The organism is Gemmiger qucibialis (assembly GCF_027689445.1).
Taxonomy (GTDB): Bacteria; Bacillota; Clostridia; order Oscillospirales; family Ruminococcaceae; genus Gemmiger; species Gemmiger qucibialis.
In genome coordinates this window covers 57,672-105,344 of record NZ_JAQFEN010000008.1, presented here as the reverse complement: position 1 = coordinate 105,344, position 47,673 = coordinate 57,672, and the positions used below count along the sequence as shown (strand labels likewise).

General features: G+C 56.2%; 36 protein-coding genes (1 of these 36 cut by a window edge). 23 read left to right on the top strand and 13 right to left on the bottom strand.

Going from position 1 to position 47,673, the window contains the following annotated elements; translation table 11 throughout:
• Positions 1 to 610: 610 nt before the first annotated feature.
• Both PG062_RS11855 and PG062_RS11850 read right to left on the bottom strand, forming a co-directional pair.
• Complete coding sequence (locus PG062_RS11855; protein WP_270752443.1) at positions 611 to 2,596, bottom strand: PTS fructose transporter subunit IIABC; 1,986 nt, start codon at positions 2,594 to 2,596, stop codon at positions 611 to 613.
• 263 nt (positions 2,597 to 2,859) lie between these two features.
• A complete protein-coding gene (locus tag PG062_RS11850; protein WP_114000454.1) occupies positions 2,860 to 3,972 on the bottom strand; it encodes an ABC transporter ATP-binding protein in 1,113 nt (370 codons plus the stop codon).
• 130 nt (positions 3,973 to 4,102) lie between these two features.
• On the opposite strand from PG062_RS11850, the gene PG062_RS11845 reads away from it, so the two are divergent.
• From PG062_RS11845 to PG062_RS11835, 3 genes are all read left to right on the top strand, one after another.
• Positions 4,103 to 4,903, top strand: coding sequence for a helix-turn-helix domain-containing protein (locus tag PG062_RS11845; protein ID WP_270752442.1), 801 nt, complete (start codon positions 4,103 to 4,105; stop codon positions 4,901 to 4,903).
• Positions 4,904 to 5,441: 538 nt separating this feature from the next.
• Complete coding sequence (locus tag PG062_RS11840; RefSeq protein WP_270752441.1) at positions 5,442 to 7,226, top strand: ABC transporter ATP-binding protein; 1,785 nt, start codon at positions 5,442 to 5,444, stop codon at positions 7,224 to 7,226.
• Entirely contained in the window at positions 7,219 to 9,102 is a 1,884-nt protein-coding gene (locus PG062_RS11835) for an ABC transporter ATP-binding protein (RefSeq protein ID WP_270752440.1), read from the top strand. The genes PG062_RS11840 and PG062_RS11835 overlap by 8 nt, the downstream gene beginning before the upstream one ends.
• A 75-nt stretch (positions 9,103 to 9,177) precedes the next feature.
• Here the strand turns inward: PG062_RS11835 and PG062_RS11830 are convergent, their stop codons facing one another.
• Positions 9,178 to 9,897 carry a GntR family transcriptional regulator gene (locus PG062_RS11830; RefSeq protein ID WP_158538881.1) on the bottom strand — a complete coding sequence of 240 codons (720 nt, stop codon included), beginning with the start codon at positions 9,895 to 9,897 and terminating at the stop codon, positions 9,178 to 9,180.
• A gap of 334 nt (positions 9,898 to 10,231) precedes the next feature.
• Here PG062_RS11830 and garR point away from each other — a divergent pair, with 334 nt between their 5' ends.
• From garR to PG062_RS11800, 6 genes are all read left to right on the top strand, one after another.
• Entirely contained in the window at positions 10,232 to 11,119 is an 888-nt protein-coding gene (gene garR, locus PG062_RS11825) for a 2-hydroxy-3-oxopropionate reductase (protein WP_270752439.1), read from the top strand.
• Positions 11,120 to 11,277: 158 nt separating this feature from the next.
• The gene (locus PG062_RS11820; protein WP_270752438.1) at positions 11,278 to 12,513 is read left to right on the top strand and encodes a glycerate kinase type-2 family protein; all 1,236 of its coding nucleotides are present in this window, start codon (positions 11,278 to 11,280) and stop codon (positions 12,511 to 12,513) included.
• A 786-nt stretch (positions 12,514 to 13,299) separates the two neighbouring features.
• Positions 13,300 to 14,577: a nickel-dependent lactate racemase gene (larA, locus tag PG062_RS11815; protein WP_270752437.1), complete on the top strand. Its 1,278-nt coding sequence runs from the start codon at positions 13,300 to 13,302 to the stop codon at positions 14,575 to 14,577.
• Between the two features lie 49 nt (positions 14,578 to 14,626).
• The gene (locus PG062_RS11810) at positions 14,627 to 14,938 is read left to right on the top strand and encodes a UxaA family hydrolase (protein ID WP_114001172.1); all 312 of its coding nucleotides are present in this window, start codon (positions 14,627 to 14,629) and stop codon (positions 14,936 to 14,938) included.
• A gap of 15 nt (positions 14,939 to 14,953) precedes the next feature.
• Positions 14,954 to 16,117, top strand: a complete 1,164-nt coding sequence (locus tag PG062_RS11805) for a UxaA family hydrolase (protein ID WP_114001171.1) — start codon at positions 14,954 to 14,956, stop codon at positions 16,115 to 16,117.
• A 286-nt stretch (positions 16,118 to 16,403) separates the two neighbouring features.
• Positions 16,404 to 17,861 (top strand): GntP family permease, encoded by a 1,458-nt coding sequence (locus PG062_RS11800; protein WP_270752436.1) that lies wholly within the window; start codon positions 16,404 to 16,406, stop codon positions 17,859 to 17,861.
• Between the two features lie 568 nt (positions 17,862 to 18,429).
• On the opposite strand, the gene PG062_RS11795 is transcribed toward PG062_RS11800, so the two are convergent.
• Genes PG062_RS11795 through gmd form a run of 3 tightly spaced genes read right to left on the bottom strand, consistent with a single transcriptional unit; the run spans position 18,430 to position 21,826 of the window.
• A complete protein-coding gene (locus tag PG062_RS11795) occupies positions 18,430 to 19,758 on the bottom strand; it encodes a sugar phosphate nucleotidyltransferase (RefSeq protein ID WP_270752435.1) in 1,329 nt (442 codons plus the stop codon).
• A 16-nt stretch (positions 19,759 to 19,774) separates the two neighbouring features.
• Positions 19,775 to 20,719 (bottom strand): GDP-L-fucose synthase family protein, encoded by a 945-nt coding sequence (locus PG062_RS11790; protein WP_270752434.1) that lies wholly within the window; start codon positions 20,717 to 20,719, stop codon positions 19,775 to 19,777.
• An 18-nt stretch (positions 20,720 to 20,737) separates the two neighbouring features.
• Positions 20,738 to 21,826 (bottom strand): GDP-mannose 4,6-dehydratase, encoded by a 1,089-nt coding sequence (gene gmd / locus PG062_RS11785; protein ID WP_114001016.1) that lies wholly within the window; start codon positions 21,824 to 21,826, stop codon positions 20,738 to 20,740.
• 270 nt (positions 21,827 to 22,096) lie between these two features.
• On the opposite strand from gmd, the gene PG062_RS11780 reads away from it, so the two are divergent.
• The 4 genes from PG062_RS11780 to PG062_RS11765 all read left to right on the top strand — a co-directional run bounded on the left by PG062_RS11780 (position 22,097) and on the right by PG062_RS11765 (position 28,552).
• Complete coding sequence (locus PG062_RS11780; protein WP_270752433.1) at positions 22,097 to 23,848, top strand: ABC transporter ATP-binding protein; 1,752 nt, start codon at positions 22,097 to 22,099, stop codon at positions 23,846 to 23,848.
• Positions 23,826 to 25,688 (top strand): ABC transporter ATP-binding protein, encoded by a 1,863-nt coding sequence (locus PG062_RS11775; protein ID WP_270752432.1) that lies wholly within the window; start codon positions 23,826 to 23,828, stop codon positions 25,686 to 25,688. The genes PG062_RS11780 and PG062_RS11775 overlap by 23 nt, the downstream gene beginning before the upstream one ends.
• Before the next feature lie 263 nt (positions 25,689 to 25,951).
• The gene (locus tag PG062_RS11770; protein ID WP_114001259.1) at positions 25,952 to 26,515 is read left to right on the top strand and encodes a TetR/AcrR family transcriptional regulator; all 564 of its coding nucleotides are present in this window, start codon (positions 25,952 to 25,954) and stop codon (positions 26,513 to 26,515) included.
• Positions 26,516 to 26,776: 261 nt separating this feature from the next.
• A complete protein-coding gene (locus PG062_RS11765) occupies positions 26,777 to 28,552 on the top strand; it encodes an oleate hydratase (RefSeq protein WP_114001258.1) in 1,776 nt (591 codons plus the stop codon).
• Between the two features lie 399 nt (positions 28,553 to 28,951).
• On the opposite strand, the gene PG062_RS11760 is transcribed toward PG062_RS11765, so the two are convergent.
• On the bottom strand, positions 28,952 to 30,520 hold the full coding sequence (locus tag PG062_RS11760; RefSeq protein WP_270752431.1) for an alpha-amylase family glycosyl hydrolase: 1,569 nt from the start codon (positions 30,518 to 30,520) through the stop codon (positions 28,952 to 28,954).
• Positions 30,521 to 30,702: 182 nt separating this feature from the next.
• The gene (locus PG062_RS11755; protein ID WP_270752430.1) at positions 30,703 to 31,611 is read right to left on the bottom strand and encodes a LysR family transcriptional regulator; all 909 of its coding nucleotides are present in this window, start codon (positions 31,609 to 31,611) and stop codon (positions 30,703 to 30,705) included.
• A 345-nt stretch (positions 31,612 to 31,956) separates the two neighbouring features.
• On the opposite strand from PG062_RS11755, the gene PG062_RS11750 reads away from it, so the two are divergent.
• From PG062_RS11750 to trxA, 10 genes are all read left to right on the top strand, one after another.
• Positions 31,957 to 33,279 (top strand): aspartate aminotransferase type Ic, encoded by a 1,323-nt coding sequence (locus PG062_RS11750; RefSeq protein WP_270752429.1) that lies wholly within the window; start codon positions 31,957 to 31,959, stop codon positions 33,277 to 33,279.
• On the top strand, positions 33,257 to 33,640 hold the full coding sequence (locus PG062_RS11745) for a hypothetical protein (protein WP_270752428.1): 384 nt from the start codon (positions 33,257 to 33,259) through the stop codon (positions 33,638 to 33,640). The genes PG062_RS11750 and PG062_RS11745 overlap by 23 nt, the downstream gene beginning before the upstream one ends.
• 48 nt (positions 33,641 to 33,688) lie before the next feature.
• On the top strand, positions 33,689 to 34,375 hold the full coding sequence (locus PG062_RS11740) for a F0F1 ATP synthase subunit A (RefSeq protein WP_114000544.1): 687 nt from the start codon (positions 33,689 to 33,691) through the stop codon (positions 34,373 to 34,375).
• A gap of 51 nt (positions 34,376 to 34,426) precedes the next feature.
• The gene (gene atpE, locus PG062_RS11735; protein ID WP_114000545.1) at positions 34,427 to 34,651 is read left to right on the top strand and encodes an ATP synthase F0 subunit C; all 225 of its coding nucleotides are present in this window, start codon (positions 34,427 to 34,429) and stop codon (positions 34,649 to 34,651) included.
• Between the two features lie 17 nt (positions 34,652 to 34,668).
• Positions 34,669 to 35,160: a F0F1 ATP synthase subunit B gene (gene atpF, locus PG062_RS11730; protein WP_114000546.1), complete on the top strand. Its 492-nt coding sequence runs from the start codon at positions 34,669 to 34,671 to the stop codon at positions 35,158 to 35,160.
• A complete protein-coding gene (atpA, locus tag PG062_RS11725) occupies positions 35,150 to 36,904 on the top strand; it encodes a F0F1 ATP synthase subunit alpha (protein WP_114000547.1) in 1,755 nt (584 codons plus the stop codon). Before atpF ends, atpA begins: the two co-directional genes overlap by 11 nt.
• On the top strand, positions 36,891 to 37,778 hold the full coding sequence (atpG, locus tag PG062_RS11720) for an ATP synthase F1 subunit gamma (RefSeq protein ID WP_270752427.1): 888 nt from the start codon (positions 36,891 to 36,893) through the stop codon (positions 37,776 to 37,778). Before atpA ends, atpG begins: the two co-directional genes overlap by 14 nt.
• Positions 37,779 to 37,857: 79 nt before the next feature.
• Positions 37,858 to 39,258, top strand: a complete 1,401-nt coding sequence (gene atpD, locus PG062_RS11715; protein ID WP_114000549.1) for a F0F1 ATP synthase subunit beta — start codon at positions 37,858 to 37,860, stop codon at positions 39,256 to 39,258.
• Entirely contained in the window at positions 39,258 to 39,665 is a 408-nt protein-coding gene (atpC, locus tag PG062_RS11710; RefSeq protein WP_270752426.1) for an ATP synthase F1 subunit epsilon, read from the top strand. Before atpD ends, atpC begins: the two co-directional genes overlap by 1 nt.
• A 306-nt stretch (positions 39,666 to 39,971) precedes the next feature.
• Positions 39,972 to 40,283, top strand: coding sequence for a thioredoxin (trxA, locus tag PG062_RS11705; protein ID WP_270752425.1), 312 nt, complete (start codon positions 39,972 to 39,974; stop codon positions 40,281 to 40,283).
• Between the two features lie 653 nt (positions 40,284 to 40,936).
• Here trxA and PG062_RS11700 read toward each other — a convergent pair.
• From PG062_RS11700 to PG062_RS11680, 5 genes are all read right to left on the bottom strand, one after another.
• Entirely contained in the window at positions 40,937 to 43,000 is a 2,064-nt protein-coding gene (locus tag PG062_RS11700) for a beta-galactosidase (protein ID WP_270752424.1), read from the bottom strand.
• A 134-nt stretch (positions 43,001 to 43,134) separates the two neighbouring features.
• Entirely contained in the window at positions 43,135 to 44,034 is a 900-nt protein-coding gene (locus tag PG062_RS11695; protein ID WP_333559420.1) for a sugar ABC transporter permease, read from the bottom strand.
• Entirely contained in the window at positions 44,031 to 45,476 is a 1,446-nt protein-coding gene (locus tag PG062_RS11690) for a carbohydrate ABC transporter permease (protein ID WP_270752423.1), read from the bottom strand. Before PG062_RS11690 ends, PG062_RS11695 begins: the two co-directional genes overlap by 4 nt.
• 119 nt (positions 45,477 to 45,595) lie before the next feature.
• Entirely contained in the window at positions 45,596 to 46,912 is a 1,317-nt protein-coding gene (locus tag PG062_RS11685) for an extracellular solute-binding protein (RefSeq protein WP_270752422.1), read from the bottom strand.
• Positions 46,913 to 47,227: 315 nt separating this feature from the next.
• On the bottom strand, positions 47,228 to 47,673 hold the 3' end of the coding sequence (locus tag PG062_RS11680) for a LacI family DNA-binding transcriptional regulator (RefSeq protein ID WP_270752421.1). Its footprint extends 559 nt past the window's final position; 446 of the gene's 1,005 nt are visible here — the last part of the coding sequence; its start codon lies beyond the right edge, outside the window — the gene reads right to left on this strand; it ends in the stop codon at positions 47,228 to 47,230.

The following is a 47,673-nucleotide window of genomic DNA, read 5'->3' as shown; positions in this document are numbered from 1 at the left end:
TGATATGCCCCCTATATAGCGAACAGTGAAATAAAACACTGAAGGCTATATAGGGGGCATATCAGTCAGGCTTTTGTGCAAATTTTTATTTGCCTGTCGGCTGTCGTGTATTGCTTGAGCAGCGCCCAAAAGCCTTTTTCTAAGGCAATACCGCATAATTCCCGCCTTGCGGCTTAAGCACCGCTCCGGCAGCTGCGGCACGGCATCTGCGTTGCCAAAATACTCGATAATGTCGGGTTGCGGTACCCGCATCGTGCTTCGGGGGCAAAAGCCCCTCGCACTCTGCGACCGCTGCCCTTGCTTCGGTTCGCTGTTTCCGCCACTGGCGGCGCTCACCTTTGCAGCATCCAGTATTATCTGCGCTTTTGGCTTGGCATCTGCCGCACCTCGCTCGCCGTATCGGCACTTAGAATTGTGCGGTGTTGCCTTAAATCTTTTGAGGATATAATATAGTAGAATGATATGCCCCCTATATAGCGAACAGTGAAATAAAACACTGAAGGCTATATAGGGGGCATATCAGTCAGGCTTTTGTGCAAATTTTTATTTGCCTATCGGCTGTCGTGTATTGCTTGAGCAGCGCCCAAAAGCCTTTTTCTAAATCATCAGGTCAATTTGTTGGCTGTTCCTCATCCTTAGGCGGGTATTTTCTGCGTAAAACCGCAAGGGTCACCGCCGTCAACAGGCTGCCCATCAGTAAGGCAAGCAGATACCGGAACGGATGCGGGTTCAGCGGCAGCAAGAACATGCCGCCGTGCGGGGCCGGTACGGCACAACCGAACAGCATGGACAGCGCCGCCGCCAGGGATGCACCCGCCATGCAGGAGGGAATGACATGCAGCGGATCCCGCAGCACAAAGGGGACGACCCCCTCGGTGATAAAGCAGGCCCCCATCAGGTAATCCGTCATCGCGGTGTGGCGTTCTTTGGTGGTAAAACGCTCCGGGAACAGGGTTCCCGCCAGAGCAACGCCCAGCGGCGGCACCATGCCGCCCGCCATAACGGCAGCCATAAATTCTTCCTGGCCGCCGGCCAGGGCAACCGTGCCAAACAGATACGCCGCTTTATTGATCGGCCCGCCAAAGTCAACGGCCATCAAAGCCCCCAGCACCGCGGCCATCACCACGCGGCTGCCGCCCTGCATACTGGCCAACAGCTGGTATATCCAGGTATTAAACCGTCCAAGCGGCGCATTGACGAGGAATACCATCATAAAGCCGACCACGGCCAGGCTGGCCACCGGATATAGCAGTACTGTTTTGATATGCACCAATGCCGATGGCAGCCGCTTGAATGCCGTCCGCAGCAGTTTTACCACAAGGCCTGCCGCAAAGCCCGCAATCATAGCGCCCCAAAAGCCGGAGGACACCCATTCCGCCTGCGGTGCCAGCGAGGTTCCCTGGATGGCCAGCATACCGCCCGCCATACCGGCCACCAATGCGGGCAGATCCCCCACCGACATGGCAATGAACCCGGCCAGCACAACGTACATCAGATTAAATGAGGTATTACCAATCGTGCGCACCAGCATGGCAAGGGACGTTCCCCGCCCGAACATTTCTGCGCCCGCATTACCGCGGTCCAAAAAGTAGCTTAACGCAATCAATATACCGCCACCGGTGATAAAGGGAATCATGTGGGAAACGCCGTTCATCAGGTCGGTGTAAAGCTTGCGCCCAAATTCCTGCGGGGCGGCAGCACCATCTTTTGCGCTGCCTGCTTTACGGTTGCCCCCCATGCCCGGCACACTTTCATCCTCCGGTTCCAGTGGAGCTGTGCCGGACAGCGCGCGGTGCAGCAGCATTTCCGGGTCTTTCAAGGCCTGGGAAACGGGCACGCGAAGCACCGGTTTGCCCGCAAAGCGGGTGGTCTCCACGGCTTTATCCGCCGCCACAATGATGCACTCTGCGTTTTCAATTTCCTGTTCGGTCAGGTGGTTTTTCACCCCGTCTGCACCGTTGGTTTCCACCTTGATGGCAATATGCATTTCTGCCGCTTCGGCTTCCAGCGCTTCGGCCGCCATATAGGTGTGGGCAATGCCGGTGGGGCATGCCGTTACAGCCAGCACGCGGGGGGCAAGCCGCGGTTCGGTCAGCGCAGCTTCGGCCACTGCCTCAGCGCGGGCCTCGCGGGCGGTCTCGCCCTGTTCCCGCTTAGCGATCACCGCCAGAAATTCTTCCGGGGTTGCTGCTTGCTTCAATTCCTCACAGAACAGCGGTTCCATCAGCAGCTGAGCCAGCCGCGCCAACACCTGGATATGCAGGTCATTTGCACCATCCGGAGCTGCGATCAAAAACAGCAGCCGTACCGGGGCACCATCCAGTGCCTGGTAGTCGATCGCCTCCCGCAGCGTTACTGCCGCCAGCGCGGGCACCAGCACCGCGTTGCTTTTGCCGTGGGGAATGGCCACCCCGCCGCCAACGCCGGTCGTGCCCTGGGCTTCCCGTTCCAGCACATTTTTTTCGTATTCGACTGCATCCCGCAGGCATCCGGTGCGGTCCAGCATGCCCACCATTGCGTGGATGGCCATGGCCTTATCCGCCACCTGCATATTCAGTGCAACGCGTTCCGGCACCAGTAGATCTGTGATCTGCATTGGTCGGCTGTCCCCCTTTGCTTCAAACATCCTATTCTGGGGCGAGCCCGAAAAGCCGAAAATACAGCCTGTTTTTACAAACACAACCGCCATTCTCTTTGTTTTCAGGCACACCCCTCGGCAGGGCTTTCCCCTGCCCATTTGCTCTTACACCCGCTGCACTGCCTCTGTGCAGCGCTTGCGCAATTGTTTGCGCTTTTGCTTTAACAAAAGGCGGCTCCGCACAAGAGCGGAGCCGCCTAAAAAGTTCAAATTACTGTTGATTAGTTCAGCAGGGTCAGCTCGGTCTCAGGATCGAACAGGTGGATCTTATGCGTATCCATAGCCATGGTGACCTTGTCGCCGCGGCGGGACTTGGAGGTCGGGGCAACGCGAGCCATCAGGTTCTGGCCCTTGTAGGTCAGGTACAGATAGATCTCAGCGCCCATCAGCTCGGAAACTTCAACCTCAGTATCGATATGGCTGGAAGGATGCTTCTCCAGGAACTCTTCGTCATCCTTCATATCCTCAGGACGGATACCAACCTTCAGGCTCTTGCCAACGTAAGCGGCCAGTTTGCCATCGGCGGTCTTTTCCTGCGGCAGGGGGATCACGGTGCCGTCCAGATCGACGACATAGGTATCGCCATTCTTCTGCAGGGTGCCGTCCAGGAAGTTCATCTGGGGGCTGCCGATGAAGCCGGCAACGAAGATGTTGCAGGGGTAATCGTACAGGTTCTGCGGAGTATCGACCTGCTGGATGACGCCATCACGCATAACAACGATGCGGTCGCCCATGGTCATAGCTTCGGTCTGGTCATGGGTAACATAGATGAAGGTGGTAGCCAGCTTCTTGTGCAGCTTGATGATCTCGGTACGCATGCTGGTACGCAGCTTAGCATCCAAGTTGGACAGAGGCTCGTCAAGCAGGAAGACGGCCGGGTTACGAACCATTGCGCGGCCCAGAGCAACACGCTGGCGCTGACCACCGGACAGAGCCTTCGGCTTACGGTCAAGCAGGTGCTCGATTTCCAGGATCTTAGCAGCTTCACGAACGCGCTTGTCGATGTCGTCCTTGGGCATCTTGCGCAGTTCCAGGCCGAATGCCATGTTCTTGTACACGGTCATGTGCGGGTACAGAGCGTAGTTCTGGAACACCATGGCGATGTCGCGGTCTTTCGGGGGAACATCGTTGATCAGGCGGTCACCGATGTACATTTCGCCCTTGGAGATTTCTTCCAGACCTGCGATCATACGCAGGGTGGTGGACTTACCGCAGCCGGAAGGACCGACGAAAACGATAAATTCCTTATCAGCGATTTCCAGGTTGAAATCCTTAACGGCAGTAACATTGCCCGGATAGATTTTGTAAATATGACGGCAACTAATGCTGGCCATGGGTCATTACCTCCAAATTGGTTTTTATGATTTTATTGATACGCTCAGCACGTATTTTTCTTGACAAATCTATAATAGCAGGGTACGATTGAAAAAGATATAGCACTTTATTGATATTGGAGGTCAGAAATTGATATTTGATCCAACCACCTGCTGCGCCTGCGCCGCAGTGCAGGAACTGCAGGGCGAAGCGCCGCTTACCCTTTCCGGCGAGGGCCTTTGGGCAGGGGTACTTTCCAGCGGGCAGTGCGTGCTGGAATGCCCCGGCAGCCAGAGCGCGGCGGGCTCCTCCGGCGATTTTTTGCTGGGCTTTGGCACCTTCACGCTGCGGCCCGTTACCCCCTGCCATCTGCTGTGCGTGCGGCTGACCGGGCTGGCCGTGCAGCAGTTTTTGGCCGGGCTGCCGCAGCCGCGCTTTGCGGATGGGGCTTCCTGCCCCAGTGCAGCGGAGCTGCTGGCCCGCGTGTGCGGTGCCGGGAATGCCGACGATGCCGCCAGCGCCGCCGCCCCCTACACCCTGCTGTGCGCCCTTGTCCACGGGGACGAGGAATCCCGCCGTCTTTCGCCGTTGGTAGCCCGCGCGGTGGAAGCCATCCGCGATAACTACATGGCCCTGTACGGCGTGGAAGAGCTCAGCGCCCAGCTTGGGGTCAGCAAGTGCCACCTTGTGCGGGTCTTTTCTTCCGAGATGGGCATGCCGCCGGGCCGCTTTTTGACCAGCGTGCGCATTGAAGCTGCCAAACTGCTGCTGGCCGAGCGGGAGTACAGCCTGGAAATGATCGCCGGGCTGTGCGGTTTTTCCGGTGCCAACTACCTGTGCCGCGTGTTTAAGCGGGAAACGGGTTTAAGTCCCGCCGCCTGGCGTGAAACCGCCGCCCACAAAGCCGTGGTGCAAAAGCTGCCCGCCCGCAACAACGAAATCTATGTGTAAAAGCAGTTCATTTTGTATCCTTATGGCAATACCGCGCAATTCTAAGTGCCGATACGGCGAGCGAGGTGCGGCAGATGCCAAGCCAAAAGCGCAGATAATACTGGATGCTGCAAAGGTGAGCGCCGCCAGTGGCGGAAACAGCGAACCGAAGCAGGGGCAGCGGTCGCAGAGGGCGAGGGGCTTTTGCCCCCGAAGCACGATGCGGGTACCGCAACCCGACATTATCGAGCATTTTGGCAACGCAGATGCCGTGCCGCAGCTGCCGGAGCGGTGCTTAAGCCGCAAGGCGGGAATTGTGCGGTGTTGCCTTATATAAAGAAGAAACATTTGTGTATCCAGAAACAACCTATTTCCTATCGAGACCGTAGGGGCTATGCTTCATAATAAAAGACGCTTCCCCCCTGTTCGGCTGTATTCCCCACTTTTTCGCGTTTTGCGTTGACTCAACCGTTCCCGTCCTATATACTGAAAGATACGGCACTTTTGCCGCCGACCGGGCTGCCCGGCTGTATTCCTGCAAGGAAAAGGAGGAAATGCCGTGATTTTCGGCAAGTACATCAACCGTTATTACCTCAAAAATGCGCCCGTGCTGCTGCTTGGGCTGCTGGCCCTTTTAATGGTTGACTATATCCAGCTGTTGATCCCCCAGTTTTACCGTCTGGTCATCAACGGGGTCAACCTGGGGCAGGTGGTCGTAAACGGCCAGCCCCTGCCCTTTACCAAAGAGGTTTTGCTGCAGCACATCTGCCTGCCCATGATCTGGATCGTGGTGCTCATGGTCATTGGGCGCTTTTTGTGGCGTATCTGCTTTTTCGGCTCCGCTGTGCGGGTTGCTGCCAACCTGCGCGAGCGGATGTTTGACCACAGCCGCCAGCTTTCGCAGCAGTATTACCAGGTTAACAAGGTCGGCAACCTGATGAGCCTTTACACCAATGATATTGATACCATCCAGGAATGTTTTGGTGATGGTATCCTGATGTTCTTTGACGCTTTGGTTCTCGGCCTGATGGCCCTGTACAAAATGTGGCGCATGGATTATAAGCTCACCCTGCTGGCTTTGATCCCTGCCCTCATCATGTTCGGCATCGGCACCGTCATGGGCACCGCCATGACCAAGCGCTGGGAAGAACGCCAACAGGCATTCTCCGATCTTTCAGACTTTGCACAGGAGAATTTCTCCGGCATTGCCGTTATCAAGGCGTTTGTCAAAGAGCTGAAAGAGCTCATGGCGTTCCGCAAGCTGAACAAACAGAACGAGGAGATCAACGTCATCTACACCAAAATTGCCACCCTGCTGGAAGTGCTCGTGACCCTGTTTGTCGAATCCGTCATCTGTGTCATCCTGGGGTATGGCGGTTATCTGGTCTACCAGGGCCGGTTCAACGCGGGCCAGCTGGTAGAGTACATCGGCTATTTTGAGGCCATCGTCTGGCCCATCATGGCAATTTCCATGCTGATCGAAAAGACCTCCCGCGGCAAGGCTTCCCTGAACCGCATCACCGAGCTGCTGAACGCCCCCATTGATGTGGCCGACCGCCCCGGCGTGCAGGAGCTGCAGAACCCGCAGGGCAGTGTGGAATTCCGCCACCTGACCTTCCGCTACCCGGACGGCGAATACGATGTGCTGCAGGATATCTCCTTCACCATCTACCCCGGCGAAAGCGTGGGCATTGTGGGCAAGACCGGCGCGGGCAAAACGGCGCTGGTGGACCTGCTGCTGCGCACCTACAACGTGCCGGACGGCACCCTGTTCGTGGACGGCAAGGACGTGAACACCCTGTCCATCCATTCTGTGCGCGCTGCCTGCGCCTATGTTCCACAGGACAACTTCCTCTTCTCGGATACCATCGCCCACAACATCGGCTTTGGTGTGGACGATGCCTCCCCCGAAATGATCGACCACGCCGCCAGCCTGGCCGATGTGCGGGACAACATCGTGGACTTTAAGGATGGTTACGAAACCGTTCTGGGTGAGCGCGGCGTGACCGTTTCCGGCGGCCAGAAGCAGCGCATCTCCATTGCACGCGCCCTGCTGAAAGACGCCCCCATCCTGATTCTGGATGACTCTGTTTCCGCTGTGGACACCCGCACCGAAAAAATCATTCTGGACAACCTGAAATCCAGCCGCGCCAACAAGACCACCCTGCTGATTGCCCACCGCATTTCCACGGTGGAGCGGCTGGACAAGATCATCTTCCTGGATGATGGCAAGATTGAGGCCGTCGGCCCCCACAATGAGCTGTACACCAGCTGCCCCAAGTACCGCCGCATGGTGGACCTGCAGCGGCTGGAAGATGAAGCCGGAGGTGATGACAATGCTTAATATAAACCCGCTTTTGCTGGTTGGCGGCGTCATCGGTGCCGTTACGGCGCTGCTGATTTTTGCTTACGCTTCGGTCAAAGATAAAAAGACCGCCATGGGTTTTGAGCGCACCATGGCAGACGGCGAGATTCTGCGCCGCCTGTTCGCCTATGCCAAACCGTACTGGGCCAAGTTTCTTCTGGTTCTCTTCCTGATGCTCTTCTCCATCGCTTACGACATTATCTCTCCCCTAATCGTCGGTGCGATCGAAGAACTTGTCGCCGCCGATTTTGCCCTCAGCCGCCTGTTCGCTTCGGTCGCGGTCTATGCGGGGATTCTGGTGTTCTCGATGGCAAGCACCTATTTTCAGGCGGTCATTCTGCAGCGGGTCGGCCAGCGCATCATCTCCGATCTGCGCGAGGATCTGTTCACCCACATTGAGTCCCTCTCCCACGAGCAGCTCAACGAGATCCCGGTTGGCAAGCTTGTTACCCGCGTTACCAACGATACCAACGCCATTTCCATGATGTTCACCAACCTTTTGGTGAACCTGACTAAAAATGCGTTCGTCATTTTGGGCATTCTGGTGGCCATGCTCTGCCTGAACTATGCACTGACCCTGATGGTGCTCTGCTTTGTTCCCTTCATCGTCATCTTCACTGTCATCTTCCGCAAGTTTTCCCGCCGGGCCTACCGTAAGGTCAAGGATGCCACCACTGACATCAACACCTATCTTTCGGAGAACCTTTCCGGTATCAAGGTCACCCAGATTTTTGGCCGCGAGGACGAAAAGATGGCGGAGTTCTACCAAAAAAGCCAGACCCTTTCCAAGGTCACGCAGGAACAGATTTTTGTGTTCGGCGTATTCCGCCCGCTGGTCTACATGCTGTACATCAGCTCTATTTTGTGCCTGTTCTACCTGGGCGGCATGGGCCACCTGAACAATGTTTCTTTCCTGGGGCAGACCATCACCGGCGGCACCATCGTCACCTTCTACATGTACATTTCCAAGTTCTTTACCCCCATCCAGAACCTGGCCGAGCAGTTCAACTGGCTGCAATCCGCGCTGGCCTCGTCGGAAAAAGTCTTTTCTATTATGGACATTCAGCCCAAGCTGGTGGATGTCCCCGACGCCATTGAGCTGACCGATGTAAAAGGCGAAATTGAGTTCCGCGATGTCTGGTTCAGCTATATTCCCGGCGAATGGGTGCTGCAGGGCGTTTCGTTCCATGTTTCCCCGCGGGAAACCGTGGCTTTTGTCGGTTCCACCGGCTCCGGCAAAAGCACCATCCTGTCCCTCATCTGCCGCAATTACGAGTTCCAGAAGGGCGAAATTCTGATTGACGGCATCGACATCCGCAAAATCAAAATTTCTTCCCTCCGCCGCCATTTTGGACAAATGCTGCAGGATGTTTTCCTCTTTTCCGGCACCATCCGCAGCAACATTGTCCTGCGGGAGGATAACATCTCGGACGAAGAGATCATGCAGGTCTGCCGCTATGTCAACGCTGACCACTTCATCAACAAGCTGGACCACGGCCTGGATGAGGAAGTGCGCGAGCGCGGCAACAACTTCTCCGCCGGTCAGCGCCAGCTGCTCAGCTTTGCCCGCACGATCATCCACAAGCCCAGCGTGATGATTCTGGACGAAGCAACCGCCAACATTGATACCGAAACCGAGCTTTTGATTCAGGATTCTCTGGAAAAAATGCGCACCGTCGGCACCATGCTGATCGTTGCCCACCGCCTTTCCACCATCCAGCACGCGGACAACATCATCGTGCTGTCCCACGGCAAAATTCTGGAGCAGGGCAGCCACCAGGAGCTGCTGGCCCGTCATGGGCGGTACTATCAGCTGTACACCCTGCAATACCACAAAGAACAGCTCAGTTCCTGATTTTATCTTCCATAACAGCAGTGCCCCCTGCAGCAATGCAAAGCTGCCGGGGGCACATTTTATTTTGTTATTTTGTTATTTTGCTTTTTTGTCCGCTTCGGCGGTTGTTTTGGGCTGTGCATCCGCTGCCTGTTTCAGGGCTTCCTGCTCAGAAAAATGCTGGATAATTTTATCTTTCGCCAGCTGCAAATGGCGCTTGTTGATGGCCCTTGCCTCGTCCGCATTGTTGGTCAGCAGGCAGTGCACAATATCGCGGTGCTCTTCCATCGATTCATTAAAGCGCTGGGTACTTGTCAGCGAATAAATACGGAACTGCTGGTTCAGCGAATGGATCCTTGCATACATGGATTCCAAAAGGCTGTTGCCGCACAGTTCAATCAGCAGCCCGTGCAGCTTAGAATCCATATCCGTGTAGGCACGCAGGTTTTTTTGGGCGTGCAGCCGCTCCATCTCGTTCAGGCAGTCGATCAGCTGCTGCATATCCGCCGTGGTCAGGTGGTGCTGCAGCTTGCTGATGGCGTAATCTTCCAGCAGAACGCGCAGGTCAAAAATTTCCTCAATGTCCCGCGCGGTAAACTCTTTTACAAACACACCCTTGTTGGGGATCTCCACCACCAGCCCGTCCGAAGCCAGCTGGCGCAGTGCTTCCCGGATGGGGCTGCGGCTCACGCACAGGCGCTCTGCCAGCTCGTTTTCCTGCAGCCACTGGCCGGGAGCAAATCTTCCTTCGCAGATATCATCCTTCAGGATCTGATACACCTGATTGCGGATCGTTTTGATTGGGCGGCGTTCCATAGCTCTTTCCTTCACTTTCCCTTGTGCGGGTTGGCCCCCGCAGCGCATCCGTATTAACCGGAGATATTTCTATTATTCTATCACACGTTTTGCCCTTGTGCAACGCAGTCTCCCTTATTTTTCTGACTTTTTACCTATATTTTTATGTGTTTCACAAAAGTTCTTCTTGCAATTTGTATAATCTATTACTATAATAAAATTGTTTTTATCTTGCCCGCCGCTTTTGTCCCGGCAGGGTATCCCATGTTTTCCTGGGGTGTATCTGAAAAGTCGAAAATTTAGTCTATTTCTTTGTTTTCAGATACACCTTACAAAGAAAGGGTCGTGTGATCGTATGAAAATTGGTTTTATCGGTCTTGGCATCATGGGCCGCCCCATGGCCAAAAACCTGCTCAAAGCCGGCTATGACGTTACGGTGGACAGCCACTCCCCCGCCGCCGCAGCTGAGCTGGAAGCCTGCGGCGCCAAAGTAGCCGACCAGCCCACCATCGGCTCCACCTGTGATCTTGTGCTGACCATGCTGCCCAACGCCCCGCAGGTCAAACAGGTCATGCTGGGTGCAAACGGCGTTGCCGCCCACATGCAGCCCGGCTCCACCTTTATTGATATGACCTCCCTGAACCCCATCGCCAGCAAGGAGATCGCCGCCGAGCTTGCCGCCCGCGGCATCCAGATGCTGGACGCCCCCGTTTCCGGCGGCGAGCCCAAGGCGATTGACGGCACCCTTTCCTTCATGGTCGGCGGCGAAGAAGAGGTCTTCAACACCTTCAAGCCGGTCCTGCTGGCCATGGGTTCTTCCGCTGTGCGGTGCGGCGGCATCGGCGCAGGCAACACCACCAAGCTGGCCAACCAGATCATCGTGGCGGCCAACATCCAGGCTGTGGCCGAAGCCCTGACCCTGGCCCAGAAAGCCGGTGTGGATCCCGACCTGGTGTTCCAGGCCATCAAGGGCGGCCTGGCTGGTTCCACCGTCATGAACGCCAAAGCCCCCATGATGATTGAGGGCAATGATAAGCCCGGCTTCAAGGTTGACCTGCACATCAAGGACCTGAACAACGCCCTGGACTGCGCCCACACCGTGGGTGCCCCGGTGCCGATGACCGCCGAAGTGCAGGAAATTTTGCAGTGGCTGCACAGCAATGGCAAGGGCCAGGCAGACCACAGCGCCATTGCCCAGTATTACGAGCACCTGACTGGCATCAAGCTGGGCCGCGACCTGTAAAACCTCAAAATTCTGTTTTTTTGGCGGTGCGGGCATCCCCGTGCCGCCAAAATTTTGCCGCCAATTCTGTACGTTCTGCCGATTGCTGAATGATTGATTTACATGTTATAACAGAAATTAAAGAACCAACAAACAAAACAGAAAAGAGTGTGATCCCTATGTCTAAACTCCGCCAAGATGCTGATGCCATCATTCAGGCCGCCATCACCGCCGCCCAGCCGGACGAGGCCGTCCGCAAAGCGCTGGAAGGACGCGATTTTGGTTCCGGGCGCGTTGTGCTGGTTGCCGCCGGCAAGGGTGCCTGGCAGATGGCCAACGCCGCCAGCCGCATTCTGGGTTCCCGTATTGATACCGGCATTGTCATTACCAAGTACGACCACAGCAAAGGCCCCATTGCCAACTTTACCATCCGGGAAGCCGGGCACCCCATCCCGGACGAGAACAGCTTTACCGCCACCCAGCAGGCGCTGGACCTCGTCAGCGGGCTGACCGCACAGGACACCGTGCTGTTCCTGCTTTCCGGCGGCGGTTCCGCTTTGTTTGAAAAGCCGCTCATCCCCGCCGCGGATCTGGAAGAACTCACCCACAACCTGCTGGTCTGCGGAGCGGATATTGTAGAGATCAACACCCTCCGCAAGCGCTTTTCCGGCGTAAAAGGCGGCCGTTTTGCCCAGCTGTGTGCCCCGGCCCATGTGGTTTCCATCGTGCTTTCGGATATTCTTGGCGATCCGCTGGATATGATTGCCTCCGGCCCCGCTTACCCGGATAGTTCTACCTGTGCGCAGGCCAAGGAGATCGTGCAGAAATACCACCTGCCCATGACGGATCAGATGCTGACCCTGCTGGAGCAGGAAACGCCCAAAGCGCTGGACAACGTAGAAACCCAGATTACCGGCAGTGTGCGCCAGCTGTGTGCCGCCGCCGCTGCCACCGCCCGCACCCTTGGCTATGAGCCGCTGATTTTGACCGACTGCCTGAGCTGCGAAGCCCGGGAAGCCGGTGTGTTCCTGGCCAACATGGTGCGCTACCAGCGCACCGCGGGCCGCCGTATTGCCCTGATTGCAGGTGGCGAAACAGTGGTGCATCTGACCGGCCACGGTAAAGGCGGCCGCAATCAGGAGCTCGCCCTTGCCGCTGCTCCCGGTATCGCCGGGCTGGATGGCTGCGCGGTGTTCTCCGTTGGCTCTGATGGCACCGACGGCCCCACCGATGCCGCAGGCGGCTTTGTGGACAGCACCACCCAGGCCGCGCTGAAAGCCCAGGGCTGCGATATCTTTGCCACGCTGGCTGATAACGATGCCTACCATGCCCTGCAAAAATGCAATGGCCTGATCATCACCGGCCCCACCGGCACCAACGTCAACGATGTCTCGGTCGCTCTGGTCCGGGCGTGATGTTTCCATCGTACCGTGGAGAGACCTTGCCGATAGTGATAAACTCTGCAAATCATTTGTAGGGGACGATGCTCGCATCGTCCCGGACGGGCCTTGCCCTCTAATTCACCCCATCATCCTCCGCAAGGTAACGTGCGCACATTGTGCGCCCCTACGGGTGGGATGCATGTTTTATGTCCGTCACACATTATAAACCAACCTGTAGGGAATGGTCTCGACCATTCCGGGACTTTGTGCTAGATGACCTAAGGCAACACCGCACAATTCCCGCCTTGCGGCTTAAGCACCGCTCCGGCGCGGTCGGGTGACCGCGCCCTACCGATTGTTTCACCATCAACAGCATATAATAAATTATTCCACGTAACTTTCCTATCAGGCGCACCCCCGATGCCACATCCGGGTCTGCGCCTGATTTTTTGCCCATTTTGCTCCTTTCACCGCTATTTTTTAACACATTCTCCCTGAATTGTTAATTTTTTATTGACAGCCCCACTATTCCGTGTTATACTGCCCCCAGCGCAATAAACACACTTACCAAGTATGTTTATTGCATTTGCTTTTTCCTGCAATGTCACATATAGGAATTGTTTTATTGTGTTTTTGAACATTCTGTGAATCGTTTTCCTGTTGCATTGTACAAATTTGCATGTTTTTTTTTACTATTTTGGTTTAAACTATTGACTTTATCCAATCTCAAAGCTATTATCATAGTATTAAACGTATGATGTATACAATCAATATTTGTGATTCGAAACATAGAGCACCCACAACCAAGGAGGCATTTGTATGAAAACCATCTCGATTCCTTACTATACTTCCACCTTGGACCTGCATGTTGACGAAGCCAACCTGAAAGCTGTTGTCACCGCAAAAATGCACGAATACAAGGCCGGCAAAACGGAAGTAGAACTGGTTCATGAGGCATTGGAGCATCCCATTGCCTCCCCGCGCCTGCGTGACCTGGCCAAGGGTAAACAGAAAGTTGTGCTGGTCACCAGTGACCACACCCGCGCCGTCCCCAGCAAGATCACCCTGCCCATCCTGCTGGATGAGATCCGCCAGGGCAACCCGGACGCCGATATCACCATCCTGATTGCCACCGGCCTGCACCGCCCCACCACCGAGGAAGAGCAGCGCCGCATGTTTGGCGATGCCATTGTGGATCATGAGAAAATCGCCATCAACAACGCATTTGACCCGGATCAGTTCATCCACATGGGCGTGCTGCCCTCCGGTGCGGACTTCAACGTCAACAAGCTGGCCGCTGAATGTGACCTGCTGGTGACTGAGGGCTTTATTGAGCCACACTTCTTCGCCGGCTTCTCCGGCGGCCGCAAGAGCATCCTGCCTGGCATCTGCTCCCAGGAGACCGTCAACGAAAACCACAGCTACAAGGCCATTTCCAGCCCGTATGCCAACACCGGCGTGCTGGAGCACAACCCCATCCATGAGGATATGCTGGCTGCTGCCAAGATGGTCAATGTCCAGTTCATCTTCAATGTAGCGCTGGACGGCCAGAAAAAAATCATCGCCGCCTGGGCAGGCGACCTAGAAAAGGCCCACGCCGAAGGCGTTGCCTTTATCCGCAAATGGAGCCAGTGCCCCAGCATTACCGGCGATATCGTGGTCACCAGCAACGGCGGCTACCCGCTGGACCAGAACCTGTACCAGAGCCCCAAGGCCGTTGCCACGGCGGAAGCCTGTGCGGGTGAGGATGGTGTCATCATCATGTGCTGCAGCTGTGCCGACGGCATGGGCGGCACCCACTTTGAAAAGCTCATCACGATGGGCACCGTGGACGAGATCGACGGTTACCTTTCCAAGATCCCGCCCAAGGAGACCATTCCCGAACAGTGGTGCCCGCAGATTTATGCCCGCATCCTGAAAAAGCACCCCGTCATCCTCGTCACCACCTACCTCAAGCCGGAGGAAGTGCGCAAGGCCAACATGATCCCCGCTTCCACCCCGGATGAAGCCTTGGAGATTGCCTACCAGATGAAGGGCCGCGATGCAAGCGTTGTTGTCATCCCCGATGGCGTCAGCGTGCTTGCTGTTAAGGAATAACCGGCAAAACCGGAACCAATAGAAAAAACGCAAAAGGAGAGTGAGCGTAATGGAAATAAAGCTGGCACTGAAAGTCAACGATAAAGATAACGTCGCCACCATTTTTGCCAATGGCATTACCGATGGTACCGAAGTTGAGATCCGCGACAAAAAAGGCAACGCTGAAACCGTTACCGTGATTGGCGATGTTCCCTATGGCCACAAAATTGCTGTGCGGGACATCAAAAAGGGCGAATTGATCAACAAATACGGCGAAGAGATCGGCATTGCCACCAAGGACATCAAAAAAGGCGAGTACGTGCATGTCCACAACCTGGACAGCATGCGCGGCCGCGGTGACTGGGCCAAGGAAGGCAAGTAAGGAGGGTAAACTGCTATGGAATTTATGGGTTATGTGCGCCCGGACGGCAAAGTTGGCGCGCGCAACTATGTTGCCGTCATCCCCAGCGTTACCTGTGCCAACGATGTTGCCAACGCCATCTGCCACCAGGTACAGGGTACCATTACATATCTGCACCATCAGGGCTGCTGCCAGATGCCCCCTGATCTGGAGCGCGTGACCGATACGCTGATCAGCCTGGGCATGAGCCCCAATGTTGGCGCTATCCTGATCGTGAGCCTTGGCTGTGAAGGCACCGACCACGAGCGCATGTACAAAGAGCTGAGCGCTACCGGCAAGCATGTGGAGATCATCCACATTCAGGAGCTGGGCGGCGTCAGCAAGGCGATCCAGCTGGGCACCGATATTGCCCGCAAGCTTGTCATTGAAATTTCCGGCCTGCAGCGCCAGCCGGTGGATGTTTCCAAGATCGTTATGGCCATCAAGTGCGGTGCTTCCGATACCACCAGCGGCATGGCTTCCAACTGTGTTATCGGCTATGTAGCCGACAAGCTGGTCGATCTGGGCGCTACCGTTATCTTTGGCGAAACGACCGAGTTCCTGGGCGGTGAGCACCTGCTGGCCCGCCGTGCCGTAAACAAAGAAGTGGCCGATAAGATCTATGAGATCGTAACCAACATGGAAAACCGCGCCAAGAGCATTGGCTGCGATATGCGCAAGGGCCAGCCCACACCGGGCAACATCGCCGGTGGTCTTTCCAGCATTGAGGAAAAGAGCCTTGGCGCCATCGTCAAAAGCGGCACCCGCCCCATCCAGGGCGTGCTGGAATACCCGCAGCATGTTACCGACCAGAAAGGCCTGTGGATCAAGGATACGCCGGGCCGTGAGCCTGAGATTTTGACCGGCATGGCTGCCACGGGCGCCCAGTTCATGATGTTCTCTACCGGCCGCGGTGCCCCGCAGGGCTTCCCCAGCATGCCGGTCATCAAGATCTGCGGCAACCCCAATACCTACCAGCGCATGGAAAATGATATGGACCTGAACGCCGGTCTGATCATTACCGGCGATAAGACCATTGAACAGGTTGGCGAGGAAGCCTTTGCCAAGCTGCTGCGCGTACTGAGCGGCGAAATGACCAAGAACGAAGCCATCCAGTATTTCAGCGCCATTGATATCCATTGCCTCGGCCCTGTGATCTGATTCTTCTTTTGTAACTCTTCTACACATTCCGTTCCTTCCGGAGAGTCTGTTGAAGGTGCACCCGATGCACCCATGAAAAAAGTAAAGGCAAGACCGCATCATTCTAAGTGCCGATACGGCGAGCGAGGTGCGGCAGATGCCAAGCCAAAAGCGCAGATAATACTGGATGTATTATCGAGCATTTTGGCAACGCAGATGCCGTGCCGCAGCTGCCGGAGCGGTGCTTAAGCCGCAAGACGGGAATTGTGCGGTGTTGCCTAAACGTTAAAAGCAAGGAGATGTTTTTATGAATCCAGTCATAGCCATGTTGATCGGCGTTGTCGTCATGATGGTTCTGGTTATCTGCACTAGAATGCACGCGTTCCCATCCCTGATTATTTCTGCTATCCTGATCGCTGTTCTTTCCGGCAACTACCTGCTGGTTGGCACCGGCAATGAAGGCGGCAACCTGTTAAGCGTTGCCATCAGCACCGTGACCGGCGGCTTTGGCGGTACCATGACAAGCATTGGTATCGTCATCGGCTTCGGCTGCATCATGGGTATCTTTTTGGAAAAAAGCGGCGCTGCCAAGCGTATGGCTATCACCATTCTGAAGCTTGTCGGCGTTAAGCGCGCAGACGTTGTTCTGGGCCTGACCGGCTTTGTTGTTTCCATCCCGGTCTTCTGTGACTCTGGCTTCGTCATCCTGTCCTCCCTGGCAAAAGAGTTCTCCCGTCTGACCAAGAAATCCATGGTCGGTCTGGGTGGCATCCTGGGCATGGGCCTGTATATCACCCACTTCATGGTTCCCCCCACCCCCGGCCCTCTGGCTGTTGTCAGCACCTTCCAGAACGAAGGCATCAACATTGACCTTGGCATGTTCATCATCGCCGGTCTGCTGTTCTCCATCCCCCTGTTCATCTTCTCCGTGTTCCTGTTCCGCTGGTTCGGCAACAAGTACCCGCAGTTCATCGTTCCTTACGAGATCGACCGCAGCAAGTACACCGAAGCTCAGCTGAAGGTTCTGGATAAGATCGACGCCAAGATCAAGGCCGGCAAAGAGCTGGAAAACGAAGACTTCACCGAGCTGCTCAGCACCGAAAAGCTGCCCAGCGCCGGCCTGTCCTTCACCATCCTGCTGCTCCCCGTCTTCCTGATCCTTGCTAACACCCTCGTCAGCCAGACCGCTTTCAAGGCCACCCTCGTTGGCGAAATCATCACCTTCCTCGGCAACCCCGTTATCGCTCTGTTCATCTCCCTGTGCCTGGGCGCATTCCTGCTGGCCAAGGATCTGGATAACAAGACTGTTGTTGGCATGATGAACGACGCTCTGCGCGATGCAGGCCCCATCGTTATGATCACCGCCGGCGGCGGTGCCCTGGGCGCAGTCGTTAAGGCTACCGGCGCTGCCGGCATGATGGCCAACGGCATCGTGGCAATCGGCATCCCCGGCATCCTGGTTCCCCTGCTCATCGGCACCATCATGCGCTTCCCGCAGGGCTCCGGCACCACCGCTATGATCACCGGTTCTGCCATCATCGCCCCCATGCTGGCTACCCTGGGCATCAACCCCTACCTGGCTGGCCTGGCAGTCTGCCTGACCTCCATGTGCCCGTCCTTCCTGAACGATAGCTACTTCCACGTGGTTACCAGCTTCAGCGGCATGGATATCAAGACCAGCTTGAAGACCTGGACCATCGGTTCCATCCTGGTTCCCATTTTCGGTTCCGTCATCATCTGCATCCTGAGCCTCTTCATCCACTAATTCAGCTTTTTGCGGCATGTAGCGTTCCCTGGCTGCTCTGCCGCATGGAATGTGTAGTTACAAGCAAGCAAACAGGCCCGAACCCCGGCACCGCAATGGTGCAGGCAGGTTCGGGCCTGTTTGTTTTGATTTTAGGCAACACCGCACAATTCCCGCCTAGCGGCTTAAGCACCGCTCCGGCGGCTGCGGCACGGCATCTGCGTTGCCAAAATGCTCGATAATGTCGGGTTGCGGTACCCGCATCGTGCTTCGGGGGCAAAAGCCCCTCGCACTCTGCGATCGCTGCCCCTGCTTCGGTTCGCTGTTTCCGCCACTGGCGGCGCTCACCTTTGCAGCATCCAGTATTATCTGCGCTTTTGGCTTAGCATCTGCCGCACCTCGCTCGCCGTATCGGCACTTAGAATTATGCGGTATTGCCTTTACTCAGATTTTGCCGTATATGATATGAAATATCTCACAAACCGTCTCCGCCGGATATTTTGTCTCTTTGGCGGTACAGGAAGCATCACAAAAGCACCGTAAGCTGCCTTATCGGCATCAGCTCACGGTGCTCTGCTGTATCTTCGTGTTATCTTGTTGTTTCCTGTTCCAGCGGGAACTTCTGTTTGTCATGCACGCTGATTTCTTTGCCCAGCTGTACTTCAATCAGCTGCAGTTCGCTGTCTGCCAGAACGGTATGGCGGCAGCCAGCCTGCATCTGCACCACATCGCCCACATGCACGGGGCGCTCCACGCCGTCCACCACGGTGCGGCCTGTGCCGGAAATCACCACCCACACCTCATCACGGTTCATGTGGCTGTGGTAATTCATGCTGTGGCCGGGGTTCAGCGTCACCTTGATGGTCAGGCTTTCGTCCTCCACATCCAGTACGCGGAAGCTGCCCCAGGATTTTTCGGCAAACATGATCTGCTGGTCGATCTTATCCACATAGGGCTTGATGTAGCTGGACTGCTCTTTATCCGATACCAGAATTCCCTCCGGGCTGGCAGAGATCACCACATCATGCAAGCCCATGGCCAGCACCGGCACGTTCAGCTCGTTCACCACATGCACGTTGGTGCAGGTATCGTTCATCATGGCCTTGCCCACGCTGGGCTCGCCCATCGCTTCGGTCAGGGTGTTCCAGGTGCCAAGGTCCTTCCACTGGCCTGCAAACCGCATAACCTGGATCTTGGGTTCCTTTTCCACCACAGCATAGTCAAAGCTGATTTTGTTCAGCTCGGCATATTTATCAAACAGGTCCTTATAATCGGTAAAGTCGATCAGCTCATGGGCCTTATCCAGCACATAGCGCAGCTTGTAGGCAAACACGCCGCCGTTCCACAGCGCCCCCTGGGCGATGTAAGCCTTTGCCGTTTCGGCGTCCGGCTTTTCCTTAAAGGTTGCAACATCGCTCACGGCGCTGCTGTTTTTGGGGATAATATAGCCGTATTTTTCGCTGGGGTAGGTCGGCTCAATGCCCATCAGCACCAGGTTGGCTTCGCTTTTGGCAGCCTGCTCACTCAAGGCTTTCAGTGCCTCAAAGTAGTCATCCTCCACATAGGGGTCCACCGGGCAGACCACCACCGGCTCCTCCGGGTCCACGCCCTGCACATCGGCCAGATAAGCCGTTGCCAGCGCAATGGCGGGGAAGGTATCGCGGCGGCACGGTTCCACCGAAATGCCCACTTCCTCCCCCAGCTGGTTGTGGATGGCGGAAACCTGGGTCTTGCTGGTGGCAATGGTCACAGTCGCCCCTTTGTCTACCTGTTTGATCTGGCGGTACACCCGCTGCACCATGGATTCATAGCTTCCGTCCGGGCACTTGAAAATTTTAATGAACTGCTTGGAACGGATATCGTTGGATAGCGGCCACAGGCGCTTGCCGGACCCGCCGGAAAGCAGCACAATATTCATAATGGTTTCGCCTTTCTCAGCGCTCAGCACGCATGGGGTTATTCAAAAAGTCCTCATAGGCAAGGCGCAGGCCGTCCTCCAGCTCGGTCTTGTAGGTCCAGCCCAGGCCCGCTGCCTTGGAAACATCCAGCAGCTTGCGCGGTGTTCCGTTGGGTTTGGTGGGATCCCACTTAATCTCACCGGTATAGCCCACAACCTTGGCTACCAGCTCGGTCAGTTCCTTGATGGTCAGCTCCTTGCCGGTGCCTGCGTTCACCGTTTCGTTGCCGGAGTAGTTGTTCATCAAAAATACGCAGAGGTTTGCCAGATCGTCCACATACAAAAACTCGCGCAGCGGGCTGCCATCGCCCCAGCAGGTCACGCTGGTCACCCCGTTGACCTTTGCTTCATGGAAGCGGCGGATCAGCGCGGGCACCACATGGCTGTGGGTGGGATGGTAGTTATCGTTGGGGCCGTACAGGTTGGTGGGCATCACGCTGATGTAGTCGGTGCCATACTGGCGGTTCAGGAACTCGCAGTATTTCAGGCCGCTGATTTTAGCCAGAGCATAAGCTTCGTTGGTTTTTTCCAGCTCGCTGGTCAGCAGGCAGTTTTCCTTCATGGGCTGCGGTGCCATGCGCGGGTAAATGCAGGAGGAGCCCAAAAATTCCAGCTTTTTGCAGCCGTTTTTCCATGCGGAATGAATCACGTTCATTTCCAGCGTCATGTTGTCATACATAAAGTCCGCCAAAGCGTTCTGGTTGGCAACAATGCCGCCCACCTTGGCTGCGGCCAAAAAGACATATTCCGGCTTTTCGGCGGCAAAAAATTCTTCCACGGCATCTTGGCGGCACAGGTCCAGCTCTTTATGGGTCCGGGTAATGATATTGATATATCCCTGGCGTTCCAGTTCCCGCACAATGGCGGAACCTACCATACCGCGGTGGCCTGCCACATAGATCTTAGCGTTCTTTTCCATCATAACAAATGGCCTTCTTTCTTATTTTACAACGCCTTTTTCCAGGTATTCTTCCAGGTTGCAGCGGATGTTTTCCTCTGCGCGCTCTACAGCTACTTTTTCCATGTCATGCTCCACCATGATCTTGACCAGTTCCTCAAAGCTGGTCTTGGTGGGGTTCCAACCCAGTTCCTGGCGTGCCTTGGTGGGGTCACCCCACAGGTTGACCACATCGGTGGGGCGGTAGAAATCCGGGCTTACCTCAATCAGCACCTTGCCGGTCGCCTTATCAACGCCCTTTTCGTTCATGCCCTCGCCAACAAATTCCAGCTCAATACCGACATAGTGGAACGCCAGCTGGCAGAATTCCCGCACGGAATGCTGCACGCCGGTGGCGATGACAAAATCATCCGGCTTATCGTTCTGCAAAATCAGCCACATGCACTCCACATAGTCCTTGGCATAGCCCCAGTCGCGCAGGCTGGACAGGTTGCCCAGGTAGAGCTTGTCCTGCTTGCCCTGCTTGATGCGGGCGGCGGCCAGCGTGATCTTGCGGGTCACAAAAGTTTCGCCGCGGCGCTCGGATTCATGGTTGAACAGAATGCCGGAGCAGCAGAACATGTTATATGCTTCACGGTACTCCTTGGTGATCCAGAAACCGTACTGTTTGGCCACCGCATAGGGGCTGTACGGATGGAACGGCGTTTTTTCGTTCTGGGGCACTTCCTCCACCTTGCCGTACAGCTCCGAGGTCGAAGCCTGGTACACCCGGCAGGTATCCGCCAGCCCGCACAGGCGCACGGCTTCCAGCACGCGCAGCACGCCGGTAGCGTCCACATCGGCCGTGAACTCCGGAACATCAAAGCTGACCTGCACATGGCTCTGGGCCGCCAGGTTATAAATTTCGTCCGGGCGCACCGAGCCGATCACAGCAACCAGGCTCATCGAATCGCCCATATCGCCGTAATGCAGGTGGAAATGCGGGTTGCCCTCCAGATGGGCAATGCGTTCACGGTAGTCAACGGAAGAACGACGGATGATGCCATGTACATCATAGCCCTTCTCGATCAAAAACTCTGAAAGATAAGAGCCATCCTGGCCGGTAACACCGGTGATCAATGCCTTTTTCATAAAAAATGCAGCCTCAACTTTCCTTTTCTATCATCATGCGCCGCCGGTCTGCTGCAGCATGGGCGGGAATGTAAATTCAGCTTTCAGGGGGCTTTGCGCAGCCTTGCCCTGTATTATATTAGTATACCCTGTTTTGCGTTTCTGCGCAAGTATACGCTGTATCCAACCTGTCGCCTGCTCTTGATTGACCTGCCCCGCACCGCGAATTATAATTATAAGGGTAGTATTTCATCATCCGGGCCGCTGCCCGTTCAAGAAAGCTGGAATCACATGCAGGATCTCAAACACATTTTTTCTTACTTAAAGCCCTACCGGCGGGATTTATTCCTTGCCATCGGGCTGGTTTTTGTGGAATGTATTTTTGAAATGGTCATTCCGATGCTGATGTCTGACCTGGTGGACCAGGGCGTGCCCAGCCATGATATGCAGGTCATTATGCTGCAGGGCAGCAAGATGATCATCTGCGCTGTGCTGGCCCTGATCACCGGCCTGCTGTACGCCAGGTTCGCCGCCCGCGCCGCCAACGGCTTTGCCGCTGCTCTGCGCGAAGCTGAGTACCGCAAGCTGCAGCAGTTCGACTTTGCCAACCTGGACCATTTTTCCACCCCGTCCCTCGTTACCCGCATGACCACCGATGTCACGGTCATGCTCAACGCCGTGGCCACCGGCCTGCGGCCTTTGGTGCGCAGCCCGGTCATGCTGTTCATGGGGCTGGGCATGGCGTTCTTGCTCAATGCCAAGCTGACCATCGTTTTCCTTATTACAACACCCATCCTGGCCGCTATTCTGGCCTGGATCGTAACCAAGGTCGGCCCGCTGTATGACCGCCAGCAGACTGCTGTGGACCATCTGAACGGCCGCGTACAGGAAGCCTTAACCGCCATCCGCGCCATCAAAGCGTTTGTGCGCGGCGATTACGAGAATGAGCAGTTTGAAACCGTCAATGACGAGCTGGCCGCCGCCAGCACCAACACCTTCCGGTATGCCGTGCTCAACCTGCCCGCGTTCCAGGCCGTTATGTACACGGCCATTGTCTGCATCATGTGGTACGGCGGCAATTTTATTCTGACCGATCGGATGACGGTCGGCGAGCTGACCGCCTTTTTGAGCTATGTTCTGCAGGTGCTCAACTCGGTCATGATGTTCTCTGGCGTGTTTTTGCAGCTTACCCGCTCCCTGACCAGCGCCCGGCGCATCCGTGCCGTGCTGGAGGAGCAGCCCGCGCTGGCCACCCCGGCTGACCCCGTTGCCGCCGTTGCCGACGGCAGCATTGATTTTGCGGACGTCAGCTTCAAATACAGCGCCGCTGCGGCCAGGGATGCCCTTTCCCACGTTACGCTGCACATTCCCGCCGGGGCAACGGTGGGCATTATCGGCGGCACCGGCGCGGCAAAAACAACGCTGGTACAGCTGATTCCCCGCCTGTACGATGCCACCTCCGGCACCGTCAAGGTCGGCGGGCAGGATGTGCGCCGGTATTCCCTTGCTGCCCTGCGGGATGCCGTGGGCATTGTGCTGCAGAAGAACCTGCTGTTCTCCGGCACCATCCGTGACAACCTGCGCTGGGGTGATCCCAACGCCGATGACGAAACCCTGTGGGCCGCCTGCCGCGCCGCCTGCGCTGATGAATTTTTGGAGCGGATGCCGGACGGCCTGGATACCGACATGGGCCAGGGCGGCGTGAATGTTTCCGGCGGGCAGAAGCAGCGGCTCTGCATTGCCCGAACCCTGCTCAAGCACCCCAAAGTGCTGATTTTTGACGATTCCACCAGCGCCGTGGATACCGCCACCGAGGGCAAGATCCGCCATGCGCTGGCCGCCCTGACCGATGTAACCAAGCTTATCATTGCCCAGCGCATCACCTCGGTGATGGATGCCGACATGATCGTGATTCTGGATGATGGCAAAGTTCACGCCGTGGGCACCCACAAGGAGCTGCTGGCGAATAACACCATCTACCAGGAAATTTATGCATCCCAGATGAAAGGAGATGACGCGGATGGCAAAGGCATTCAGCGGTAAAAAGCCGCAGCATTTTGGCAACACCATCCGGGTATTTTTGAACTACCTGGGCCGCCACAAGTTCATGCTGGGGCTGGTTGGGGTGCTTACCGCTGTCAGCGCACTCGCCAACCTGCTGGGTACCTACATGATCAAGCCGGTGGTCAACGGTATTCTGGAAACCGGCAGCATTCCCGGCCTTGTCCGCGGTGTTGCCCTGACCGCCGCCATCTACGCGGTGGGCGCGCTTTCTACCCTGGGCTACACCCAGACCATGGTGCGCGCCGCGCAGAAGGTCTTGCATGATATCCGCCGGGACCTGTTTGCCCACCTGCAAACGCTGCCCCTCTCCTTTTTTGACTCCCGCCGCAACGGCGAACTGATGAGCCTGTTCACCAACGATGTGGACACCATCTCGGACGCGCTGAACAACAGCTTTGCTCTGCTGATCCAGAGCTTTATCCAGGTGGTGGGCACGCTGGTTCTGCTGTTTGTGCTCAACTGGCGGCTTTCGCTGCTGGTCGTGGTGGGGTACGCCGTCATGTTCTGGTACATCCGGTTCAGCACCAACCGCAGCCGTTTCTTCTACGCCCGCCAGCAGCAGGCTCTTGGCGATCTGGAAGGCTATGTGGAGGAGATGGCCGCCGGGCAAAAGGTGGTCAAGGTGTTCAACCATGAGCAGACCAACCTGGAAGGTTTTCAGGCATTGAACGCCCGCCTGCAAAGCGCCGGAACCAGCGCCCAGGGGTATTCCGCCACCATGATCCCCGCCGTTGTTTCCATCTCCTACATCAACTATGCGGTCATTGCCGTGCTGGGCGGGCTGATGGTTATGAACGGCCAGTCCAGCCTGGGCAGCCTGGCCAGCTATCTGGTGTTTGTGCGCCAGTCTGCTTTGCCCATCAACCAATTCACCCAGCAGGGCAACTTTCTGCTGGCCGCCCTTGCCGGTGCCGAGCGCATTTTCAATGTGCTTGACGAACAGCCGGAAACCGATGAGGGTACCGTCGAGATCGTTCGTGTGGAAAAGTCTGCGGACGGCACCCTTGTGCCCAGCGCCGGCGGCCGCCGCACCGGCCTGTGGGCCTGGCGCGACAGTGCCGACCCCGCCGCCCCTCTCGTTCCCCTGCGCGGGGATGTACGGTTCCGGGATGTCAGCTTTGGTTACATTCCGGGCCAGACCACCCTGCATGATGTTACGCTGTACGCCAAACCGGGGCAGAAGATCGCCTTTGTCGGTTCCACCGGCGCGGGCAAAACCACGATTACCAACCTCATCAATCGCTTTTATGATATCACCTCCGGCACCATCACCTATGACGGCATTGATGTGCGCAAGATCCGCAAAAGTGATCTGCGCCGCAGCCTTGGCGTGGTGCTGCAGGACACCCATCTGTTCACCGGCACAGTGGCGGATAACATCCGCTTTGGCAAACTGGATGCAACCGACGAAGAGATCATCGCCGCCGCAAAAATTGCCAACGCGCACTCCTTTATCGAGCGTCTGCCCCAGGGGTACAACACCAAGGTATCGGGCGATGGTGCCAACCTGAGCCAGGGCCAGCGCCAGCTGCTGGCCATTGCCCGCGCTGCTGTGGCCGACCCGCCGGTGCTGATTTTGGACGAAGCGACCTCCAGCATCGATACCCGCACCGAAGCTCTGATTGAAAAAGGTATGGACCGCCTGATGGAGGGCCGTACCGTCTTTGTTATCGCCCACCGGCTTTCCACCGTACGCAATTCCAACGCCATTATTGTGCTGGAACACGGCGGCATTGTGGAGCGCGGCAGCCATGATGAACTGCTGGCCCAAAAGGGCGAATACTACCAGCTGTACAACGGCATGTTTGAACTTGCATAAAGGCAACACCGCACAATTCCCGCCTTGCGGCTTAAGCACCGCTCCGGCAGCTGCGGCACGGCATCTGCGTTGCCAAAATGCTCGATAAGACATCCAGTATTATCTGCGCTTTTGGCTTGGCATCTGCCGCACCTCGCTCGCCGTATCGGCACTTAGAATTATGCGGTATTGCCTAAAATTCCTGCCAAGAAAAGTTCACATCCTTGTGGTAGAATAAATATTATGATGTTCAAGCAATATCGCCCATGGAAAGGGGACTACCCATGTCGCAGATGACAAAGCGCGCACTGGAAGCTTCGCTCAAGGAACTGCTGCGCCACAAACCGCTGGACAAAATCACGGTCAGCGACTTGACCGACCATTGCGGTGTCAACCGCATGACCTTTTATTACCACTTTAAGGATATTTACGACCTTGTGGAATGGTGCTGCGAGGAGGACGCTGCCCGCGCGCTGGCCGGGCAGAAAACCTATGATACCTGGCAGCAGGGCTTTTTGCAGATTCTGGAAGCCCTGCGGAAGGACAAAGCGTTTTTTACCAGCGTCTACCGTTCCATCAGCCGCGAACAGCTGGAAAATTATCTCTACCGCCTGACCTATGACCTGATGATGGGCGTTGTGGAGGAGCGCGCCGCCGGTATGACGGTTCGCCCGGAGGATAAAGAGTTTATCGCCAACTTTTATAAGTTCGCCTTTGTGGGGCTGACACTGGACTGGATCAAAAACGATATGCGTCAGGACCCCGCCCAGCTGGTGGAACAGCTTTCCACCCTGATTCACGGTGATGTAACCAAGGCGTTGGAAAAATGCCGCATTGATAAAAGCTGATGTACATCTTGCGTTAAGGGCCGAACCATGAAATACACGATCTGCGAAAAACTAATGTAGGCCGCCATGGCCCCCACCATCTTCCGCTGTTTTCCCGCCCCTGTAACAAAAACTTCAAATTTTATACAAAACAGCCGCCGTGATAAAAATTTAATCACGGCGGCTGTTTTGCTGATTGTGAACCCCGCCTCCGCTGGTTATACTATAGATATTCCAAAAGGAACACCACAGATAAACAAACCAACGCAAGGAGGCTTTTTTATGTATTATTCCAGCGGTAACTATGAAGCTTTTGCCCGTCCCGAAAAACCGGAGGGCGTTGACCACAAGAGTGCCTACCTTATCGGCAGCGGCCTGGCCGCGCTGTCCGCCGCATGCTTTATGGTGCGTGACGGCCAGATGAAGGGCGAGCACATCCATGTGCTGGAAAAGGACCCCATCCCCGGTGGTGCCTGCGATGGCTACAAGTACCAGGACATCGGTTACGTTATGCGCGGCGGCCGTGAGATGGACAACCACTTCGAGTGCATGTGGGATTTGTTCCGCTCCATCCCCTCCATTGAGGATGAGAACGTCACCGTGCTGGACGAGTATTACTGGCTGAACAAGCACGATCCCAACTACAGCCTGTGCCGCGCCACCGTCAACTGCGGCGAGGATGCCCACACCGATGGCAAGTTCGGCCTGTCTGACAAGGGTGCCATGGAGATTTTGAAGCTGTTCATGACCCCGGACGAGCAGTTGTACGATAAAAAGATCACCGACTTCTTTGATGACGAAGTCCTGAACACCAACTTCTGGCTGTACTGGCGCACCATGTTCGCCTTTGAGAACTGGCACAGCGCCCTGGAGATGAAGCGCTACCTTCAGCGCTACATCCACCACATCGGCGGCCTGCCCGACTTTACGGCGCTGCGCTTCACCCGCTACAACCAGTATGAGTCGATGATTCTGCCCATGGTCAAGTACCTGGAAAGCTATGGCGTGCAGTTCCATTACGGCGTCAAGGTGACCAACGTTGCCTTTGACTGCGCCAACGGCAAAAAGCAGGCCACCCGCATTGATACTCTGCGCGACGGCCACGAAGAGTGCATTGACCTGACCGAGAACGACCTCGTGTTCATCACCAACGGCGGCTGTGTCGAAAACTCCACCATTGGCAGCCAGACCACCGTTGCCCCCCTCAAGTTTGATCTGAAGGAAGGCGGCGGCTGGGATCTGTGGCGCAAGATCGCCGCCCAGGACCCCAGCTTCGGCCACCCGGACAAGTTCTGCTATGACCCGGAGCTGAGCAACTGGATGAGCGCCACCATCACCACGCTGGACCAGCGCATTGTGCCCTATATCAAAAAGATCTGCAAGCGCGATCCCTTCACCGGCAAGGTCGTCACCGGCGGCATTGTCTCCGTCAAGGATTCCAGCTGGCTGCTCAGCTGGACCCTGAACCGCCAGCAGCAGTTCCGCGACCAGCCCAAGGACCAGCTCTGCGTTTGGGTGTACAGTCTGTTCAGTGATAAGCCCGGCGATTACGTCAAGAAGCCCATGCGCGAATGCACCGGCGAGGAGATCTGCCAGGAATGGCTGTACCACATTGGTGTACCAGTTGACCAGATCGAGGATCTGGCTGCCAACAGTGCCAACACCGTGCCCTGCATGATGCCGTATATCGACGCTTTCTTTATGCCGCGCGCTGCTGGCGACCGCCCGGATGTTGTGCCCGAAGGCGCTGTGAATTTCGCTTTCATCGGCCAGTTTGCCGAGACCAAGCGCGATACCATCTTTACCACCGAGTATTCCATCCGCACCGGCATGGAAGCGGTTTACACCCTGCTGAACGTTGACCGCGGCGTACCGGAGGTCTGGGGCAGCGTATATGATATCCGCGACCTGCTGGATGCCACCGTAAAACTGCGCGACGGCAAAAAGGTCACCGATATGGAGATGAACGTTGTGCAGAAACTGGCCCTGAAAGAAGCTTTGAAGAAGCTGGAGGGCACCGAAATTGAAAAACTGCTGAAAGAATACAATGTGATCTGAAGCGTATCATCATTCTTCCATAAAAAACACTGCCCCGGCGGGATATCTTGTCCCGCCGGGGCAGTGCTTTATATGATTCTATTTAAGGCAACACCGCACAATTTCCGCCTTACGGCTTAAGCACCGCTCCGACGGCTGCGGCACGGCATCTGCGTTGCCAAAATGCTCGATAATGTCGGGTTGCGGTACCCGCATCGTGCTTCGGGGGCAAAAGCCCCTCGCACTCTGCGACCGCTGCCCCTGCTTCGGTTCGCTGTTTCCGCCACTGGCGGCGCTCACCTTTGCAGCATCCAGTATTATCTGCGCTTTTGGCCTAGCAGCTGCCGCACCTCGCTCGCCGTATCGGCACTTAGAATTATGCGGTGTTGCCTTAACATTTGCGTTTGCAATCTATTCTGCTTACCCCAAAATTGCAAAGCTCTGTGCACCCAGCACCAGCTCATCGCCCTTCACTTCGGCTTTGCCGATCACATGCAGCACGCGGGTACCGTCTTCCAGCTTCAGGGGCAGTTCTGCTTCCTCGCGGGCGGGGTTCACCGCGCAGATCAGCTTGCCGCGCTCCCAGGCAAACGGGCGGTAGCTGCCCTTTGCCTTGGGGGCAAACCGCACATGGAACGGCGCATCGGAATCCAGATCCCGGTGGCTGTGGCGGAAGTTCAGCACCCCCTGCACGGTATGCCACAGGCTGTCAGGGTCTGCCTGCTGGGCAGCCACGGTGGGGGCGTCCGCAGTATCGTCCACCGGCAGGTACAGCTTGTCGGCTGCGGCGGTAGAAAATCCCTTGTTGGCGCTGTTATCCCACTGCATGGGGGTGCGGGAACCGGTGCGGAAATAGCCGCCCTCCTTGGTGGGCAGCGGCAGATAGCGCATGCCGATCTCATCGCCATAATACACAAACGGTGCACCGGGCAGGGTAAACAGCATGGCGTAAGCAATTTTCAGCTCATCCGGGGTCAAACCGGCGGAGGGGCGGATGGTATCATGGTTGCAGGTAATCAAGCAGTACAGGCCGTCCTTGCGGGTCGCCTTGTAGCTGGGCAGCCAGTCATCCAGGAACTTGTCAATACCCGTGCCGGAATCCGCACAGAAATACGCCTTGCCGATGTTATGCGGGTCAGAATCTATTGCGCCATCATAATTGCGCATCAGCCAGCTGTAGCCATTGCCCTGCCATTCCAGCATAAAGTCCATATCAAAGCCGTTTTTCAGGGACTGACGCGGCTGGTTCCATTCGCTCAACAAAGCGGCTTCGGGGTATTCCTTGTCCAGCATAGCGGCAATATCGCGCCAGATGGCACAGGTATACTTTTTGTGGTGGGTATCATTCTTGACCAGGCTGGATGCCATATCCACACGGAAACCATCGCAGCCCATATCCAGCCAAAAGCGCATCACATCCTTCACGGCTTCCACCGTTGCGCGCGGGCCGGGGGCGTCGGTGGGCATTTGCCACTTTTCGCGGCACTTGCCGTAACCATAGTTCAAAGCAGGCTGGCACTTGAAGAAGTTCAAAATATAAGTACCGTTGCGGTCGGTCTCGCCGCCAATGAACGGCATACCGTCACCGGCGCTAAAGCAGGAGTCTGTCCAGATATAGCGGTCGGAATACTCATTCTTTTCCGGCTTGCTGCTCTCCTTAAACCATGCGTGTTCCTCGCTGGTATGGCCGGGCACCAGGTCCAGCAGCACATGGATGCCCTTGGCATGAGCTGCTTCAAACAACGCTTTGGCATCCGCGTTGGTGCCATAGCGGGGGGCAATCAGCTTATAATCGCGCACATCATACCCGGCGTCCTTGAACGGGGAATCAAAGCAGGGGTTGATCCAAAGGGCGTTGCACCCCAGCTCTTTGATGTAATCCAGCTTTTCGATAATCCCCTTCAGATCGCCGATGCCATCCCCGTTGGTATCATAAAAGCTTTGGGGGTAAATTTCGTAAAAAACTGCGTCTTTCAGCCATTGTTTCAAAACAATCCCTCCTATTATTTTCTGTCCCTCTGCGCGGAATCCGGCGCACCGTATGGTTCCCGCTGCACCGGGCAAAGTTCCACTTTTATCATACGGTTCCGCACGGCAGTTGTCAATCACCTTTCACAAAAACAGACGCAGATATTTTTAATTTTCTGGTGTCGGTGCACAATTTTGTCTGCTTATGGTGCATTCTGCTGCGTAACGCTGCTGTTCAGCATCCGGGCAAATTCGCGCGCAGCTGCGTTGGGAACACGGCCGCCATCCTGCACCAGCACAACATGACGGGTGGGGATTTCCTCTTTCAACTGGATGGCAAACACATCCCCCGCGGCCAGGGCGTCCTTGGCAAAATTCTGCGGCACATACCCCAGCCCCAGCCCGCTTTTGACCAGCGGCACCACCTGGTCGGTGGTAGCGGCCTCAGTATCCGGCTGCAAAACAAGATTGTTGCTTAAGTAAAACTGGTTATAGAACGCATAGGTCATCGTCTCGCTGCCCAGGCAGATCAGAGGGTATTGCTGCAGTTCTTTCAGCGCCCAGCGGCGGCCCTGCAAAAATTCAAAGTCCCTGCCGGCAATCAGAATTTCCTGGAACGGCATCAGCAGGGTACGGCGCATCGTGGATTCCAACCGGGCCGGGGTGGTGATCACACAAAGATCCACCAGCCCGCGCCCCAGCGCACGGATGGCCTGCGGGGTGGAATGGTTGGCAATGCGCAGCCGCACGCCGGGGTAACGCCGGTGGAATTCCCGCAGCTTATCCAGCAAAAACACATTCAAAGCGGTCTCGCTGGCGCTAATGGTCAGCGCACCGCTTTCCAGCGCGGTAATGCCCGCCAGCTCGCTTTCCCCCGCCTGCAGCTGCTCCTGGGCGATTTCCACGTGGGCAAACAGCACCTCGCCCTCCGGCGTCATCGTCACGCCGCGGGTGCTGCGCACCAGCAGCTTGCAGCCCAGCTGTTCCTCCAGCCGGTTCAGGGCGCGGGTCACATTGGGCTGGCTCATGCGCAGCACATTGGCCGCGCGGGTTATACTGTGATATTTGCAGACATAGTAAAATAAGCGGTAATATTCATAGTTTACATTCACAGTTTTTCCTCTTTTCCTGCGTTTTGCCATATCAAATACAAATATTTTGCATGCGAAACATATATTTTACAAATGTGTTTTCCGACAGTATAATACAAACCGTTCCAGAAAACAAGGCATACCGGCAGGGTTCGTGCATACTCCCCCCAGGGTGTACCTGAAACGTCGAAAATTTAGAAACGCAGCCGGATTCCGCGTTAAAAATCCTTGGAATCCACAAAGGATTCCTGCGGCTTTTTGCCTCGAATCCATCGCACATTTGCGAAATCTTCGTCATTTTCTTCGTTTTCAGCTACACCAGGTAAGCAAGCGGCCCTGCCGGTATTGCCCAGGAAGGATGACACCATGCAGTATCAGGATATGACAAAAAAAGAAATGCAGCGGGAATACCACCGTCTGTGCCAGCGCTACCAAGAGTACGAACAGCAGGGCCTGCAGCTGGATCTTTCCCGCGGAAAGCCTGCGCCGGAGCAGCTGGCACTTTCGCAGCGCATGCTGGGTGAACTGAACTCCCGCAGCGTGCTGGACAGTGAGGATGGCACCGACTGCCGCAATTACGGCGGGCTGGACGGCATTCCCGAAGCAAAAGCCCTGCTGGCCGGTATGATCGGCGCGCGGCCGGAGCAGGTCATGGTGGGCGGCAACAGCAGCCTGACCATGATGTTCGATATCCTCAGCCACGCCATGCTGGACGGCCTTCTGGGCGCAGAGCCGTGGGTGCAGGTCAAGGACCGCAAGTTCCTTTGCCCCGTGCCGGGTTATGACCGCCATTTTGCCATGACGGAGCATTTCGGCTTCCAGCTAATCCCCATCCCCATGCACAATGATGGCCCCGATATGGACATGATCGAAGACCTGGTCCAGCGGGATGCTTCCATCAAAGGCATCTGGTGCGTACCCAAGTACCAGAACCCCACCGGCATTGTGTTCAGCCCCATGGTGGTGGAGCGCTTTGCCCACCTGCAACCCGCAGCGCCGGATTTCCGCATTTTCTGGGATAACGCCTACTGCGTGCATGACCTTTACCCCAACGCCCCGGCCGTCCTGCCAGACATCCTGTCCGCCTGCGCCAATGCCGGGCACCCGGATATGGTGTATGAGTTCTGCTCCACCAGCAAGGTTTCCTTCCCCGGTGCAGGCATCAGCGGCGTGGCGGCAAGTTCCGCCAACCTGATCGATCTGCGCAAAGTGTGGAAGTTTGCCACCATCGGCCCCGATAAGCTCAACCAGCTGCGCCAGGCACGTTTTTTCCGCAATGAAAGCGGCATTGAAGCCCATATGGCACGCCATGCCCGCCTGCTGCGCCCCAAGTTCGAGCAGGTCATCTCCATTTTCCGCGAGGAACTGGACGGCAGCGGCATTGCCAGCTGGACGGAACCCCGCGGCGGCTACTTCCTTTCCTTCGATACCATGCCGGGCTGCGCGGCCCGCACGGTGGAGCTTTGCCGCCGGGCCGGTGTCAAATTCACCCCCGCCGGTTCCACCTGGCCCTATGGCCGCGACCCGCAGGACAGCAACATCCGTATTGCCCCCAGCTTTGCCAGCGCCGAGGAGATCGAACCTGCGGCCCGGCTGTTTACCATCTGCGTGCGGCTTGCCACACTGGAAAAGCTGGCGGCTACCCGCTTTGCATCCGAAACCGCCCTTGGCGCGGAGCGCATCGCCTGAATTTCCGCTCCTTGGCAGTTTTGCACAAACACCGTTCCTTTCCCTCACCATCAAAACCGCACAGAACCGCAAGATTTGTTTGAAATCAAGAACTTTTCCGCATTTTTGGTCATTAAATTCGGCAATTAGCTCAATTTTCAGTGTGCTTTATTGTGCATCATACACAGTATTTTTAATCTGTCAGAATCACGGAATATCCAAAAGGCAGAATGTGCGGCAAGGGACTTACAAATGGCGGGGAATGGTGGTATTATGGCGGCATAAAGAACGCAGCAAGGAGGGTGCGGAAGCGGAACATCGCCGTTTCCCCCTTCTGTTTTTCTCCTTGGTGCGCTTTTTATCAGATAAATTCAAAACATAAAGCCAGCCCGGCGCACAAGCTGCCCCGCTGGCCAGAGGAGGCGGAATAATGAACGAACTGACCGCCGCCTTAAAAGAGGAGCTTAACGTTGATACGGCGTTTACCCTTCCCATTTTTGGCGGCATCGACATCCCGGAATCCATCGCGGTAAGCTGGGGCATCATGGCGTTTTTGGTGATCGTTTCGATTTTGCTCACACGCAATCTCAAGGTCAATCATATCAGCAAGCGCCAGGCCATCCTGGAAACCGCTGTGGTAACCATGGATAACTTCTTCAAAGATCTGCTGGGCGAAGCCGGCAAACAGTATGTGCCGTACCTGATCACGGTTGCACTGTACATTGCCTGCTCCAACCTGATCGGCATCATTGGTCTCAAGCCCCCCACAAAGGACCTGAATGTTACCGCAGCGCTGGCTATTATGAGCATTGTGCTGATCGAATATTCCGGCATCCATGCAAAGGGCGGCAAGCGATTTGTACACAGCCTGGCGGAACCCATTGCCCTGATGACCCCCATGAACATTCTGGAAATCGCCATCCGGCCCACCAGCCTGTGCATGCGTTTGTTCGGCAACGTTCTGGGCGCATTTGTCATCATGGAACTTATCAAACTGGTGGTTCCGGTTTTTGTCCCCGCAATTTTCAGCCTGTATTTTGATTTGTTTGACGGTCTGATCCAAACCTATGTGTTTGTCTTCCTGACCTCCCTGTTCATGAAAGAAACGATGGAATGACCTGCGTTTTCTTTCCCACTTTTACATTATTATAAAAAGGAGTAATTTATTATGGCAAGTTTGGTAGCTTTGGGCGCTGGCATCGCAGCACTGACCGGCATTGGCGCCGGCATCGGCATTGGCATTGCAACCGGTAAGGCAGCGGAGGCCATCAGCCGCCAGCCGGAAGCTGAAAGCAAGATCAGCAAGAACCTGCTGCTGGGCGCCGCCCTGGCAGAAGGCACCGCCATTTTCGGCTTCGTTGTTGCCCTGCTCATCATCCTGTTCCTGGGCTGATAACGGAGGCATAAACGATGCTGACACTGAATTTGAATATTCTGTGGACGGTCGTCAACATTCTGGTTCTGTTTGTTCTGCTGCGCAAGTTTTTGTATCGTCCCGTTATGAACGTGATTGAGCAGCGCCAGAAGCAGATCGATGATGCGATCGCCGATGCAGAAGGCAAAAAGAACGACGCACAGGCTGTTTTGGCACAGGCGCAGGATAAACTGCAGAATGTGGATACCGAAGCTGCCCAGCGCCGCGAAGCCTACGAAAAGCAGGCTGAAAAAGAGAAAGAGCAGCTTTTGCAGGACGCCCAGCGCCAGGCAGATGCGATTGTGGCCGAAGGCAAAGCCGCTGCCGAAGCAGAGCATGCCCGCCGCCTGCGCGATGCCAATGCTGAAACTTCCGCCCTGGCCCGCGATATGTGTGAAAAGCTGCTGGCGCGCAACCTGACGCAGCAGGACGATGCACGCCTGCTGGATGACCTGCTGCAGAAAGCGGGGGACAGCAATGGCAAGTGAATTCAGCCGCGAGTTTTTCTCCGCCAACCGCATTGTAAAGGCCGACCTGCACTGCGCCCGCCAGCCGCGGGAACAGGACCTTGATAAGATCAAGGCCGAGCTGAAATCCCTGTACGATGCAACCGAAGTCCTGCTGGATGTCAGCGTGGATGAAAGCCTGCTTTCCGGCTATGTATTGCAGGTGGGCGACCGTGTGTTTGATAACTCCGGCCGCCATGCCCTGGACCAGATGACCGGCGACAAGCCCGACCTGGCCACCCTGAAGACCCGCGTGGAGGATTACAAGCCCGCCGCCAACACCGCCGAGGGAGGCACGGTTGTGTCCGCTGCCGACGGCATTGTTACCGTTGAAGGCATGGACCGCGCCGTGTACGGCGAGATTGTCACCTTTGAAAACGGTGCCAAGGGCATGGTGGAAAGTGTTGAGCCTTCCCACCTGGGCATTATGCTGTTTGATGGTGCCGAATCCGTCGGCGTGGGCACCCTGGTGACCCGTACCGGCAAGCGCGCCGGTATCCCCGTCGGCGAAGCTTTCCTGGGCCGCGTCATCAACCCGCTGGGCGAGCCCATCGACGGCAAGGGTGCCATCGAAGCCGTTGGTTACAACCCCATCGAGAAGCAGGCCCCCGGCATTCTGGAGCGCCAGAGCGTGGACACCCCGCTGCACACCGGCATTCTGTCCATCGACTCAATGTTCCCCATCGGCCGTGGCCAGCGTGAGTTGATCATCGGCGACCGCCAGACCGGCAAGACCTCCATCGCCACCGATACCATCCTGAACCAGAAAGATACCGGTGTGCTCTGCATCTACGTTGCCATCGGGCAGAAGGCTTCCTCCATTGCCCGCGTGGCCGAGGACCTGAAAAAGCATGGCGCTATGGGCTACACCACCATTGTGGCCGCCACCGCCAGCGACAGCGCCCCCCTGCAGTACATTGCCCCGTATGCCGGCACCGCACTGGCCGAATATTTTATGGCCCAGGGCAAGAGCGTGCTGATCGTCTATGACGACCTTTCCAAGCACGCCGTGGCATACCGTGCCATTTCCCTGCTGCTGCGCCGCTCCCCCGGCCGTGAGGCTTACCCCGGCGACGTTTTCTACCTGCATTCCCGTCTGCTGGAACGTTCCTGCCGTATGCGGGACGACCTGGGCGGCGGTTCCATCACCGCACTGCCCATTGTTGAAACCCAGGCAGGCGATGTTTCCGCCTACATTCCCACCAACGTTATTTCCATCACCGATGGCCAGATCTTCCTGGAGACCGCACTGTTCAACGCAGGCAACCGCCCGGCTGTCAACGTTGGCTTGTCGGTTTCCCGTGTCGGCGGCGCTGCCCAGACCAAGGCCATGAAAAAGGCCAACGCCAACCTGCGTATCGAGCTGGCCCAGTACAAGGATATGGAATCCTTCTCGCAGTTCAGCTCTGACCTGGACGCTGAGACCCGCCGCCAGCTGGAACACGGCAAGGCTTTGATGGAACTGCTGAAACAGCCGCTGTACCAGCCCAAATCCGACGCCGAGCAGGTCGTTTTGCTGACCCTCGCCGCCCACGGCGTGCTCGACGAGATCAAAACCGGCGAGCTGCGCCAGAAAACCTCCGCATTTGTGCGTCAGTTCCGTACGGACCCGTCCGGCGTGATGGACGAGATCCAGGCTTCCGGTAAGCTCAGCCCCGAACAGGTGCAGACCATCCTGAACGCCTGGAACGCATTTGCGGGAGGCGATGCCCATGCCATCCACTAAGCTGCTCAAGGAGCGTATTGAGAGCATTCAGGACACCATGAAGATCACCAATGCCATGTACCTGATCTCCTCCTCCAAGCTGCGCAAGGCACGCAAAAATTACCAGGCGGTTTCGCCTTACTTTGAGCGCATGCAGATGACGATGACCCGCGTGCTGCCCCACCTGCCGGAAGAACCGGTCCACCCGTTCTTCCACACCCGCAACCCGGAATCTCCGCGCCGCGCCTATCTGGTGCTGACGGCGGACAAAGGCATGGCCGGTGCGTACAACCAGAACCTGCTCAAGTTTCTGAAATCGCACTGCGGCGATGACCCCAAGGCCCGCTTTTATGTGGTGGGCCAGACCGGCTACCGCGCCCTGCTGCACAAGGACCCCCGCCTGGTGGAAGATTTTCTGTACAGCGGCCAGGCCCCCACATTGCAGCGCGCGCGTGACATCACGGCGGACATGATCGATACGTTCAAGGCGGATGAGGTGGATGAGGTTTACCTCATCTACACCAAGATCCAGAACGCCCTGACCGCTGAACCGGTCATGCTGCAGCTGCTGCCGCTGGAACGCTCCCACTTTGCGCCGCTGCCGCCCGCACTGGGCGATCCCCATGGCGAGGTTGAGCTGTTCCCCGATGCGTGGTCGGTGTTCAAGCAGATGGCCCCCATCTACATGCACGGCATGATCTTCGGTGCCATGACCGAGAGCTATTGCGCCGAGCAGAGCGCCCGCATGACCGCCATGGATTCCGCCACCAAGAGCGCCACCGATATGATTCACGCGCTCCAGCTGGAGTATAACCGCACCCGCCAGGGTGCAATCACCCAGGAGATCACCGAGATCATCGGCGGTGCTTCTGCTGTGCAAACCAGCGACTATTAAACTTTTTGCACTGTATCCCCTATCGGGATACAATATTCAAACATTTATCTACTTCTGAAATTAAGGAAGAGGCTATCGTATGACACAGGGAACAATTATTCGTGTAGCAGGCCCCGTGGTGGACGTTCAGTTCACCGAGGGCAAGCTGCCTGCCCTGCAGGAAGCGCTGACAGTGACCGCTGAGGGCACCGAGCGCACGATGGAAGTAACGCAGCATGTGAACGAAACCACCGTTCGCTGCATTATGCTTTCTGCCAGCGAGGGTCTTGGCAAGGGGATGACCGTGAACGCACTGGGCCACGGCCTGACTGCCCCGGTGGGCGAAGCCACCCTGGGCCGCATGTTTGACCCCCTGGGCCGCCCCATTGACGGCAAAGGCCCCATGGCCGCAGACGTCCCTACCTGGCCCATCCATCGCAAGGCCCCCGGCTTTGAGGACCAGAAACCTGCAACCGAAATTCTGGAAACCGGCATCAAGGTCATTGACCTGCTGGCACCGTATGCCAAGGGCGGCAAGATCGGCCTGTTTGGCGGCGCCGGTGTTGGCAAAACCGTGCTGATCCAGGAGCTGATCCACAACGTAGCCACCGAGCACGGCGGCTACTCCATCTTTACCGGCGTTGGCGAGCGCAGCCGTGAGGGCTGTGACCTTTGGGGCGAAATGAACGCTTCCGGCGTTCTGAACAAGACCGCCCTGATCTTCGGCCAGATGAACGAACCGCCGGGAGCCCGTATGCGCGTTGCCGAAACCGGCCTGACCATGGCAGAATACTTCCGCGAGGAAAGCCACAAGGACGTGCTGCTGTTTATTGACAACATCTTCCGTTTTGTGCAGGCCGGCTCCGAAGTTTCCGCCCTGATGGGCCGTATGCCCTCCGCCGTTGGTTACCAGCCCACGCTGGCCAACGAGCTGGGTGCCCTGCAGGAGCGTATCACTTCCACCCGTGATGGGTCCATCACCTCGGTTCAGGCCGTTTATGTGCCTGCCGACGACCTGACCGACCCCGCCCCGGCCACCACCTTTGCCCACCTGGATGCCACTACCGTTCTGTCCCGTAAGATCGTGGAACAGGGTATCTACCCCGCCGTGGATCCGCTGGATTCCACCAGCCGCATCCTGGAAGCGGACATTGTGGGCGAGGAACATTATCGCGTGGCCCGCAAGGTACAGGCTACCTTGCAGCGCTACCAGGAACTGCAGGACATTATCGCCATCCTTGGCATGGACGAACTGGACGACAACGATAAGCTGACCGTTGCCCGCGCCCGCAAAATCCAGAAATTCCTGTCCCAGCCGTTCTTCGTTGCCGAGAACTTTACCGGCCTGCCGGGCAAATATGTGCCCCTGGCCGAAACTGTCAAGGGCTTTGCCGCCATCGTGGACGGTCAGGTCGATGATCTGCCCGAATGGGCGTTCTTCAACGTGGGCACGCTGGACGATGCTCGCAAGAAGGCTGCCGAAAAGGGCGGTGTAGCCTGATGGAAAAGTTCGTTCTGAACATCACGGCCAGCAGCGGCGAGTTTTTCCAGGGCGAGTGCGAAAGCCTGACCCTGCCCACCGCTGACGGCCAGTACGGCGTACAGGCCGGACACAGCCCGGTGCTGGTTGCCCTGGAAATGGGCATCATGCAGTTCACCGTGAACGGCGAAACCCGCAACGTACTGGTGGGCGATGGCATTGCCGAAGTGACCCCCGCTTACGTTGTGCTGCTGGTCGACAGCGCCGAGCGCCCAGAGGATATCGATAAGAACCGTGCCGAGGCCGCCCGCATCCGCGCCGAGGAACGCTTGCAGCACAAGCAGAGCATGCACGAGTATTACCAGAGCAAGATTGCCCTGAACCGTGCCATGCAGCGCCTGCAGGCTACTGCAAAATACAACCGCTGATTACCTTCCAACAAAGTTGCCACCCGTTCTGTGCAGGGGATCCCTGCGCAGAGCGGGTGGCTTTGTTTTATCCTGTATCTGCTTTTCGTCTTAATTTGCCTTACTTGTTATAGTAATTTTATGTCAAAATTAAGATTCAGTCTTTTTCTTGTTGACAAAGCAGCCCAAACTGTGTACAATCAGCAGTAAGGGAATGTCTTTCCCCCTCCCGGCCCATACTATGGTGTAGATACGCCATAACCATGTCCGGCAAACAGCAGCGGAACACGCTGCTTTACAGTCATAATTAAAGGAGGGAACCTTTTTATGGTTACCAAAATCAGCAATAATGATCTTTCCCAGGCCAAAGCACAGGGCGTGGCCGTTCTGGATTTTTCTGCAACCTGGTGCGGTCCCTGCCAGATGCTTGCCCCGGTCCTGCATGAGCTTGCCGATGAAGTTGGCAGCAAAGCCGCATTTTACAGCATTGATGTGGACGAAAACCGCCAGCTTGCCACCGAATACGGCATTTCCAGCATCCCCTGCCTGGTCGTACTGAAAAACGGCCAGGAATCCGCCCGCAGCGTCGGTTTCCTGCCCAAGCAGGCTTTGCAGGATATGTTGGATAAGTATATTTGAGAGATACGCACGGCCTAAAAAGGAGCAGTTCCCCTTCAGCGCAGCGGGCGCACATTGTGCGCCCCTACGGGTGGGGGTGCACCATAAATATTGCCGCACATTATAAAATGCACTGTAGGGAACGGTCTTGACCGTTCCGAAAGCATGAGGAGAATACCATTCTTACTTTTGCTGCTACCTACAACACGATTTGGCTTCCCTTGAGGGAAGCTGTCCGCGCTGCGGACTGAAGGGTGGTTCCTTAAGCAGGGCCTAAATATTTACATTGTCCGCCACCCCGGCGGCCAGAGGGCTCTGTGTCCGCAGATGCATTTCGGAGGCCTCGCCCTACCATGTAATTACCAACAAATGCTCAGTAAATTTTACGCCCGTCCGGGGCGTCGGAGACGCCGCCCCCTACAAGCGTTTATTGCTTCGTTGCAAATTTCCAATGCTCAACGTTGCAATGTTCCCGGCGGGGTCGGGTGACCCCGCCCTACCGGTTATTTTATGTCCGCAATGCATAATAAATTGCGCTGTAGGGAACGGTCTTGACCGTTCTGGCACCACAAAACATCTGCTCAAACCAACCTCGCCGCTCCCTTTCCCCACCTCCAATTCCTAACTCCTAACTAAAAAACGCCATGCTTTCTTCGGAAAGCATGGCGTTTTTCTTATTTCACTTTTTCCTCAATTGCGCAGGCATCATAGGGTTTCAGCTCCATGCTGCCCAAAACGTTTTTGCCGCTCAACAGGTCTGCACCGGATTCCACCTGCACCTTAACTGCGCTCTGGGTGGTGTTGATGTAGAAATGGTAGCGCGCGTTCTCGCTTTCGCGGCAGTGGTATTCCACACCCTGCGGCAGGTCACGCAGGTGCACCTTGGCATCGGCCAAAGCTGCACGCAGCACAGCGGCGTTGCCGGCATCATCCAGGCGCGCACCGATGTAATAAGCGTGCCCCTTGCCGAACACATGGTGGGTCACAGCCGCATGGCCGGAATAGAAATCCTGTCCATACACAGCCACCACCTCGGTACCCTCGGCAGGCTGCAACAGTTCGCAGTAATCCTTGATGCTGCTCTGCTGGCTGCTCTTGACCCAGATGGCACGGTTGCCCTCGCCGGGGTACAGGGTGTCCAGTTCGCTTGCGGTCACGCCAAACACTTCGCGCAGGCCGTCACCGGGGAACCCGCCCAGCCAACACAGGGTGCTTTCATCCACATAGCTCAGCAGATAGGTGGCCACAACGGTGCCGCCGTTTTCCACATATTCGCGGATCTTTTGTGCAAAACCAGGCTTGGTCATAAACAGCATGGGCAGCACCACCAGCTTATAGCGGTTCAGGTCTGCATCCACGCCCACAACGTCGGTTTCCACACCGCAGTGGTTCAGCTGGGCGTACAGCTGGCAGCAGGTTTCGCGCAGATTCTTCTGCTTGATCTGCATGCCCCAGGCGTCATCCAGCGCCCAGCGGTTGTCCCAGTCAAAGATCATGGCCGCGTCCGCTTTGGGCAGGCTGCCGCACACCGGGGTCAGGGCGGCCAGGGCTTCGTTGGTGGCGGTCACTTCGTTGAACACGCGGGTATCATCGCGGCCATCGTGGTCCACAACCGCGCCGTGGAACTGCTCAGAGCCGCCGCGGCCCTTGCGCCACTGGAAGTACTGCACGCCGTCCGCACCACAGGCCACTGTCTGGATAGCGCTCATCCGGTTCACGCCGGGGCGCTTGAGCTTATTATACTCGTGCCAGTTCACCAGGCTGGGGGTGCTTTCCATCAGCAGGAACGGCTTGTCCGGCTTGCAGCCGCGGATCAGCGCATGATCAAACGCCGTCATGCCCGCCGTCACGGTGGTGCTGCGGTCGGGGCGCCCCCAATGGGGGTAACTGTCCCAGCAGACAAAATCCAGCTCTCTTTGCAGCTTGTGGTAGTCCAATCCGGGGAAGTACTCCATCAGGTTCGTGGTAATGGGCACATTGGGGGTTCGCTTGCGCAGGATCGCCGTTTCGCTGTGTACATAGTCCATCATGTTCCAGGTGGTAAAGCGCCGCCAGTCCAGCTTCAGGCCGTTCAGGCTCTGCTCCCCGTTATCAAACGGCGGCTCCACCTCGTCAAAGCTGTCGTAGTGGTGGCTCCAGAAGCTAGTCCACCAGGCATGGTTCAGGGCATCAATGGTATGATACTTTTCTTTCAGCCAGCCGCGGAAGCGCTCTTGGCACAGCGGGCAGTAGCATTCGCCGCCCAGCTCATTGGAAATGTGCCACAAGATCAGGCCGGGGTGGTCGCCCACAGCGTCGATCAGGTGGTTCAGCAGCTCCTCTACCTTCTGGCGGTAGATGGGGCTGGTCAGGCAGTGGTTGTGGCGCATGCCCTGGTGGTCCCGCACACCGTTGGACTGCACGCGCAGCACTTCGGGGTATTTGCGTGCCAGCCAGTTGGGCTTTGCACCAGTGGGCGTTGCCAGCTCGGTATAAATGCCCTGGTCATACAGTCGATCCATGATTTCGCGCAGCCAAGTAAAGTTATATTCCCCCTCGCGCGGCTCATATGCTGCCCAGGCAAACACACCCAGCGTAACGCTGTTCATTCCGGCCTTTTTCATCATGCGGATGTCCGCTTCAAGAATATCCGGGCGGTCCAGCCATTGATCCGGGTTATAATCGCCGCCGCACAGCATCACAGGGGCTTTGGTGATAAAGTTCATCGTGGATTCCCTTTCCTCTACACTGTAAAACATAAAACAAAAATTAGGAATCGGAAACCCGAAAGACGGAACTGGCGGTCTGCACCGAAATTCCTCATTCCTGATTTCCAATTCCTAATTATAGTAGATTCTGCAACTATTGTGCCATGTGCAGTTGATGCAAAGGTTTAGCCCTTTGCTGCACCGGAGGTAATGCCCTCAACATAGAACTTCTGCATGATGACAAACAGGATGGAGATGGGGATAGCCACCAAAACACCGCCTGCGCAGAAACGGGAGAAGTAGCTGTTGACCAAAGCCTTTTGCAGCATGTTGTACAGGCCGATTGCCACCGTCCAGTCCGTCGAAACGCCGGAGTTCAGGATCATCTTTGCCACAACAAAGTCGGTCCACGGCGTCAGGAAGGAGTTGATAATGGTGTACACCAGGATCGGGCGGGACATCGGGATGACGATCTGGAAGAAGATGCGCGCTTCCGAAGCGCCGTCCAGCTTGGCGGCCTCACGCAGTGCCACAGGCACCGTATCAAAAAAGCCCTTACAGATCAGGTAGCCCAGGCCGGAAGAGCCCGCGTATACCATGATCAGACCGGCGTAAGAGTTGGTCAGGTTCATGTACTTCAAAACAAAGTACACAGCGATCATGGCCAGAACGCCGGGGAACAGGTTGACGGTAACGGACAAGTTCTGCAGCAGCTTGCGGCCCTTGAAGCGGCAGCAGCTTATGGCGTAAGCCACCATCAACACAAAGCAGGTGGAGATCACACAGTTAAAGCATGCCACAACCAGGGTGTTCATGAACCAGCGCGGGAACTGTGCAACAGAGTCCGGCTGTGTCATAATGCTGACGTAGTTCCACATGGTAAAGTTTTCCGGCACAAAGCGGGTAAAGTTGATGCCCTTATCGGTGGAGAACGAGGTCAGCAGCAGCCAGGCGATGGGTACCAGCCAGATAAAAGCCAGCAGCGCCAGCACCAGATGGCGGATGACGGAGAAGATGCCTTTTTTCACTTTGCCCTGCTTGAGCTGCTTTTGCACAGCGGCAGAGGGTACAGCAGTGGTACTCAAGAGAACATCGCCTCCTTCTTATTGATAAAGTGGAAGCATACAACCGTAAACACGGCGCACACAATGAACACCATAATGCCCAGCACGGCAGCCATCTTGTAGTTGTAGTAATCCTGCGTCAAGCGGAACAGCCAGGTAACCAGCAGGTCAACTTCCTTTGCGTTGGACTGTGCAAGGGCCTGGTTCTGGGTTACAAACACGTCCTGCGTGAGCAGGTAAATGACGTTGAAGTTGTTGACGTTCTTGACGAAATCCGTTACCAGAGAGGGACCCTGCACGCTGAGCAGGTAGGGCAGCTTGATGCGGAAGAACATCTGCACCGGGTTGGCGCCGTCAATGCGGGCGGCCTCGATCATGTCAGCGGGAATGTTCATCAGCACGCCGGTAGCGATCAGCATCTGGTACGGCACGCCGATCCAGATATTGATCATGATGATGGTAAACATGGCCCAGCCCGGCTGGGTCAGGAACGGAATGTAAGAAAGGCCCTTGTCTACCAGACCAATGTTCTGCAAAAAGCCCGTCACACCGGCATTGCGCATCATGGTGTTGAAAATGCCGTTGTTGGAGAAGAAGTTACGCACCAGAAGCAGCGTAACGAACTGCGGCACCGCAATGGTCACCATGAACAGGGTACGCCAGAACTTGGGGAACTTGGTCTTTTTGTCGTTGATGAACATTGCCATCAAAATGCCGCCAAAGAAGTTGGTAAAGGTGGCAAAGAATGCCCAAACCAACGTCCAGGTTAAAACCTTGGCAAAGGAATAACCAAACGTGGAGGTCATTCCGCCGCCGCCAAACAGGGTAAAGAAGTTGTTCAGCCCAACCCAGGTAAACAGTTCATTGGGCGGCATGTGCTGCTGGTCATAGTTGGTGAACGCAACGGCGATCAGGATGAACAGCGGCACAATGGTGAACACCACAACGCCCAGAACCGGCAGGGTGAGCAGGGTCACATAGAACTTTTCGTTCAGGTAAACGTTGATGTCCTGCACAAAGTTGTTGGTCTTTTTGCCAGCTTCACGGATCTTCTGCAGCTGATAGTTGGAAGATACCACCATCATGGCCGCCGCGATCAGTGCCGCGATCACGATAAAGGAGATCATGCTCATCAGCAGGATCTCAAACGAATTATCGTAATCGTTTACAACGTTTTTCATCGTGGCAACATCGAACACCATCTCCATTTTTACGGTGCCAAGGGTGCCGAACTTTGCCAGGTTGGGTACGCCAAAGAATGCCAGGAAATACAGCGCAAAACCCTGTACAAATGTGACCAGAAGCGCCTTCATCAGCTGGCCGTGGCCAATGTAGCCCAGACCCCATACAAAGAAGGATAGTTTGGTAAAGATATCGCCGTGCACAAAGTCATGACCAAATTTCTGCAAAAAATTGGGTTCCTTTGGTTCCGTGTGCAGGGCCGCAGCAGCGGATTTTGCCACAGGAATCTCTCCTTTCCAACGCGGTTACGCCAAGCGGCCCACACGTGCCCGGCAACCGTTCCGGACCGTTTGTGGGCCGTTGTTTTAGTGTATCAATGCAGCTTTTTTCGTCTTAACAATTACTGGGTAACCGGTGCGGTGATGCCAGCAACAGCATCTTCAATCAGGGTCTGGGTATCCTTGCCATCGGGGTTGCCGTTGACACAGATCTGGCCGAGGGTTTCAGCAGAAGCCCAGTAGTTGCCGCCGACGCGCTGCAGGTTAGCGTACTCAGACTGAGCAACAACAGCGGTCAGAGCCGGAGAAGAAGCGGCTGCCAGAGCATTGGTGTTGGAGGGGCCCTGTGCACGCTGCTGGAAGCGGAGGGTCTCGTTCTCTTCGTTGGTAACGTAATCAGCCAGCAGCATGGCAGCACCAACGTTAGAGCTGTGGGGGTTGACACCGATCAGTTTGAAGCCGGAGAAGGAAGCCATCTGGACCTGCTCACCGTTCAGGGTGTAGGTGGGCAGCTTGCAGGCGGCGTAGTTGTCGCCCCAAACTTCAGCAGCGTCGTTTGCACGCCAGGTACCGTTAACGCCGGCAACCAGGGTGCCGTCCTTCAGCTTGCCGGTGAACTCTTCGTCCTTCAGGGCAATGAAGCCGGGGTTCTTGCAGATATCAATGACAGCCTGGGTAACATCAGCACCCGGTGCTTCGTTCCAGTTGCAGACAGTGTTCACGCCGTCATCAGCCAGGCTCAGGTTCAGGCCAGCGCCAGCATAGAAGCTGTACAGGTACCAGCCGTTAGCAACGTCCATCGAGACTTTCTTGCCTGCGTCGGCTGCCTTCTCCAGCATCGTGTCAAGGCTCTTGACGTCATCCTCGGTGAAGAAGGACTTATCATAGAACATGAAGTATCCGTTATCAGCGGTCAGGGGGTAAGCATACAGCTTGCCGTTCAGGGTTGCAGCGTCAACAGAAGCTGCAGTGTTGCGGCTCTTGATGTCGTCAGCGTTCAGCTGAACTTCCTGCAGGGCACCTGCCTGAACCAGCTCGTTCAGCTGGTCATCAGCAAATGCGTAAACGTCAGCAGCGGCGGTGGGGTCGGTCAGGACGGTATCCTTAGCCTCCTTTTCGGACTGAGCGCCCAGGTTGATGGTGATCTTGCCGCCGTAATTGCCGTATTCTTTGATAAAGTTATCAGCGATGGTGCGCAGCAGTTCCTGGTCTTCCTCGGCGCCCCACATGGTCAGGGTAACGTCGTTGGCGAAAGCAGCGGCTGCAGCCTGCTGCAGAACGTCACCATCGTCAGCTGCGGTGCTGTCGGTGGAGGCGGCTTCGCTGGAAGCTGCAGTGCTGGTAGACTCTGCAGCGGAAGAGGCAGTTGCGGTGTTGCCGCATGCTGCCAGGGACAGTGCCATCAAGGCAGCTGTTGCAAGTGCGAGTTGCTTTTTCATAATCATTCTCCTTCATCTGCTATATCACAAGCTTCTCAAGGTTGCGCATTATCGTTGCGCAACTTTGTTTCACGACTTAAGAATACACGATTCTATTTTCAGTGTCAATGTTCATAACCAACATGTTTTACCATATTTTCTTGTGCATTTTTCACAGTCTGTTACACTTTTGTAACAATGTCGAATTTTGTATACGCAACGCTGCGCAACTTTAGTACAGGCTTTTTAACAACAATCAGCCTTTCCCGGTGCACATGCTGTGCGCGCAGGAAAGGCTGTATCAATCATCATATTTTACAATATTGGTAATATTGTCTATTTTGTGGACTCGCGCAAAATCACCTGATATCCCTGCATCTGGCGCAATGCGATTTGCTTGCCCGCCAAAATATCCAGCAGCATCCGGCATGCCGTGGCGCCCAGGCGCTCGCCGTCAAACTGAGCGGCCGAGATCTGCGGGGTTGAGCTGGTCAACAGCTCACTATCATAAAAGCTGGCCAGTTTCACCTGTTCCGGTACCTTGATGTGCCGGGCGCGCAGCTCCTGCAGCACCGCGACCGCCATGCTGTCGTCCGCGCAGAGCAGGCATTCGGGCTTTTGCTCCAGCGCACCTTCCAATGCATCGATCCGCTGTTCGCTGGTTTCAATGCCCGTCCAAATCAATTTCTGGTCCACCTGCACCCCACAGTCGGAAAATCCGCGCAGGTAGCCGCGCAGCCGGTCCGCGTTGACGGTATAGTCGGTGCAGCCGCCCATATAGG

Excerpts from the sequence above, each read along its gene's own strand:
- PG062_RS11855 (WP_270752443.1), bottom strand. The coding sequence starts at position 2,596 with ATGCAGATCACAGATCTACTGGTGCCGGAACGCGTTGCACTGAATATG.
- PG062_RS11850 (WP_114000454.1), bottom strand. The coding sequence starts at position 3,972 with ATGGCCAGCATTAGTTGCCGTCATATTTACAAAATCTATCCGGGCAAT.
- PG062_RS11835 (WP_270752440.1), top strand. The coding sequence starts at position 7,219 with ATGCTTAATATAAACCCGCTTTTGCTGGTTGGCGGCGTCATCGGTGCC.
- PG062_RS11830 (WP_158538881.1), bottom strand. The coding sequence starts at position 9,897 with ATGGAACGCCGCCCAATCAAAACGATCCGCAATCAGGTGTATCAGATC.
- garR (WP_270752439.1), top strand. The coding sequence starts at position 10,232 with ATGAAAATTGGTTTTATCGGTCTTGGCATCATGGGCCGCCCCATGGCC.
- PG062_RS11820 (WP_270752438.1), top strand. The coding sequence starts at position 11,278 with ATGTCTAAACTCCGCCAAGATGCTGATGCCATCATTCAGGCCGCCATC.
- larA (WP_270752437.1), top strand. The coding sequence starts at position 13,300 with ATGAAAACCATCTCGATTCCTTACTATACTTCCACCTTGGACCTGCAT.
- PG062_RS11810 (WP_114001172.1), top strand. The coding sequence starts at position 14,627 with ATGGAAATAAAGCTGGCACTGAAAGTCAACGATAAAGATAACGTCGCC.
- PG062_RS11805 (WP_114001171.1), top strand. The coding sequence starts at position 14,954 with ATGGAATTTATGGGTTATGTGCGCCCGGACGGCAAAGTTGGCGCGCGC.
- PG062_RS11800 (WP_270752436.1), top strand. The coding sequence starts at position 16,404 with ATGAATCCAGTCATAGCCATGTTGATCGGCGTTGTCGTCATGATGGTT.
- PG062_RS11795 (WP_270752435.1), bottom strand. The coding sequence starts at position 19,758 with ATGAATATTGTGCTGCTTTCCGGCGGGTCCGGCAAGCGCCTGTGGCCG.
- PG062_RS11790 (WP_270752434.1), bottom strand. The coding sequence starts at position 20,719 with ATGATGGAAAAGAACGCTAAGATCTATGTGGCAGGCCACCGCGGTATG.
- gmd (WP_114001016.1), bottom strand. The coding sequence starts at position 21,826 with ATGAAAAAGGCATTGATCACCGGTGTTACCGGCCAGGATGGCTCTTAT.
- PG062_RS11780 (WP_270752433.1), top strand. The coding sequence starts at position 22,097 with ATGCAGGATCTCAAACACATTTTTTCTTACTTAAAGCCCTACCGGCGG.
- PG062_RS11775 (WP_270752432.1), top strand. The coding sequence starts at position 23,826 with ATGGCAAAGGCATTCAGCGGTAAAAAGCCGCAGCATTTTGGCAACACC.
- PG062_RS11770 (WP_114001259.1), top strand. The coding sequence starts at position 25,952 with ATGTCGCAGATGACAAAGCGCGCACTGGAAGCTTCGCTCAAGGAACTG.
- PG062_RS11765 (WP_114001258.1), top strand. The coding sequence starts at position 26,777 with ATGTATTATTCCAGCGGTAACTATGAAGCTTTTGCCCGTCCCGAAAAA.
- PG062_RS11750 (WP_270752429.1), top strand. The coding sequence starts at position 31,957 with ATGCAGTATCAGGATATGACAAAAAAAGAAATGCAGCGGGAATACCAC.
- PG062_RS11740 (WP_114000544.1), top strand. The coding sequence starts at position 33,689 with ATGAACGAACTGACCGCCGCCTTAAAAGAGGAGCTTAACGTTGATACG.
- atpE (WP_114000545.1), top strand. The coding sequence starts at position 34,427 with ATGGCAAGTTTGGTAGCTTTGGGCGCTGGCATCGCAGCACTGACCGGC.
- atpF (WP_114000546.1), top strand. The coding sequence starts at position 34,669 with ATGCTGACACTGAATTTGAATATTCTGTGGACGGTCGTCAACATTCTG.
- atpA (WP_114000547.1), top strand. The coding sequence starts at position 35,150 with ATGGCAAGTGAATTCAGCCGCGAGTTTTTCTCCGCCAACCGCATTGTA.
- atpG (WP_270752427.1), top strand. The coding sequence starts at position 36,891 with ATGCCATCCACTAAGCTGCTCAAGGAGCGTATTGAGAGCATTCAGGAC.
- atpD (WP_114000549.1), top strand. The coding sequence starts at position 37,858 with ATGACACAGGGAACAATTATTCGTGTAGCAGGCCCCGTGGTGGACGTT.
- atpC (WP_270752426.1), top strand. The coding sequence starts at position 39,258 with ATGGAAAAGTTCGTTCTGAACATCACGGCCAGCAGCGGCGAGTTTTTC.
- trxA (WP_270752425.1), top strand. The coding sequence starts at position 39,972 with ATGGTTACCAAAATCAGCAATAATGATCTTTCCCAGGCCAAAGCACAG.
- PG062_RS11700 (WP_270752424.1), bottom strand. The coding sequence starts at position 43,000 with ATGTTTTACAGTGTAGAGGAAAGGGAATCCACGATGAACTTTATCACC.
- PG062_RS11685 (WP_270752422.1), bottom strand. The coding sequence starts at position 46,912 with ATGAAAAAGCAACTCGCACTTGCAACAGCTGCCTTGATGGCACTGTCC.